The organism is Kitasatospora sp. NPDC002522 (assembly GCF_053595195.1).
Map to the genome: position 1 here is coordinate 1 of NZ_JBSFXE010000011.1, position 57,398 is coordinate 57,398.

A 57,398-nucleotide genomic window follows, 5' to 3' on the forward strand; every position below is an offset into this window, starting at 1 on the left:
TCGAGGCCGGGGATGTCAACATATCTGGCGTTGACTTTTGGCACGCTGTTGAGTTCTCAAGGAACGGACACTTCCTTCAGGCGGCCTTCCGACCGGCCCTCCGGGCGCTTCGTTCTTTCGTGTTCCCAGCTTATCAGATCCGAGCTCGTGCTCTTTCCCGACTCGCTTTCGTCTTCTGCGACCTGACGGCCCGTCCGACGCTTCAAACTCTAGCCGATCCCCGCTCCGAAAAGCGAATCGGCCGCAATCTCCGAAAAAGCGCACAGCAAATACGAACGGAGACGCGAAAAGACGCGACCCGGTACGGATCAACTGGTGGTTCACGAGGATTGGCCACCCCGGGACCGTCCACGAAGAAACGTGTCCGGTGCTCCCTGCCGAGCGACTAGTGAACACTACGCCGATTGGCGGTGGAGTGCAAACGACGCTCGCCGCGCACCTGCCCGCCAGGCCCCTTGAGCGATCGCTCAAACCTCTGCCATGATGGCGCCGCCGGAGTTGAGCACTCGCTCAAACCGGCCCGGTAGGGGGACATCCATGCCTGATCAGGGCCGTCATCAGGGCCGTCGTCAAGGCCGAAGCCAAGGCCGTCGTCAGGGCCGCCGCAGGGCCGCGCCGCTCTATGTGGAGGTGCAGATCCGAGCCGATCCGGAGCTGGTCTGGGAGCTCACCCAGCAGCCGGGGCAGCACCAGCGCTGGGACGCGCGGTTCAGTCGCATCGAGTACGTCGACGGTGCGGCCGAGCCGGTGCGGTTCCGCTACCGGCTGGGGTTGTCGCGGGGGCCGGCGCTGACCGGGACGGGGGTGACGTCGGTTCAGCGGGAGCGGGCGGACGGGTCGCGGGTCAGTGCCTTGCGGTTCGCGGCCGACTCGGGGTGGTCGCCGTTGCAGGAGGGGGCCGGCTACTGGCGGTACCTGCGGGTGGAGGGGGTGCCGGGGGTCACCTTCGTGACCGGCTACGACTACCGGGGTTGGCGGTGGCCGGGGGGTGCCGGGTGCGACCGGTGGGTGGTGCGGGCTATGGGCGGAGCGCGGGGTGTCGCCGGAGCGGGCGCTCGTCCACGGCCTGGGCGAGGTCGCGGCGCGGATCGGCGCCGCCGTCGCCGCGGGGACGGCGGTGGCGGCGTCCGGCCGGGTCGGCCTCGGGCTGTCCGCCGGTGTCGCCGTCCTCCTGCTCTCCGTCCTGGTTCCCCCCTCCCCCGTCACGCCCGCGGCTCGCCGTTGCCGACGCAGGCCGCGGCGGGATTCCACCGGTCGTGCTGCCGCGCGGCCGCCTCGTCTACTGAACTCCCTGGAGCTGCCATGACTGTCACGCTGATCGCCCCGCCCGCGTCCGCCGTCTCGCCCGCTCCAAGCGGGTCGATCTTCCGGGATGCGCTCGGGGAGGAGTTCACGAGGCTGCACCCGGAGTTGCAGCGTCGGTTCGGTTTCTCCAGTGCCGACGGGATCGCGTGCATCGGGACGGGTCGGATGGAGCGGGTCGAACGCGGGCCGGCCGTGGTGGCGCCGTTCCTGCGACTCGGGACGCGTCGCAACATCCTGTTCCCGGAGCACGGGCGGGACGTGCCGTTCACCATCGCCAACTACGCCTACCGGGACGGGTTCGGGCGGGAGACGGTGACGTTCGTGCGGACCTTCCAGTTCGTCCGGCCGCGGCGGTTCGACGCGACGATGGTGGCGGCGCCGGGGCGGGCGGGGACGGTGATCGACTACCTGGGGACGCACCAGCACCTGGCGGTGGAGCTGCGGGTGGGGGTGACGGCGCGGGGCGGGCTGGTGATCTCGTCGGGGGCGCAGCGGGTGTCGTAGTTGGCGGGGTCGCCCGCGCTGCCGGAGGCGTTGACGGGGCGGGCGGACCTGCACGAGTGGTTCGACGAGCGGGAGGGGCGGTTCCGGATCCGGGTGCGGGTGACCAATCCGGTGGTGGGGCTGGTGCTGGGGTACCAGGGGTGGTTCACGGCGGAGTACCCGCGGGTGGGGCCGGAGGGGGTTCCGCGCCATGTGCGGCCGGTGCGCGAGTCCTTCCGGATGTGAGGTGCGGGCTACGCTGCGGCGCATGAGCGACACACGTGAGCGGTTGATGGACGCGGCCATCGGCGCGCTCAAGCGGCACGGGATCTCGGGGGTGTCGGCGCGGAGCATTGCCGGGGAGATCGGGGCCAATCAGGCGCTGGTGTTCTACCACTTCAAGACCGTGGAGGGGCTGCTCGCGGCGGCGGCGCTCCGGGAGACCGCGGCGCGGGTCGGCCGGTACCGGGAGCGGCTGGCGGAGGTGGGGTCGCTGCGCGAGTTGCTGACGGTCGGTCAGGAGCTGCACGCGCAGGAGCGGGCGGACGGGAACGTGGCGCTGCTGGGCCAGTTCCTGGCGGGGGCACGGGGGTATCCGCAGCTGGCCGAGGTGACGGCGGAGGGGCTGCGGCTGTGGACGGTGGAGATCGAGGCCGTGCTGGTGCGGCTGTTCACCGGGCACCTGATGGCGGAGTTCCTCGACCTGCCGGGGCTGGCGCGGGCGGTGACCGCGGCGTTCATCGGTCTGGAGCTGTACGAGGGGGTGGACCCGGAGGGTGCGGCGGGGGCGTTCGCCGCGTTGGACGGGCTGGGGGTGCTGGTCGAGGTGGTGGACGGGCTCGGTCCGGTGGTGTCGCGGGCGGTCACCGCGACGGTGCGCCGGCAGGTCCGGAGCAACGGGACCGTTTGACGGGGCCGCCGCGCGGGGGCCCCGGGCGCGGGAACGGCCGGACGGCCGGCCCCGGGGAGTGGGGCCGGCCGTCCGGCGGGTGTCGCGGTGGTGTCAGCTGTTGGTGGGGAAGCCCAGGTTGATGCCACCGTGCGAGGGGTCGAGCCAGCGCTGGGTGACGGCCTTGCCGCGGGTGAAGAACTGGACGCCGTCGGGGCCGTAGGCGTGGCTGTCGCCGAAGAGCGAGGCCTTCCAGCCGCCGAAGGAGTAGTAGGCGACGGGGACCGGGATCGGCACGTTGATGCCGACCATGCCGACCTCGACCTCGTTCTGGAAGCGCCGGGCCGCGCCGCCGTCGTTGGTGAAGATGGCGGTGCCGTTGCCGTAGGGGTTGGCGTTGATCAGCTCCAGGCCCTCGTCGTAGGAGGGGACGCGGACCACGGAGAGGACGGGGCCGAAGATCTCGTCGTTGTAGACGGACATGCCCGGCTTGACGTGGTCGAAGAGGGTGGGGCCGAGCCAGTAGCCGTCGGCGGTGGGAGCGCCGGTGGCGTCCTCGGCGGCGATCGGGTGCTTCCGGCCGTCCACGGTGAGCTCGGCGCCGTCGGCGACGCCGGACTCCAGGTAGGAGGTGACCTTGTCGCGGTGCTGGCCGGTGACCAGCGGGCCCATCTCGGAGTCACCGTTGCAGCCGGGGCCGACCTTGAGGGCGGCCATCCGCTGCTTGATCTTCTCGACCAGCTCGTCGCCGATCGGGTCGACGGCGACCAGGACGGAGATCGCCATGCAGCGCTCGCCGGCCGCGCCGAAGCCGGCGTTGATGGCGGCGTCGGCGGCCAGGTCGAGGTCGGCGTCGGGGAGGACCAGCATGTGGTTCTTGGCGCCGCCGAGGGCCTGCACGCGCTTGCCGTAGCGGGTGCCGTTCTCGTACACGTAGCGGGCGATCGGGGTGGAGCCGACGAAGGAGACCGACTTGACGTCGGGGTGCTCCAGCAGGCGGTCGACGGAGACCTTGTCGCCGTGCACGACGTTGAAGACGCCGTCCGGGAGGCCGGCCTCCTTCCACAGCTCGGCGATGAAGTTGGCGGCGGACGGGTCCTTCTCGGAGGGCTTGAGGACGACCGTGTTGCCGGCCGCGATGGCGATCGGGAAGAACCACATCGGCACCATGGCCGGGAAGTTGAACGGCGAGATGATGGCGACCGGGCCGAGCGGCTGGCGGATCGAGTAGACGTCGATGCCGGTGGAGGCCTGCTCGGTGAAGCCGCCCTTGATCAGCTGCGGGATGCCGCAGGCGTACTCGACGACCTCCTGGCCGCGGGCCAGCTCGCCGAGGGCGTCGGAGTGCACCTTGCCGTGCTCGGCGACGATGATCGCGGCCAGCTCGTCCTTGCGGGCGTTGAACAGCTCGCGGAAGTTGAACAGGACCTGGGTGCGCTTGGCGATCGAGGCGTTGCGCCAGGTGCCGAACGCCTGGGCGGCGGCGGCGACCGCCTGGTCGACCTCCGTGATCTCGGCGAAGTCGACCTGACCGGTGACCTGGCCGGTGGCCGGGTCGTGGATGTCGCCGCGGCGGGGCGCGGTTCCGGCGGTGGCGACGTACTGGCCACCGATCCAGTGCTTGATGTGCTTGCTCAAGGGTCTCTGCCTCCGATGGTCCACGGACATCCCGCGCTCTCCTCCAGTCTGCGCGGGCCGAGGGCCCTCCTCAACGAGCACCCTGACGGGGAACCGAGATTCACCCTTACAGGTCGTCGGCGGGCGGTTCCTCGTCGAGCGCGTCCAGGTACGGGTCGTGCAGGCCGTCGGCGAGTTCGGTGGTCTCCAGCAGGTCGAGCCGCAGGTCCTGCGCCCAGGCCTCGGCCCACTGCCGGGGCTCCGGGGCCCAGGGCGGGAGCAGCGCGGCGGCGGTCTCCAGCCGGTCGGCGAGCGTGCGGGCGGTGAACTCCTCGTCGAACGCGCTGGCCAGGGCGAGGAGTTCGCCCTCGCGGAACCGGGTGGTGAGCGCGTACAGGGCGAACAGGTCGGCGGGCAGCGCGCGTTCGCACAGGGTGAGGACGGCGAGCGCGGCGGTGTCCGTCAGCTCGGTGACGGGGACGGGCGCGCCCGCGGGGAGGATCGGCGGGTGGTGCAGCGGTTCGCGGCGCAGTTCGAGGCCGAGGGCGGTGGGGCCGGCGGTGACGGTGAGCTGGGCGCGGCGGGCGGTGCCGGGCGCTTCCCGGACGAGGTGGCCGGCGGCGCGCAGGGCTTCGGCGAGTCCGCCGGCGAGGTCGGCGAGCGGCGGGCCCTCGGCGGTGATCAGCTGCAGGTCGGCGGTGCGGGCGGCGCGGCCGACCGGGAGGCCGTGCAGGCGGAGGGCTTCGGGGCCGGCCAGGGCGAGGGCGTGCTGCAGGCAGTAGGGCTGGGCGTCGGTGAGCAGCCGGGCGCGGTCCACGGTGGGCGGCGGCGGCGGTGCGGTGCCGGGCAGTCCCGGCTGCTCGGGCGCGCCGGGCGGTCCGGGGGCGGCGGTGCTGGTGTCCATGGGGACAGTCTTGCGCGCGTGGGCGGTCGGCGGCGGGTGCGCCGCCGGTGCGTCCGGGCGGTCAGCCGTGGGTGCGCAGGCGGGCGGCGGCGTCGTGCAGGGCGAGTTCCAGCGCGGCGGGGTCGACCAGTCGGCCGGTGCGGTGCGGGGGGACCAGCCAGTGCGCGCCGCGGGTGGGGCGGGTGGGGTGCGGGACGGCGATCCAGGTGCCGTCGCCGGAGGAACGGATGCCGCTGCCGATCCAGCGTCCGGCGGTGCCGACCGGGACGAGGAAGCCGACGGTGTCGGCGGCGGGGTCCTCCAGGACGGGTCCGCAGCCGAGCCGGTCGAGCAGGGCGGCGGCGGGGCGGCCGATCCGGCCGGGGGCGTGCAGCACGTCCCAGCGGCGGCCGGCGGGCAGCAGGGCGAGGCCGAACCGGGTGCGCTCCCAGGTTCGGCGGCAGGCGTCGGGGTCCGGGGCGGCGTCGGCCAGCCAGTGCAGGGCGCTGGGGTAGCGGGGGGTGTCCACCGGTGTTCCTCGTCTCTCCCGGGTGGCGGGCCGGGGGTGCCTGCCACACGGGAGAGCGAGGAGCGGGTGGTCTCTTACACGGATCGCCTCGACGGATCGCCGCGACGGGGCGGCCTGACGACCGGTCAGCGGTCGCCGAAGATCGTCCGGTGCCAGTCCTTGCGGGCCACCGCGGTGGTGTCGAACATGACGTGCTTGACCTGGGTGTACTCGTCGAGCGAGTACTGCGACATGTCCTTGCCGTAGCCGGAGGACTTGTACCCGCCGTGCGGCATCTCGCTGATGATCGGGATGTGGTCGTTGACCCAGACGCAGCCCGCCGCGATCTCGCGGGTGGCGCGCAGCGAGCGGTGGACGTCGCGGGTCCAGGCGGAGGCGGCCAGGCCGTACGGGGTGTCGTTGGCCAGCCGCAGGCCCTCCTCGTCGCCGTCGAAGGGCAGGACGACCAGCACCGGGCCGAAGATCTCGCCCTGGACGACCTCGCTGTCCTGGGCGGCGCCGGTGATCAGGGTGGGCAGGTGGTAGGCGCCGAGCGAGAGGTCGTGGCCGTCGTGGCCCTTGCCTTCGGCGCGGCCGCCGGTGACCACGGTGGCGTAGGAGCGGGCGCGCTCGACGAAGCCGGCCACCCGGTCGCGGTGGGCGAAGGAGACCAGCGGGCCGAGGTCGGTCTGCGGGTTGAGCGGGTCGCCGAGGCGGATCGCCCGGTAGAGCTCGGCGACACCGGCCACGAAGGCGTCGTAGAGCGGGCGCTGGACGTAGGCGCGGGTCGCGGCGGTGCAGTCCTGGCCGCTGTTGATCAGCGAGGCGGCGACCGCGCCGTGCACGGCGGCGTCCAGGTCGGCGTCATCGAAGACCACGAACGGGGCCTTGCCGCCGAGTTCCAGGTGGGTGCGCTTGACGGTGGCGGTGGCGATCTCCGCGACCCGCCGGCCGACGGCGGTGGAGCCGGTGAAGGAGACCATGGCGACGTCGGGGTGGCCGATCAGGTGCTCGCCGGCGGTGCGGCCGGCGCCGGTGACCACGTTGACCACGCCGTCGGGGATGCCGGCCGCGGTGCAGGCGCGGGCGAACATCAGCGCGGTGAGCGGGGTCAGCTCGGCGGGCTTGAGGACGATCGTGTTGCCGGCGGCGATCGCCGGGAGGATCTTCCAGGCGGCCATCTGCAGCGGGTAGTTCCACGGCGCGATGGAGCCGATCACGCCGATCGCCTCGCGGCGTACGTACGAGGTGTGGTCGCCGCTGTACTCGCCGGCGGCCTTGCCCTCCAGGTTGCGGGCGGCGCCGGCGAAGAAGGCGGTGTTGTCGACCGTGCCGGGGACGTCGAACTCGGTGGACAGCTTGATCGGCTTGCCGGTCTGCGCGGTCTCCACCCGGGCGAGCTGGCCGGCCTGGTCGCCGAGGATGCCGGCCAGCCGGTTCAGCGCCTCCGCGCGGGCGCCGGGGGTGGCCCGGGACCACTCGGGCAGCGCGGCACGCGCGGCGGCGACGGCGGCGTCGACGTCGGCGGTGGTGGCGAGCTCGACCTCCAGGACGGTGGAGCCGTCGGCGGGGTTGACCACCGTGAAGGGGTCGCCGCCACCGGAGCCCCGGGTGAGCCGGCCCGCGATGTACTGCGCGCCGTCGCTGAAGGTGGTCAGGTCCATGAGTTGCCTCCATTGCCTACTCGACCCGGCCGACGATGCCTCGGACGGGGTGCCCCGGGCAAGGGTCACTCCGCCAGGGCGCATGTGCAGCGGCTTACACGCTGCAAGGCTGCGAATGGGCGACACAGCGTCGCGGACCTGCATGATTGCCCTGACACCCTGAGAACCCCCGGAGGTACCCGCGATGCTCCCCACCGTCGCCCGTGTGCTCGACCTCGACGTGATGCGCCGGGGTCTGCCCCAGGTGGTGGCGGGCGCCGGCGCGCTGGAGCGCCCGGTGCGCTGGGTGCACGTCAGCGAGCTGCCGGACGTGGCGGGGGTGCTGCGCGGCGGGGAGCTGGTGCTGTCCACCGGCATCGCGCTGCCGGAGGACCGCGACGGCCTGGCCCGGTACGTGCGCGAGCTGGACGAGGTCGGGGTGGCCGGGCTGGTGATCGAGTTCGGCCGGCGCTACTTCGACTCGCTGCCCCGGGCGCTGGTCGCGGCCGCGGAGCGGCACAACCTGCCGCTGGTCGTGCTGCGCCGGGAGCTGAAGTTCGTCGCGGTGACCGAGGCGGTGCACGCGCTGGTGGTGAACGCGCAGCTGGAGCAGCTGCGGGTGTCGGAGGCGGTGCACCAGGTCTTCAACGAGCTGGCGATCGAGGGCGCCGAGCCGGCCGAGGTGGTCCGGCAGGTGGGCCGGATGGCGGGCGCGCCGGTGGTGCTGGAGAACCTGGCGCACCAGGTGCTGGCGCACGAGACCGCGGGGCACGGCGAGGTGGAGCTGCTGGAGGACTGGGAGCGCCGCTCGCGCGGGGTGCACCCGGCGGGCCGCACCGGCTACGACCCGCGGTCGGGCTGGCTGGTGACGGCGGTCGGCGCGCGCGGGCAGGACTGGGGCCGGCTGGTGCTGGTGGACGAGCCGGTCCCGCTGCCGCCGGACGTGCCGCACCCGCACGCGATGCTGCTGGAGCGCGGCGCGGCGACGCTGGCGCTGAACCGGCTGGTGGTGCGCGACCGGGAGTCGCTGGAGCGGCAGACCCACCGCACGCTGCTGTCCGGGATCCTCACCCACGCGCTGACGGTGTCCGAGGTGGCGCTGCGCGCGCAGGCGCTGGGGGTGCCGTTGGAGGGGCGGCGGCTGGTGGGCGTGGTGCTGAGGCAGCGTCAGGGTCCGCTGCCGGCTGCGCTGGAGGCGCAGGCCCGGCTGCGCGACTTCACCGAGCTGGCGGCCACCGCGATCCGTACCAGCCGACTGTCGGCGCTGGTCGGCGCGTTGGACGACGAGGGCGTGGGGGTGCTGATCACGCTGGGCGCGCAGCAGGACGAGCACACCGCGCTGGAGACCTTCGCGGCGACGCTGCGGCGGCTGGTCGCGGAGTCGGCGCGGGACGGCGCGGCGGCGGCGCCGGTGATAGCGGTCGGCTCCTCGGTGGGTTCGGTGCGCGACGCCCGCCGCACCCTGCTGGAGGCGACCCAGGTCGCGGACGCGGCGCTGCACGACTCCCCCGGCGGCCGGGCCGCCGCCTACTACCGGCTTCCGGACGTGCGGCTGCGCGGTCTGCTGCACCTGCTGCGCGACGACGAGCGGCTGCAGACCTACGTGGAGCGCGAGCTGGGCCCGCTGCTGGCGTACGACGCCGAGCACGGCGGGCAGTTGGTGCAGATGCTGCGGATCTACCTGGAGCAGGGCCGCAACAAGTCGGCGGCGGCGGACGCCGCGCACCTGTCGCGGCCGTCGTTCTACGACCGGCTGCACAAGGTGGAGCGGATCCTGGGCGTCGACCTGGACCAGGTCGAGTCGTGCCTGTCGCTGCACGTGGCGCTGCTGGCGCTGGACGCGGTCCGGCGCTGACACCCCGTCACGGCGGGGTGCCGGCGCCGGCCGGCGTGTCAGCGCGGCCCGAGGGCCTGGAGTGCGGCGGTCTCGGTGGAGGAGACCTCCAGGGCGGCCAGCGAGCCGTCCGCGAAGTGCAGGTCGACCCGGTTGGAGAGCCAGGTGTGGCGGTTCTCGATCCGGCGCAGCTGCGGGTAGGGCAGGTCGCCGAGGGCGGTGAGGGCGCCGCGGGACTCGTGGGCGAGCAGGATCCGCCGGTCGGTGAGGACCAGCAGGACGTCGTCGTTGGAGTAGCCTCCGTCCCAGTGGCCGCCGGCGCGCACGGTGATGACGAACCGTCCGGCCTGGCTCGTCCAGCCGCCGGTCAGGCCGCGGCCGCGCACCAGTCGGCGGAGGCTGCGGATCAGGCCCCAGGTGCAGTCCTCGACCACCTCCGCGAAGGAGCCGATCAGGTCGAAGGCGGTGCTGACGGCGCCGAGCGCGAGCTCGGTGCCGAGCGCGAGGTTCCGGCTGCGGTACTTGCGCGGGACGCGGCGGATCAGGTCGCCGAGGTCGGCGTCGACGATGCCGCGGACCTGCTCGCCGGGGGCCAGCAGCGGTGCGGCCAGCGCCAGGTAGGAGCCGCCGCCGTAGCGGCTCGGTTCGTGGATCGGCGGGGCGCCGCCGTGGGGCAGGCTCATCCGAACGCCTCCTCGATGCGGTTCTTGGGCACCCGGTAGGGCTGCTGCTTGCCGGGGCCGTCGAGGGCTCCGGTGAGGGCGTCGACGTTCCCGTCGTCCTTGAGCGCGTCGGTCAGCACGCTCGCGGGGCCGCCCGCGCCGAGGCCGAGCGCGATCGGCGCCTTGATGCCGCCCTTGATCGTGGAGAACACCTCCTTGACGCCGATCGCCGCGCCGGCGTGCAGCAGGCGGGCCTCCATCGGCAGGTTGTCGGGGTTCTTCAGCACGCCGAGGCCGGCCTTCCAGGGCTTCTTGCCGATCTTGCGGACCACCTTGGCCGCGGCCTTGGCGTCCTTGAAGCCCTTCCAGGTGCGGTTGACGGTGCGCAGTTCCTTGACCGCCCGCATCAGGTCGCGGAGCGCCTCGGCGAGCTTCACCGACACCCGCTCGACCCGGGCGATGTAGACCGCGATCTCGGCCTCGACGACCAGCGCGTCGACGATGGTGGCCAGGCCGACCGTGACGATGTCGACGATCACCATGGCGGCCAGGCTGACGATCAGGGTCTCGATCGCCTCCCGGATGATGCCGATGATCAGGTCCTCGGCGAGCTTGCACTCGGCCGCGGCCTGGCTGATGATCTGCGCGACCTGCTCCATGTCCTTGGCGGTCGCGTCGATGCCCTCGACCACCTGGCCCAGGTACGCGCCGAACGAGGCGGAGGCGGCGCCCTGCCAGCCCTCGGCCAGCGGTCCGGCGCCGGCCCGCAGATCGGCGGCGACGGCGTGCATCTCCTTGGCCTGGGCCTGCCACTCCTGGGCGGCGGCGGTGAGCCCGGCCAGGTTGCCGGTGACCTTCTCCAGCACGTCCATCAGGCCGGTGGCGTCCAGCGCGGCCTTGACGATGTGGTCGAGCCCGGCGTCCAGGCCGTCGCTGACCGGGTTGCTGAGGTCGGGCAGCGGCGCGGTGACCGCGTCGACCTGGTCGCGGGTCCACTTGTACGCGTCGCCGACCTGGCCGAAGTCGACGCTGGCGAGCGCGGTCATCCCTGGCCTCCCAGACCCGCGGCGAGTTCCTCGTCCAGCTCGCGGTAGTTCCCGCCCACGCTGTGCAGCGCCTCGCCGGCGCCGTCCAGCAGCTACGACAGGTCGCCGAAGTTCTGCTCCTCGGCCCGCGCGTGCTCCTGGTACGCCTGGAACAGCTCGTCCGACCCCGGCAGCTTCCCGAAGTCGCTGGAGGCCAGCGGCACTCCGGCCAACCGGGACCGCACCGCGTCGATCCGGGCCGACTGATCCGCGATCAGCCGCCCGTAGGCCTCCAGTTGTTCCGGTTGGACCCGGAATCCCTGATCCCCCATGACTTCCCCAATGTCGTACCAAATTTCAGCCGATCATCGTACAGACGGGTTGTCTCTCGTGGTAGCCGGGGCAGCACGAAGGCCCCGGGCGGCGTGCCTGGGGCCTTCGGTGACGAAACGTCAGACCGTGTGCGCGTCGGTGAGGGTCAGCACCTCGTCCAGGATCGCCAGACCGGTCTTCGCCTCCTCCTCGCTGACGGTGCACGGCGGCACCACGTGGAAGCGGTTCATGTTGGTGAACGGCCACAGCCCGCGCTGCTTGCACGCCGCCGCCAGCTGCGCGATCGGCGCGTTCGCCTCGCCGGCCGCGTTGTACGGCACCAGCGGCTCGCGGGTCTCCCGGTTCTTCACCAGGTCCAGCGCCCAGAACACGCCCAGACCGCGGACCTCGCCGATCGACGGGTGGCGCACGGCCAGCTCGCGCAGGCCGGGGCCGAGCACGTTCTCGCCGATGTGCCGGGCGTGCTCCACGATGCCCTCCTCGGCCATCGCGTTGATCGTCGCGACCGCGGAGGCGCAGGCCAGCGGGTGCCCCGAGTAGGTCAGGCCGCCCGGGAACGCCCTCTGCGCGAAGGTCTCGGCGATCTCCGCGGAGATCGCCACACCGCCGAGCGGCAGGTAGCCGGAGTTCACGCCCTTGGCGAAGGTCAGCAGGTCCGGGGTGATCCCCCAGTGGTCCGCCGCGAACCACGCGCCGGTGCGGCCGAAGCCGGCCATCACCTCGTCCAGGATGAACACGATCCCGTACCGGTCGCAGATCTCCCGCACGCCCGCCAGGTAGCCGGCCGGCGGGATCAGGATGCCCGCGGTGCCGACCACGGTCTCCAGGATGATCGCCGCGACGGTGCCCGGACCCTCGAACGCGAGGGTCTGCTCCAGGTGCGCCAGCGCCCGCTCGCACTCCTGCGCCTCGTTCTCGGCGTGGAAGTTGGAGCGGTAGGTGTACGGGCCCCAGAAGTGCACGATGCCCGACACGCCCGTCTCGTTCGCCCAGCGCCGGGGGTCGCCGGTCAGCGTGATCGCGTTGGCGGTCGCGCCGTGGTACGAGCGGTAGGTGGAGAGCACCTTGTGCCGGCCGGTGTGCAGCCGGGCCATCCGGATCGCGTTCTCGTTCGCCTCGGCGCCGCCGTTGGTGAAGAAGATCTTGTCCAGGTCTCCGGGGGTGCGCTCGGCGATCAGCCGGGCCGCCTCGCTGCGCGACTCCTCGGCGAAGCCCGGGGCGATGGTGCACAGCTGGGCGGCCTTCGCCTGGATCGCCGCGACCACCTTCGGGTGCTGGTGCCCGATGTTGGTGTTCACCAGCTGCGAGGAGAAGTCGAGGTAGCGGTTGCCGTCGTAGTCCCAGAAGTAGGAGCCCTCGGCACCGGCCACCGCGAGGGGGTCGATCAGAGCCTGGGCGGACCACGAGTGGAAGACGTGCGCGCGGTCGGCGGCCTTGACGGCCTGCCCGGCGGCTGAGTCAGCGGTGGGGATGCTCATGCATCCAGCGTAGGGAGACGTCCTCCCGCTGGGCAGTTTCATCCTGTCACGCGAGTCGCATGTCGCCCTGACACGGTGGAAACGCGAGGGGGCGCGAGGACCGCGCGACCAGGCATCGCCCTATGTGGATGCATGGTTGCGCGCGCAGTTCCTCGCGCCCCTGTTGTCGCCCTGTCAGATCGCGGTCATCACGTGCTTGACCCGGGTGTAGTCCTCGAAGCCGTACGACGACAGGTCCTTGCCGTAGCCGGACTTCTTGAAGCCGCCGTGCGGCATCTCCGCGACCAGCGGGATGTGGGTGTTGATCCACACGCAGCCGAAGTCCAGGCGGCGCGACATCCGCATGGCGCGGGCGTGGTCCTTGGTCCACACCGAGGAGGCGAGGGCGTACTCGACGCCGTTCGCGTAGCCCACGGCCTGGTCCTCGTCGGTGAACTTCTGCACGGTGATGACCGGGCCGAAGACCTCGTTCTGGATGATCTCGTCGTCCTGCAGCAGGCCGGAGACCACGGTCGGCGCGTAGAAGTAGCCGACCTCGCCGACCCGGTGGCCGCCGGTCTCGACCTTGGCGTGCGCGGGGAGGCGCTCGATGAAGCCGGCGACCTGCTTCAGCTGGTTGGCGTTGTTGAGCGGGCCGTACAGCACGTCCTCGTCGTCCACGCCGCCGGTCTTGGTGTCGGCGGCGGCCTTGGCCAGCGCCTCCACGAAGGCGTCGTGGATGGACTCGTGCACCAGCACGCGGGTGGCGGCGGTGCAGTCCTGGCCGGCGTTGAAGAAGCCGGCCACCGAGATGCCCTCGACCGCCTCGGCGATGTCGGCGTCCTCGAAGACCACGACCGGGGCCTTGCCGCCGAGCTCCAGGTGGACCCGCTTGACGTCCTTCGCGGCGGACTCGGCGACCTGGATGCCGGCCCGGACCGAGCCGGTGATGGAGGCCATCGCCGGGGTGCGGTGCTCGACCATCAGGCGGCCGCTCTCCCGGTCGCCGCAGATCACGTTGAAGACGCCGGCCGGGAGCTCCAGGTCCTTCAGCACGCCGCCGATGATCTCGGCCAGCAGCACGGTGGAGGCCGGGGTGGTGTCGGACGGCTTGAGCACCACGGTGTTGCCCGCGGCGATCGCCGGGGCGAACTTCCACACGGCCATCATCATCGGGTAGTTCCACGGCGCGACCTGCGCGCAGACGCCGACCGGCTCGCGGCGGACGATCGAGGTCATCCCGTCCATGTACTCGCCCGCGGCCTTGCCCTCCAGCAGACGGGCGGCGCCGGCGAAGAAGCGCAGCTGGTCGACCATCGGGCCGATCTCCTCGGAGAGGGTCAGCCCGCGCGGCTTGCCGGTGTTGCGGACCTCGGCGTCCACGATCTCGTCGGCCCGGGCCTCGACCGCGTCGGCGATCTTCAGCAGCAGCTTCTGACGGGTGGACGGGGTGGCGTCGCGCCAGGCCGGGAAGGCGGCGGCAGCTGCGTCCATCGCGGCGTCCACGTCGGCGGCGCCGGAGAGCGGCGAGGTCGCGTAGACCTCGCCCGTGGTCGGGTCGACGATGTCGAGCGTGCGGCCGTCCGCCGCGTCGACGAACTCGCCGTTGATGTAGTTGCGCAGCGTACGAAGCTCGCTCACGGATCTCTCCTCGGTCTGGGCCTGCCACGTTGCAGCCCCGGCGCCAGGTTACCTCCGGCACTCGGTGACCACGGCATGTCAGCGACAAGCCACGTTCGGGGGCGTGCACGCGCCCGCGTGTACGTCGTCAGAGTAGCGCCATCGCCATCGATATCGACAGGGGGCCTCGCCAGACGCGACGCTTTCCGCGCCCGATCTTCGAATCGGCGACGAAATCAGCAGCACGGCGGCTTGCGCTTCTCCGCCCGGTCCGGCACAGTGGCGGCGTGGCCAACCGCGACCGGAACGCCAGCGTTCCCCTCGACGCCGCCTCCAAGGCGATCATCGAGCAGCTGCAGGAGGACGGGCGTCGCCCGTACGCCGCCATCGGCAAGGCCGTCGGCCTGTCCGAGGCGGCCGTACGCCAGCGGGTCCAGAAGCTGCTCGACCAGGGCGTGATGCAGATCGTCGCCGTGACCGATCCCCTCACCGTCGGGTTCACCCGCCAGGCGATGGTGGGCATCCGGGTCGAGGGCGACATCGAACCGGTCGCCGACGCGCTGGCCGCCTTCGACGAGGTCGACTACGTGGTGTGCACCGCGGGGTCCTTCGACCTGCTCGCCGAACTGGTGTGCGAGGACGACGAACACCTTCTCGAACTGATCAACAAGCGCATCCGCTCGCTTCCCGGCGTGCGGAGCACCGAGAGCTTCGTTTACCTGAAGCTCCGGAAACAGACCTACACCTGGGGCACCCGATGACAGCCGAGCCGGCGCAGAAGGACCTTTCCAAGACCGCCTACGACCACCTGTGGATGCACTTCACCCGCATGTCGTCGTACGAGAACTCCCCCGTGCCGACGATCGTCAAGGGCGAAGGCACCTACGTCTGGGACGACAAGGGCCGCAAGTACCTCGACGGCCTCGCCGGCCTGTTCGTGGTCCAGGCGGGCCACGGCCGCGAGGAGCTGGCCGAGGCCGCCGCCAAGCAGGCCAAGGAGCTCGCCTTCTTCCCGGTGTGGAGCTACGCCCACCCGAAGGCCGTCGAGCTGGCCGAGCGCCTGGCCAACTACGCGCCCGGCGACCTCAACAAGGTCTTCTTCTCCACCGGTGGCGGCGAGGCGGTCGAGACCGCCTGGAAGCTGGCGAAGCAGTACTTCAAGCTGACCGGCAAGCCGACCAAGTACAAGGTCATCTCGCGGGCCGTCGCCTACCACGGCACCCCGCAGGGCGCGCTCTCCATCACCGGCCTGCCGGGCCTGAAGGCCCCGTTCGAGCCGCTGGTGCCGGGCACCCACAAGGCCCCGAACACCAACATCTACCGCGCCCCGGCGTACCTGGCGGGCCCCGACGGCACCGTCGACCCCGAGGCGTACGGCCGCTGGTGCGCCGACGAGATCGAGCAGGCCATCCTCTTCGAGGGCCCCGAGACCGTCGCCGCCGTCTTCGTCGAGCCGGTGCAGAACGCCGGCGGCTGCTTCCCGCCGCCGCCCGGGTACTTCCAGCGCCTGCGCGAGATCTGCGACCGCCACGACGTGCTGCTGGTCTCGGACGAGGTCATCTGCGCCTTCGGCCGCCTCGGCACCATGTTCGGCGCCGACAAGTTCGGCTACGTGCCGGACATGATCACCTGCGCCAAGGGCATGACCTCGGGCTACTCCCCGATCGGCGCCACGATCATCTCGGACCGCATCGCCGAGCCGTTCTACAAGGGCGACAACACCTTCCTGCACGGCTACACCTTCGGCGGCCACCCGGTCTCCTCGGCGGTGGCGCTGGCCAACCTCGACATCTTCGAGCGCGAGGGCCTCAACCAGCACGTGCTCGACAACGAGTCGAAGTTCCTGGGCACCCTGAACAAGCTGCGCGACCTGCCGATCGTCGGCGACGTCCGCGGCAACGGGTACTTCTACGGCATCGAGCTCGTGAAGGACAAGGTCACCAAGGAGTCGTTCAACGACGACGAGGTCGAGCGCGTCCTGTACGGCTTCCTCTCCAAGGCCCTGTTCGACAACGGCCTCTACTGCCGCGCCGACGACCGTGGCGACCCGGTCGTGCAGCTGGCCCCGCCGCTGATCTCCGACCAGTCGACCTTCGACGAGATCGAGCAGATCCTGCGGACCAGCCTCTCCGACGCGTGGCAGAAGATCTGATCCTCCTTCCCCACCCTCCACCGAAGGGCGGCCCCGACTCCTCACGTCGGGACCGCCCTTCGGCGTACCCGGGAGTGAATCTGTCGGCCAACACGCCGCTTTCGCACCGATTCATCCCTGATCGGAGCAGTGCGGCGCACCCGCGAGGACGCCCGATCGTTCTAATCTGACGACTGTCATATCCCCGTCGGCACCTGGATGGATCACATGTCAGCGGCCCCGCCCGACAACGACGTGCTCTGGGCCCGAGGGATCGTCAAGTCCCACCACGGCACCCCCGCCCTGCGCGGCGTCTCCCTCGGCGTCCGCGTGGGCGAGATGCTGGCCGTCACCGGACCGCGCGGCTCCGGCAAGTCCACCCTGCTCGGCTGCCTCTCCGCGCAGCTCCCGGTCGACGACGGCGAGGTCTGGTTCAACAGCTCCCCCGTGCACACCCTCAGCCGCACCGGCCGCGAGAAGCTCCGCCGCGAGCGCTTCGGCTACGTCGGCTCCGAACCGCACCTGGTCCCGGAACTGACGGCCCGTGAGAACGTCGCCCTCCCGCTGCTGCTGGCCGGCGCCGGGCACAAGGCCGCGTACCGCGCCGCCGCCGACTGGCTGGAGCGGCTCGACGTCGCCGACTGCGCCAAGCTCCGGCCCGCCCAGCTCCAGCAGAGCCAGCGCCAGCGGATCGCGGTCGCCCGCGCGCTCGCCCCGGAGCCGCCCGTGGTCTTCGCCGACGACCCCACCGCGCCGCTCCACCGCGACGCCCGTGAACAGGTGCTGCGGATACTCGCCAGCGCCGCCCGCTCCCACCAGCTCACCCTGGTCCTGGCCACCCACGACCCGGCTCTCGCCCGGTTCGCCGACCGCACCGTCCACCTGGTCGACGGCCGGCTCACCGCCGAGACCGCCGCCGTCCCCGCCGGGCGCTGAGAGGCCAGCCGTGTACTACCTCAGACTCGCCCGCGGCTACCGCACCCTCGACCTCGCGCGCGGACTGCTCACCGCCACCGCCGCCGCGGTGGTCGCCGCGTTCCTGCTGCGCGCCCTCGGCCGCGCGCTCAGCGAACCCGCCGGCGCCTCGCTCGACCGGCTGCTGTGGTGCCTGCCGCCGCTGGCCGCCGTCGCCTGGTTCGCCGCCGTCGCGGCCCGCGCCGTCCCCGCGCAGCACCCCGAGCGCATCACCGGGCTCACCGCGGCCGGTGCCGGACCCACCCGGATCCGGCTGCTCATCGCCGGCGAGATCGCGCTCGCCTGCGTGCTCGGCTCCGCGGCCACCCTGCTGCTCTTCCTCGTGCTGCGCAACGACATCGCCGGGCCCACGCTCGCCCCCGACCTCGGCATGGGCGTCCCGCTGCCCGCCGTCGCACCGATCACCCTGCTCGCGGTCCTGCCGCTGGTCGCCGGGGTCTCGGCCGCCTGCGCCGTCGACTTCCCGGAACGCCTGCCCGGCCGCCCCGCCGAACCCGCCGGCCCCACCTTCGCCCCGCTACGCCTCGCACTGCCCGCCGGACTCCTGGTGGTCGGCCTCGGCCTCCAGCTGTACGGCCTGCGCCCCGGTGCCGGCGTCGACGGCCGCACCGTCGCCCTGCCCGGCGGTCTGCCCGCCACCAGCCCCGCCCTGCTGATCGGCTGGACCGTCACCGCCACCGCCGTCGCACTGTGGACCGGCCCGCTCCTGCTGGTCGCCGGCCGCCTGCTCGCGCTCGGCCGGCCCGCCCCGCTGCGGCTGCTGGCCGGCCGCGGCCTCGCCGCGCAGTCCCGGCGGCTCGGCGCCCCGGTGGCCGTGCTCACCGCGATCGTCGTGCTGCTGCTGGTCGCCGCCCGCAACTGGGCCGACCACGACACCGCCGTCCCCGCCCTGACCCTGGTCGAAGGCATCCTCGTGCTGGCCTGCGCGATCGCGGCCCTCGCCGCCCGTCTCCACGAGCTGCGCGCCGCCCGCCGCCCCACCGCCGACGCCCTCGACCGCCTCGGCACCCCGCCCTCGCTGCTCACCGGCGCCGTCGCCCTGCGCACGCTCACCGTCGGCACGGTCCTGCTGATCACGGGCGGCCTGACGGCAGTGCTCTGCCCCCTCCTCTAGCGTCCGGAGGAGGGGGCAGAGCACTGGACCTGGCCGGTCCTAACCCGCCGCGGCGAGCTGGCCGCAGGCACCGTCGATCTCCTGGCCGCGGGTGTCGCGGACCGTGGTGGGGACGCCGTGGGCCTGGAGGCGGCGAACGAACTCACGCTCGTCCTCCGGGCGGGAGGCCGTCCACTTGGAGCCGGGGGTGGGGTTGAGCGGGATCAGGTTCACGTGGACCCGGCGGTTCTTGATCAGCCGGCCGAGCAGGTCGGCGCGCCACGCCTGGTCGTTGATGTCCTTGATCAGCGCGTACTCGATGGAGATCCGGCGGCCGGACTTGTCCGCGTAGTTCCACGCGGCATCCAGCACCTCGTCGACCTTCCAGCGGGTGTTGACCGGCACCAGCTCGTCGCGCAGCTCGTCGTCGGGGGCGTGCAGCGAGAGCGCGAGCCGGCAGCTCAGACCCTCGTCCGCGAACCGGTGCATCGCCGGAACCAGGCCGACGGTGGAGACCGTGATACCGCGCTGCGAGAGCCCGAAGCCGTCCGGAGCCGGGTCGGTCAGACGGCCGATCGCGCCCAGCACCCGGTTGTAGTTGGCGAGCGGCTCGCCCATGCCCATGAACACCACGTTCGACAGCCGCGCCTCACCACCGGGCACCGCGCCGGACTTCAGGTCGCGCATGCCGGACGCGATCTGCTCGACGATCTCGGCCGTGGACAGGTTCCGCGTCAGCCCGGCCTGCCCGGTCGCGCAGAACGGGCAGTTCATCCCGCAGCCGGCCTGCGAGCTGATGCACATGGTGACCCGGTCCGGGTACCGCATCAGCACCGACTCGACCAGCGTCCCGTCGAACAGCTTCCACAGCGTCTTTCGCGTCGCGTCGTCGTCGCACGACACGTGCCGCACCACCGACATCAGCTCGGGCAGCAACGCCTCGGTCAGCTTCTCCCGGCTGGCAGCCGGGATGTCCGTCCACTCCGCCGGGTCAGTCGACATCCGCCCGAAGTAGTGGTTGGCCAACTGCTTCGCGCGAAACGGCTGTTCGCCCAACTCGGCAACGGCCTCCTTGCGCTCGGCAGGGCTGAGGTCGGCGAGGTGTCGCGGGGGCTTGGCGCCGCGCGGCGCGACAAAGGTCAGTTCTCCGGGCTTAGGCATGATTCATCCAGTGTCTCAGATCCACTTGACGAGCCGAGCGGCGTGTTCCGGGAACGCCGAAGGCCCCCGCGGGCGGGGGCCTTCGGGAGGGTGGTGCGGCTCAGCCGCCGACGAAGGCGGTGAGGAGGAGCCAGACGACCGGGGCGGTGGGGAGCAGGGAGTCCAGGCGGTCCATGATTCCGCCGTGGCCGGGGAGCAGGGTGCCCATGTCCTTGATGCCGAGGTCGCGCTTGATCATCGACTCGGCGAGGTCGCCGAGGGTGGCGGTGACGGCCGCGCAGCCGCCCAGGATCAGGCCCTGCCACCAGCTGCCGCCGTCGATGACGAACTGCATCAGCAGGGCGCCGGCCGCCATCGACAGCCCGATGCCGCCGGCCAGGCCCTCGCGGGTCTTGCCGGGGCTGATGGTCGGCGCCAGCTTGTTGCGGCCGAACTTGTAGCCGACGGCGTACGCGCCCGTGTCGGAGCAGATGGTGACGACCAGGAACAGCAGGATCCGCCACGCGCCGTCGTCGGCGGCCAGCATCAGGGCGACGAAGGTGGCCAGGAACGGGACGTAGAAGGCGGTGAACACCCCGGCCGTTATGTCGCGCAGGTAGTTCTCCGGCGGGCTGGCCATCCGGGCGACCATCAGCGCCAGGCCGGTGAGGGCGAGCACCGCGGCGGCCCACTGGCCGCCCTCGAAGTACCCGGTGATCACCATGCCGACGGAGCCGATCACCAGCGGGATCAGCGGGACGTGGACGTCCTTGCGCTCGGCCAGTCGGCTGGTCAGCTCCCAGACGCCGACCGCGACGGCGGCGGCGACCACCACGATGAAGACCGCCTTGACCACGAACAGCGAGGCCACGATCACCGCCCCCAGGCCGGCGCCGACACCTATCGCGGCGGGCAGGTTGCGGCCACCGCGCGGCTTGCGGGGCTGCTGGTCGGTCTGGGCCACGGAGGTCTCCTGGACGGGGGGCATGATCTGAGTCTGTGCCGCGTCGCCCCCTCGCTATGCCGGAGGCTGCCGCGCGTGACCCGTTTGGTGTCGGCCGGGTCGAGCCGCGCCCCGGGCCGGGCGGTGGTGTGACCGCCGGTCCGGGGCGTGTGCGGAGCCTGGATCAGACCTCCAGCAGCTCGGCTTCCTTGTGCTTGAGCAGCTCGTCGATCTGCGCCACGAACTTGGCGGTCAGGTCGTCGAGCTCCTTCTCGCCGCGGCGGCCGTCGTCCTCGCCGATCTCCTTGTCCTTGACCAGCTTGTCGATCGCGTCCTTCGCCTTGCGGCGGATCGAGCGGACCGAGACCTTGGCGTCCTCGCCCTTGCCGCGGGCCTGCTTGATGTACTCGCGGCGGCGCTCCTCGGTGAGCTGCGGGAGCACCACCCGGATGACGGAACCGTCGTTCGACGGGTTGACGCCCAGGTCCGAGTCGCGGATCGCGGTCTCGATGGCCTTCAGCGCGGTCTTGTCGAACGGGGTGACCATGGCCATCCGCGGCTCCGGAACGGAGAACGAGGCCAGCTGGTTGATCGGCGTCAGGGCGCCGTAGTACTCCGCGACGATCTTGGCGAACATCGCCGGGTGCGCACGCCCGGTACGGATGGCGGCCAGGTCGTCCTTGGCGACGGCGACGGCCTTCTCCATCTTCTCCTCGGCCTCGAGGAGGGTCTCATCGATCACTGTGTGCTCCCTGTCCGGATCATCTGCTTTGTCCCGTACCGGTGCCCCGGACGGCTGTTGCTGCTCAGAGCCCCGACGCCTAGGCCCGGGCGGAATCCTCGCTGATGAGTGTGCCGATCTTCTCACCCTTGACCGCACGGGCGATATTGCCCTCCGCGAGCAGTTCGAAGACCAGGATCGGCAGCCCGTTGTCCTTGCACAGCGTGATCGCGGTCAGGTCCGCCACCTTGAGGTCGCGGGCGATCACCTCGGTGTAGTCCAGCGAGTCGAACCTGACCGCCGCCGGGTTGGTCCGCGGGTCCGAGTCGTACACGCCGTCGACGCCGTTCTTGCCCATCAGCAGGACGTCGGCGTGGATCTCCAGGGCGCGCTGGACCGCGGTGGTGTCGGTGGAGAAGTACGGCATGCCCATACCGGCGCCGAAGATCACCACGCGGCCCTTCTCCAGGTGCCGGATGGCGCGCAGCGGCAGGTACGGCTCGGCGACCTGGCCCATCGTGATGGCGGTCTGCACCCGGGTCTCCATGCCCTCCTTGATCAGGAAGTCCTGGAGCGCCAGGCAGTTCATCACCGTGCCGAGCATGCCCATGTAGTCGGAGCGGGCCCGGTCCATGCCGCGCTGCTGGAGTTCGGCGCCGCGGAAGAAGTTGCCGCCGCCGATGACCACGGCGACCTCCGTCCCGGAGCGCACCACCGTGGCGATCTCGCGGGCGATGGCGTGCACCACGTCCGGGTCGACGCCGAGGCCGCCGCCGCCGGCGAACGCCTCGCCGGACAGCTTGAGCAGTACCCGGCGGCGGGCGCCGGTGTCCGCGGTCTCCTGCGTCTCCTGCATGGACTTCTCCTTCTCCGCCTGCTGGTCAGCAGATCTGCAAGTGCTACTCACGGCGCCGGACGTGCGGGCCCTGGGCCGTGTACACGAGAGGAGGCCACTGCCGCGGGAACCGGTACGGTCTCCTGCACGGCAATGGCCTCCTCGTCGTTCATGGTGCCGACGCCGCCCCCACGGGGTGCTGGAGGGCGCGGTCGGCGCGTTCCTCCGTCCGCCGGGACGGGTGGCCCTTCTACTTTAGGTCCGGCGTGCGGCCGGGCCGGTGGAGAAGGGCGGCGCGGAACGGTCTCAGGCGCCGACGCGGAAGCGGACGAAGCGCTTGAGGGTGACGCCGGACTCCTCGAGGACCTTGGCGACGGTCTTCTTGTTGTCCTTGGCGAACGCCTGCTCCAGCACGGCGTTCTCCTTGACGAAGCCGGTCACGCGGCCCTCGACGATCTTCGGCAGGGCAGCCTCGGGCTTGCCCTCCTCGCGAGCGGTGGCCTCGGCGACGCGGCGCTCGTTCTCCAGGTCCTCGGCCGGGATCTCCTCGCGGGAGAGGTACTTCGGCGCGAAGGCGGCGATGTGCTGCGCGACGTCCTTGGCGGTCTCGGCGTTCTCCTTGTCGAGCTCGACGAGGACACCGATGGTCGGCGGCAGGTCCGGGTCCGACTTGTGCATGTAGAGGCCGACGAAGCCGTCGTTGTCGAACTGGGCGAAGCGACGGAAGACGATCTTCTCGCCCAGGGTCGCGTTGGCCTCGTCCACGAACTGCTGGACGGTCTGGCCCGGGTTGATCTCGGAGGCCAGGGCGGTGTCCAGGTCGGCCGGGGAGGTGGCGGCGACGTGCGCGGCGATCGCGTCGGCGACCTCGACGAACTTGCCACCCTTGGCGACGAAGTCGGTCTCGCAGTTCAGCTCGACCAGGACGCCGGACTTCTTGTCCTCGGCGATCAGCGCGGCGACGGCGCCGTTGGAGGCGTCACGGCCCTCGCGCTTGGCAACGCCCTTCTGGCCCTTGATGCGCAGGAGCTCGACGGCCTTCTGGACGTCGCCCTCGGCCTCGTCCAGGGCCTTCTTGCAGTCCATCATGCCGGCGCCGGTCAGCTCGCGGAGCTTCTTGACGTCCGCGGCGGTGAAGTTCGCCATGGTGTGATCTCTTCTCACATCTCGCGTGTCAGCGTGGGGAGGTGCCGGGGCCTCGTGGTCCGGGCCCCTGGCACGGGAGCTCGTGGTGCAAGCCCCCGGCACGGGAGAGAGGGGCACCCACCGGCTCAGCCCGGCCGGTGCCCCTCACCCTGGTGGTACGTCAGGCCTGCTCGGCCTCGGCGGCCGGAGCCTCGGCAGCGGCGTCGGCCACGGCCTCGGCGGCGGGGGCCTCGGCAGCAGCCTCGGCGGCGGGGGCCTCAGCGGCCTTCTCGCCCTCGAGGATCTCCTTCTCCCAGTCGGCCAGCGGCTGGTCGGCGCCCGGCTCGGCCTTGGTGTCGCCCTTGGCGACACCGGCACGGGCCTTCAGGCCCTCGGCGACGGCGTCGGCGATCACGCGGGTCAGCAGGGTGACGGAGCGGATCGCGTCGTCGTTGCCCGGGATCTTGTAGTCGACCTCGTCGGGGTCGCAGTTGGTGTCGAGGATGGCGACGACCGGGATGTTGAGCTTCCGGGCCTCGCCGACCGCGATGTGCTCCTTCTTGGTGTCCACGATCCAGACGGCGCTGGGAACGCGCTGCATGTCGCGGATACCGCCGAGGGTCTTCTCCAGCTTGTCGTACTCGCGCTGGAGGACCAGGAGCTCCTTCTTGGTGAGGCCGGAGCCGGCCACATCCGTGAAGTCGATCTCGCCGAGCTCCTTGAGGCGCTGCAGACGCTTGTAGACGGTCGAGAAGTTGGTCAGCATGCCACCCAGCCAGCGCTGGTTGACGTACGGCATGCCCACGCGGGTCGCCTGCTCGGCGATGGCCTCCTGGGCCTGCTTCTTGGTGCCGACGAAGAGGACGCTGCCGCCGTGGGCAACGGTCTCCTTGACGAACTCGAAGGCGCGGTCGATGTAGTTCAGCGACTGCAGGAGGTCGATGATGTAGATGCCGTTGCGCTCCGTGAAGATGAAACGCTTCATCTTCGGGTTCCAACGACGGGTCTGGTGACCGAAGTGGACGCCGCTCTCCAGCAGCTCCCGCATCGTGACGACGGCCATGTGCCGTACTCCTCGGTGTGTTGCCCGGCGCGCCGCGAGGACTGCGAGCTGATCGCGCCTTGCGGGGTGCCGAGGTACTCGGTTTGTCCGTAGCGGTCGGGCGACCGCCACGCCTGACGCCCCGACGTGCCAAGCCGCTTGGCCTGCACGGGGCTTGCGGCCTCGGCAGGCTCGGCGGACCGAGCGGCACTCGCACCGAACGGCCATCCCGGCGAAGCCGGACCGTTGGTGGCGGGGCGTGCGAAGTCGACCCGGCAGACCGGGTCGCGTGTGAAGTGTACGGGAAGCCCCGAGCACCGAGCGACTCCGCGCGGTCCCGCCTCCCTGTTCAGCACCACCACTGCCTGGCCGCCGTCCGCCGTTCACCCCTGCGAGGGACGGCAGTTGTCCACAGCCGGGGTTTGTCCACAGGCCACGGAATTCCGCGCGCGGGGCGGACGGCGCGGCGGCGAGGGTGGGCGCGGTGCCGTCGGCCGCCGCGTCGGCGGCACGGCAGGTGGCTTCGCCGGTCGCTCTTGCTGGCCGCTTTCGGTGCTCGCCTTCGGTGGTCGTCTGCGGTGATCGTCTTCGCTGTTGGTCGGGAGGTCGGTGTGCGGTGGGGTGTGGTGGTGCGTGTGCGGGTCGCGACCCGGGCGGTGACGCGGCTGGTGATCGTCGGGGTGCTGGTCGTCGCCGTGGTGGGGGGTGTGGGGAGCAGGGCCGCTTCGCTGTCCGGGGTGACCGCGGCCGGGGCTGTCAGGGGCGAGGTGCTGAGGGAGGGCGCGCTGGGGGTCGGACCGGGGCGGGCGTGGCCGGTCGGGGACGCGTCAGGGTTGCTTCGGCGGTTCGATCCGCCGCCGGTGCGCTGGGCGGCGGGGCATCGCGGGGTGGACCTGGCCGCCTCGCCAGGGACGGCGGTGCGCGCGGCGGCACCCGGGGTGGTCACCTTCTCCGGGCAGGTGGCCGGATGTCCGGTCGTGGTGGTCAGCCATCCCGGATCGGGCAGCCCACCACTGCGCACCACCTACCTCCCGGTGGCCGGTTCCGTCTCGGTGGGCACCGCGGTCTCGGCCGGCGAGCCGATCGGCGCACTGACCGCCGACTCCGGCCACTGCCCCGTCGACTGCCTGCACTGGGGGCTGCTGCGCGGCACCCGCTACCTCGACCCGCTCGCCCTGCTGGGCACCGGCCGCGCCCGGCTCCTCCCGCTCGACTCGCCCGCACCGTAGCCCTCGCCCTCGCCCTCGTTGTGATGGGGCGTCAGGTGCGGCACCGCCCGCGATGGCCGGCGCCTAGGAAGTCATCGCCGACCGCGGGTCACCGGCCGCAGGTTCCCGGCGGTCTCGGTGGTCTCGGCGGAGGCCGTCCAGTGCGAACTCCACCGCCGCATCGGCGATCTCCCGCGCGGTTTGGTCGGTCGCGCCATCGGCTTCGCGGGCCCGGTCGAGCTGGCGGACGGCAGCTTCCACCACGCCCTGCAGCAGCGACGCGGCGACGGCCGGACGGGCGTGGCCGAACTCCTCCAGCGCCCGGACCACCATCGCGGTCAGCCCACCGTGGGCGGCGCGGATCCGCTCCCGGGCGGCGGGGTCCAGTTCGGACTCGGCGACGGCGACCACGGCGCGGTGGACCGGTTCCCCGGCCAGCGCCAGCTGACCGCGCACGTACGCCTCGATCCGCTCGGCCGGACCGTCACAGGTGGCCATCCCCGCCTCGATCTCGGCGGCCCAGAGCGGGAGGTCCGCCGCGCAGAGGGCTTCCACCAGCTCGGCCCGGGAGCGGAAGTACTCGTACACCGAGGAGCGGGCCAACCCGGTACGCCCGGCCAGCGCACCGAACGTCAGCGCTTCCCGGCCGCCCTCCGCCAGTAGGGTGCGCGCGGCGTCGAGCAGCGCGGCCTGCTGTAACTGGCGATGCTCGGCCACTGTGGCCGCCCGGATTTTCGGCACGTCCCAACTCTACGGAGGCCGCCGCCGGCCGGAGCGGCTTACCGCCACAGCCGACCGGTTCAGCGCACGTCGGACAGTTTCGCCCGCAGCTGCAGCACCGATTTGGTGTGGATCTGGCTGACCCGGCTTTCGGTCACGCCCAACACCTGACCGATCTCGGCCAGCGTGAGGCCCTCGTAGTAGTAAAGGGTCACCACGGTCTTCTCCCGCTCGGGCAGCGTGTTGACCGCGGAGGCGAGCAGCCGCCGCAGTTCGCGGTCCTCGACGATCTCGACCGGGTTGTCCGCCCCGCTGTCCGGCAGCGTCTCCATCAGGGTCAGCCGATCGCCGCCCTCGCTGGCCGAGTGCAGCAACTCGTCCAGCGCGACCACGTTGGCCAACGACAGCTGACTGAAGATGGTGTGCAGCTCGTCCAGCGAGATGCCCATCTCCGTGGCCACCTCGGGGTCGTGCGGGGTCCGCCGCAGCCGCGCCTCCAACGTGGCGTACGCCCGCTCGACCGCCTTCGCCTTCTGCCGGACCGACCGGGGAATCCAGTCCAGCGCTCGCAGTTCGTCGATGATCGCCCCGCGGATCCGGCTGATCGCATAGGTCTCGAACTTGATCGCCCGGTCGATGTCGAACTTCTCGATCGCATCGATCAACCCGAAGATCCCAGACGACACGAAGTCCGCCTGCTCCACGTTGGCCGGCAGCCCCACACCGACCCGGCCCGCCACGTACTTCACCAGCGGCGAGTAATGCAGGATCAACTGGTCCCGCAGCCCGTGGTCACCCGTCTCCTTGTACGAGCGCCACAGCGCCAGCAGCGCCGTCTGATCCGCACCTCCTTTCGCACGCTCGCTCGCCTTCCCCTTCTCCACGTTCTCCGCGCCGGTCCCCGGTGCTTCGCCGGCCCCCGACGCCTCGCCGGTTCGTGCTGCCCCGTCGGTTCCTGCTGCCCCGTCGGCGCCGGGGTCGACCTTCCGGTCAGCACCCGGGTCGACCGGACGGTCGGCGGTGCCGGAGTCGACGGGTCGGTTGTCAGCGGGCCCGCCGCCCGGAACCGACCCGCCTCCCGCCGCTGGCGTGCCACCCACTGCGGGCGCGGGGACCACCACGGTCGGCTGCGCGGGGGGCAGGTCCGGCTCGACCGTCGCGCGCTGGCCCGTCCCGTCCGGGCCGGGCCCCTGCCGGCCGGTGTCCGGTTGGGTCCGTACCGCCGGGATGCCGTCTGCTTGCTTCCCCACCTGCAGGCTTCGGGCTGGTGCGTCTTTCGACCGGGCGGTCCGCTTCGGCTGGCCCCTGAGCGGACGGGCTCCCGCCGCCGGTGTGTCGGCCGTCTTGCCGCCGCGCTGGGCGACGTTGCCCTGACCGCCCAGCTGCGGGGTCGTCCCTGTGGGCGGCAGTTCGGCGGAAGTGGCGCCGTGCGGCTGGGTCTTCGTCACGGCGGTGGGCGGTGCCACCTGTGGGCACGGAAGCACCGGGGCCGGCCGCTCGGCCTGCGGGCGCGGCGGAGGCTGCCGCGTCGACGGGCCCTGTGGAACCGACGGGCCTTGCGAAACCGATGAGCCCTGCGAAACCGACGGGGGGACTTGCGAGACCGACGGGATCGGCGAGGCGGGCGGGCGGGGTACGGGCGAGGCGGAGGCGGGACGGGACGGGGGCTGCGGGGTCGCGGTCGGGGGGGTGCCCGGCCTTGTCATTCCCACGGCTCCCGGTGGCCTGGCTCGCAGCTCCGCGGCGCTGCGGGCCTCGGCCCCGGTCCCGTCCGCGGACCGACCGTCACCGGTCACCCTGTGTCCGGGAATGTGAGTGGGCATGCGTTGGTCTGCGCCGTTCTGCCGAGTCATGTGCTGATAGGGACGCCATAAACGAGCGTAGCGTGACCGAGTAGCTGCACAGCGCTACCGCCACTCGGGCGTCCCCCGATCCGGTGGCAGCACTGGGCTCCACCGGCGCGTCGAGCCGTCCGAGCGCGGCCCGGCCGCTGACGGTCGGTCAGCACATCCACCGACCGGGCCGCCACCCGGCGCGCCCTTCCGGATCACCTCATCCACCGGCCCTTCGCCATCCGCCGCCGCCTCTTCCCAGCCCGACGAACCGTCCCGCCGGACGCCCAACTCGCCACCCGCACCGACCCGTTGACTCCTCTCCCACGCCATACTCCACCCGCCCAGGTCCGCACCACCCGGGCCGCCGTCACTTGCGTCGTACCAACCTCCAACGCGCGCCGTGCCGTTCGACGAAGCCGAGCGAGCTCAGTTCGTGGAGCCGTTGCAGCGTCTCCTCCGGGGAAAGCGCCGCATATCTGGCGACCCGATGCACCGGGGCGCCCTCCGCGCTGGCCGGCACCGCCTCAAGGACCCGCGCCACCGGTGGCTCCAGCAGGTCCCGTGGCACGATCGGGCCGACCCGCTCCGGGGCCAGGTCGTCGCCGATCGCTCCGATCAGCTCGCCGACCTCCGCCCCATCGGTGACCAGGGTCGCCGCGCCGCTCCTGATCAACGCGTGGACACCTGCGGACAGCTCGGAGGTGACCGGGCCCGCGACCCCCATGGTGTGGCGGTTGAGGTCTCTGGCCCGGCGCGCGGTGCTGAGCGCGCCACTGCGCAGGGCCGCCTCGACCACCACGGTTCCCCTGGTCAGTGCCGCTATCACGCGATTGCGCAGCACGAACCGGAACCGCGTCGGGTGCATCCCGAGCGCCAGCTCGCTGACCAGCAGCCCCTGGCCGGTGATCCGCTCCATCAACTCGGTGTTCCCGCGCGGGTAGCAGATGTCCACCCCGCTGGCGAGCACCGCGATCGTCATCCCGCCGACCGCGAGCGCCCCGCCGTGCGCGGCGGTGTCGATCCCGTACGCCGCCCCGGAGACCACCACCCAGCCGCGCTCGGCCAGCTCCGAGCAGAGCCGGCCGGCAACGTACCGACCGTAGGGCGTACAGGCCCGTGCGCCGACCACCGACACCGAGCGCAGCGCGAGCAGGCGAAGCGATGGTCTGCCGCGCACCCACAACCCGACGGGTCGACCGTCCCCGAGGTCGTCGAGCTGCGAGGGCCATTCGGTGTCGCCCGGAATGATGAACCGTCCACCGAGCTTCTCGACCCGGGCGAGGTCCGCCGCCGGTTTGAACTGACGGAGTCTCTCCTGGTAGGCCGCGATCCGGTCGGTGCTCAGGCCGAGTTGACCCGACGACGCACCGTCCCGAAGACCCTGCAGCAGGGCGACCGCGCCGAGCCGTCCGATGGTTCGCCCGATGGCCGCGTCACCGGGCTCGATCAGTCGGGTGAGCGCCGCCCTGGCCACCCGGTCCGGCTCGGGCGGTTCGGTCGCGACCACCGTGGCGGCCCAATTGGTCGGCCGGTCGCTCCAGTTGTCACTCCTCTCGAACGACAGGGGCAATGCCTCGGGCCAAGCCCGGGCCGGGGCCTCAGCCACCACGGCCGAAGCCGCAGTCTGGGCGGTGGTCTGCGCCGCGGTCTGGCCGGTGGTCTGAGCCGCGGTAGGTGCTGGCGCGGTGTCGGGCTGGTCGTGGTGGCGCTGGCGTACCGCAGACGGACCGCCTCCTCGGATCAGGCAGCCGAGCTGGTCCCCGGAACTCGCCAGCTCGTGGGTACTCGTCACGGGCCTCTGGGCGGGGTGGGAGTGGTGAGCCGATGGTGGGCTCGGTCCGCCACGCGGGCCGTCACAGAGGTGGTCTCGGTGGTCGTGGGGAGTGGGCAGTGCGGTCACCGAATCTCCTCGGCGGCTGTAACGGGGTGGACGGGAACGTGGGGTGACGGTTGATCAGCACTCGCCGCCGAGGTCCGCGTCGACGTCCTGGTACGGGTCGACCCGGCGGTCGGTGGAGTAGACGGCCCGGTGGACTCCGGTGCGCAGGGCCAGGGCGGTCTGGACATCGGAGCGGTTGGGGCAGCCGCGACCGACGAGGTCGGCGATCGTCCAGGCGACGCGTAGGACCCGGTCGAGTCCGCGTGCGGTGAGCAGGCCCCGCTCGAGGTCACGCTCGGCGTCGGCGAGTGAACCGGGTGCGAGGCGCCAGCGGGTACGCAACTCGTGCCCGGGCACTTCGGCGTTGGTACGCCACGGGGTGTCGGCGAGGCGGACGGCGGCACGTTCGCGGGCGGCCTGCACGCGCGCGGCGACGACGGCCGTGCTCTCGGCTCTTCCGCCTTGCTGCATCAGCTCGGCCTTCGTGACCCCCGCGACCTGTACCTGGAGGTCCACCCGGTCGAGCAGCGGCCCGGAGAGCCGGGCCTGGTAGCGGTTGACCATGACGGGCGTGCATTCGCAGCCTTCTCCTCTCATCGAATAGCGGCCACAGGGACAGGGGTTGGCGGCCAGGCAGAGCAGGAATCGGGCGGGCAGCCGCATCGAGCCCGCGGATCTGGCGATCATCACCTCCCCCGATTCCAGGGGTTGGCGGAGTGCGTCGAGGACCCGGACCGGGAACTCCGGCGCCTCGTCGAGGAAGAGCACGCCCCGGTGGGCGAGGGAGACGGCCCCGGGCCTGGGCAGTCCCGTCCCGCCGCCCACGATGGCGGGCATGGTGGTGGAGTGGTGCGGCGCGCAGTACGGCGGGGTGTCGACCAGCGGCCGGTCGTGCGGTAGCAGGCCGGCCACCGAGTGGATCGCGGTCACTTCGAGCGCTTCGGCCTGGGTGAGTGGTGGGAGCAGGGCGGGGAGCCGTTCGGCCAGCATGGTCTTGCCGGCCCCTGGTGGCCCTTTCAGGTAGAGGTGGTGGCCGCCCGCCGCCGCGATCTCCAGTGCCTGGCGGGCCTCGTACTGGCCCGCCACGTCGGAGAGGTCTGGCCGGATGGGTCGGTCCGAGGAGACGTCGCGGACTCCGAGACCGGGCAGCAGGATCCCGGCGAGCATCGAGTCCGGTCGTCCGACGAGGAGGTCAGGTGGTTCCTCCGGGACAGGTGCGTTGGTGAGGATGGCGATGAGCTGGCGCAGGCTGCGGACGCCGATGACGGAGACACCGGGCACCAGTTCCGCCTCGGCCGCGGTCTGCTCCGCGACCACGATCTTCCGGTAACCGGCGTCGGCCGCCGCCAGCACCGCGGGCAGGACTCCGCGCACCGGACGTACGCGGCCGTCCAGGCCCAGTTCTCCGATGATCAGCAGGCCGTCGATCGACGCCGGGTCGAGCCGTTCGGCGGCAGCCAGGACGGCGCAGGCCACCGCCAGGTCGTACCCGCTGCCGCTCTTGGGTACGGAGGCCGGTGTGAGGCCCACGGTGAGTTTTCGTTGTGGCCACTTCTCGCCGCTGTTGGAGACGGCGGCGCGTACCCGGTCTCGGGCCTCCAGCAGGGCCTTGTCCGCAAGACCCACCAGGCTGAAGGCGGCGATACCGGGTTCCAGGTCGGCCTGGACCTCGACGACGACGCCGTCGACTCCGACCAGGGCGACCGAGCAGGTGCGGGCGAATGCCATCTCACACCGCCCCGCGCAGGTGCTCGACCGCAGCGGCACCCCTGAGCGGATTGACCACGGCAATCAGGTCGATGCGCACTCCGCCGGGCGGCGGGGGCGCCGGTCCACCGTCCACCGCAGACAGCGGCGGCTTGGTACCGCCGACGTACCCGGCGCTCTGGGCCAGACGGGAGAAGTGCTCGGGCCAGCGCTCGGCCAGCCAGCGCTCGGCGAGACGGCGAAGACGTTCGGCCTTGGTCTGGTCGATCGCTTCCGCAGGGTGCTGGAAGCCTCGCTCGGACCTGGTCTTCACCTCACAGACCGCGAGGGTGTCCCCGTCCAGGGCGACGATGTCCAGCTCGCCCTCGGCGCACCGCCAGTTGCGCTCCAGGATGCGCAGTCCGCCCTCCGCCAGCCGGCGGGCGGCGACCTCCTCGCCGTAGCGGCCGAGGCCGTTGGTGGAACTCTTCCGGGAAATCTGCACGGCAATCACCTCCGGCCGGAAGGTTGCCGTTCCGGTGCGGAAGTGAGCCAGGAAAATCCCGAGACCTGTGGATAACTCGGGCCTGTGGATAACCGATGTCACCCGCAGGGGGGACAAATCGAAAATGCGCTGGACACCGCCGGGCCGACCGGACGAGTCTCAGTGCCCCGGCTCCGACTGCTGGTCAGCGCCGGGCGCTCAGCCGCAGAGCGTCAGTTTTCGAAGATCCGTCAGTTCCCGAACGACGGGTCAGTTCCCGAACGCCGAGTCGTCCGAGGGCAGCTCCAGATCGCTCTTGGCCAGCTCCTCGATATTGACGTCCTTGAAAGTCAGCACGCGGACCTTCCGAACGAACCGGGCCGGTCGGTACATGTCCCAGACCCACGCATCCGCCATCGACACCTCGAAGAACACCTCGCCCTGCACCGAGTGCACCTGCAGGTCGTAGTCGTTCGTGAGATAGAAGCGCCGTTCCGTCTCGATCACGTACTTGAACAGGCCGACGACATCCCGGTACTCCCGGTAGAGCTTGAGCTCCATCTCGGTCTCGTACTTCTCGAGGTCTTCGGCACTCATTCCAAGCGTCCCCTCACTCGTCACGTCCACCCCATTGTGGACCACCCAGCCTGTGCTCAGAGCCTTACTGGAAGTTCTGGCGGCCCTTCCGTCACAACACGCTCCACCAGGTCGGCCAATCCGTGCGGGTACACGGTCTCCCCGGTGGTCCGCAGTTCTTCCACTGTCCACCAGCGCGCCGCCAGTAGCAGCGCGTGTTCCTCGGGTCCGCCCGCCGTCAGCGACACCTCGGTCCGCTCGCTGCGGGCCAGCTGGAACCACTGCTCCTGCTCGTAGTCCCTGCCCTGGAAGGAGAACCTCGTCGTGCCGTACGCGATCACCGGTCCCAGCTCCACCGCCGTCAGCCCGGTCTCCTCGGCGAGCTCGCGCCGGGCGGCCTCGGCCAACCCCTCGCCCGGCTCCACGCCGCCGCCGGGCGTGATCCACCAGTCCACGCCGGGCACGGCCGGGTCGGTGCCGTGCAGCAGCAGGACGCGGTCGCGCGGGTCCAGCAGCAGCACCCGGACGGCTCTTCGCCGCTCCACCGCCACCTGGGTCGCCTCCGTCCTGAAGGTCTGCGCGCGTCTACGGATCAACCCGCAGGCTCCACCCGCACCGGGGTCAGGCCCGCCGCCGACGCAGCCGGCGGGTCAGCGAGACCGCCCAGCCGGCCGCCGAGGCGAGCACGATCAGGACCGCCCCGCCGACCGACGTCCACGCGGCCGGCACCAGGGGTCCCTGCTGGTGCGCACTCGGCGCACCCAGTACGTCGAAGGCAGCTGTGCGCTTCTCCATGCCTGCCCGGGACAGCGGCTGGACGATCGCCTCGACCCTGGCCTTCACTCCGGCGGCCGGGACGGTGCCGGACGCCACGTCGAGGTGGCTGCGGGAGTCCAGCGAGTTGCCGCGGTAGTCACCGAGCAGGAACAGCCGGTCCTCGGGCACCGTCACGGTGAACGCGGTGCTGGGCGCGGTGGCCTTCGGCAGGTAGGGCTCGTCGACGGGGTGTCCGTTGACGGAGATCCGGCCGGTGTCGTCGCCGGAGACGGTGTCGCCGCCGACCGCCACCACGCGCTTCACCATCGTGGCGTTGCCCCACTCCTGGTCCTGGAAGACCACGATGTCGCCGCGGCCGACGGACTTCCCGTCCGCGGTGCGGGCCAGCACGGTGTCGCCGATCTGCACGGTGGGGCTCATCGACCCGCTGGGGACCTTGTAGGGCCGGTACAGGACGGCGATCACCACGAAGCCGCCGACCAGTGCCGCGAACCCCAGCGCGATCAGCACCCCCTGCACGATCGACGCCGCGCTCCGGCGGCGGGTCGGCTCCGCCTGGGTGGGCGGGGTCCGCTCCGCGACGCTGCTCATCGGCTTCGCCCTCTCCTGGCACTGGCGCGCTCCGGTCGAGCGCTCGTGGCCCGGCCGAGGTGGACCGCCAGGGGGCGGACAGCACTGCGGGCCGTGGTACGTGCGAGCAGATTACTCACGAGTACCACGACCCGCGCAAGAGTCGTTCGCGGATGGCCTGCGAACGGTCAGCGGCGACGCCTGCGGATCCACCACACGGCGGGGACGGCCAGCGCCGCTCCGGTCAGCGGCGGCGTCAGCGGGCTGCCGGCGGACAGCCCCTTCTGGTCGAAGGTGGCCGGCACCGGCAGGGTCGCCCAGTCGCCGATCGGCCACGCCACCACGAACGCCCGGCCGACCACGTTCCCGACCGGCACGGTGCCGCCGCCGGGCTGGTCCTGGTGGTACCGGGAGTCCAGCGAGTTACCGCGGTGGTCGCCCATCACCCAGACCCGTCCGTCCGGCACCTTGAGCGGGCCGAAGGGCTTCTCCCCGCACGGGGTGTTGCCCGGGAAGATGTACGGCTCGTCGAGCGCGATGCCGTTCACCTTGACCGGCCCGGTGCCCTGGCACTCGACAGTGTCGCCACCGACCGCGATGACCCGCTTGATCAGGTCCTTCTCGTCACTGGAGGGCATCAGACCGATGAAGCTGAAGACGTCCTGGATGCCGCGCACGAAAGCGTTGTCGCTGCGCTGGGTCGGCTCGTCGTTCAGCCAGCCGCCCGGGTCCTTGAAGACCACCACCTCGCCGCGCTCCGGCTCCGAGCCGAACCACGGGGTGAGCTTGTCGACCAGTACGCGGTCGCCGACCTGCAGAGTGTTCTCCATCGAGCCCGACGGGATCGAGAACGCCTGGACGAAGAAGGTCTTGATCACCAGCGCCAGGATCAGCGCGATGCCGATCAGGATCGGCAGTTCCTTCCAGAAGGAGCGCTGCTTGGCAGGCCGGCTCTCCTCCTCGGAACCCTCGTCGGCGTCCGCCGCCGGCTCGGCCGATGCCGGGCGCCGGGCAGCGTCGCCCTCGTCCCCGTGCATGCCCTCATGGTTACCCACAGGCTCCCCGTCGGGCTCCGGGCCACCGGAGCGGGCACCGATCACCAGATCCCCCACGACATCTCCTCCCTCGCTGTGCGGACGCCCGAGCGTCCGCGCTCACCAGTGCCGCACAGCGGGCACCACACTCTGCGATCGACCTTCAACCCGCCTCTGGCTTGCCCTACCAGGGCACGCCCGACACCAGGCCGGAACCGAGCACCACTGCACTTCTCTATCACTCCCGGTCGGCATGCCCGTGCTCCCACGCGCCGACCAGAACGTCAACCGGGCACCGGCCCGCCCCTCGACCGCGGCCCACGCCGCCGAACCACCACCGGCAAGACGCCCAACACACCCATAACGAGCGGGGGTTCCGAGGGAACCGGCTCAACTACCGCTGATCCTGCCGCCCGTACCGGCAACGAGGAGAGTGAATCGGGAACATTCAGTTGACCGAAGTGCGAGAACGGCCACGCCACCACGAACGCCCGGCCGACCACGTTCCCCACCGGGATGGTGCCGGAGCCCGGATTGCCCATGTGGTAGCGGGAGTCGGCGGACAGGTCCCGGTGATCCCCCATCACCCACAGGCGTCCCTTGGGCACCGTCACCTTGAAGGTGATCCGCGAGGGCACGTTCCCGGTCGCGATGTACGGCTCGTCCAGCGGGTTGCCGTTCACGCTCAACCGACCCTGCGCGTCGCAGCACTCCACGGTGTCACCGCCGACGCCGATCACCCGCTTGATCAAGTCCCGCTCGTCATCGGACGGAAGGAGTCCCACCGCAGTGAACACCGACTTCACGTCCCGCATCACCGGCCCGTCCGAGGACCGCTTGTGGTCGGGTTCCAACCATCCGCCCGGGTCCTTGAACACCACGACCTCGCCGCGGCTCGGCTCGTTGCCGAACCACGGGGTCAGCTTGTCCACCAGCACCCGGTCACCGATCTGCAGGGTCTGCTCCATCGACCCGGAGGGGATGACGAACACCTGCACCAGAAAGGTCTTCAGCAGCAGCGCGATGACCAGCGCCACCACCACGACCAGCGGCAGCTCGCGCAGGAAGGAACGACGGCTTCGCCGCGCCGCACGCTTCGCCGTCCGACGCCGCTCGGCCCGCCCGCGGTGCGCCCGCTCCTCGCCGCCGCCTCCGCCCCGCCCGTCGACGCCGTCCCGCCGGGCGAGCCCGTCCCGCCCACCGCTCCGGTCGCGGCCAGCACTGCCGTTGCGTCCGGTACTGCCATTGCGTCCGGCGCTGCCGTCCCGCCCGGAGCTCCCGTCCCGTCCGGCGGCTCGCCGGCCTGCCGAACCCGACCACTCGTCCGGTCCCGCGCCGACGTCCGCCGGAAGGCTCCGCTCCCTGCGGGCGGACGAGTCACCTGAGGCTGCGGATCTGGGTCTACCTCGGGTCCCCATGGCCACCAGTCCCCCCTGTAGCGGCGAACGCCGCAGGCCGGTCGAGCGAGGTGGCGCGGCCGAACGGGAAGACCACCCAGTCCGCCCGGCCGATCACCTTGTCCTCGGGCACCGCGCCACCGCCCGGCTGACCGAGGTGGTCGCGGGAGTCCCTGGAGGCGCTGCGGTGATCGCCCATCACCCACAGCTTCCCGTCCGGCACCACGATGTCGAACGGCACCGCCGACGGTGCGTCACCCGGAAACAGGTACGCGCTCTCGTCCAGCGGCACGCCGTTGACCCGCAGCCGGCCGTCGGAGCCGCAGCAGGTGATCCGGTCGCCACCGACCCCGATCACCCGCTTCACGTAGACCGTGTCCCCGGCGGGGGCCAGTCCGGCGCCCAGCAGCAGCTTGCGCACGCCGGAGGGCTCGGCCGCGTACGGCAGGAAGGAGCCGATGCCGTCGAAGACCACCACGTCACCGCGCTGCGGATGCCCGCCGAAGGCATAGGCGAGCTGGTTGGCCACCACCCGGTCGCCGGGGCGCAGCGTGCCCTCCATCGACCCGGACGGCACGCCGAACGGCCGCGCCACGAACGCGTTCACCAGCAGCAGCACGAGCAAGCACACCGCACCGATCCACAGCAGGTCCCGCGTCCACCGCCGACCGAGCCCTACCTCGGCGGCCTCGTCCTCGGCCCCGCCACCGACGGCCCCGACCCGATCGTCGGACACCGCACCGGAAGCAGCGCCGGAAACCGCACCGGAAACCGGATCAGAAGCTGCCTCAGTAACTGCGTCGGAACCCTCGTCGGAAACGGCCACGGAAACGGCCACGGTGCCGGAAACGACGACGGACCGCGACGGCGAGTCCGTACCCGTGGGGTCGGGACTGCCGTCGCGGTCCGTCGGTGGTTCGTGCGTGCTCATCGGGGTGAGCTTATCCCGCCGGTCTACACCGGCAGGAGGGCCGACCCCCGTTAAGCAAGCGCGATCACGCGTCGCGCTTCTCCTTGATCTTCGCGGCCTTGCCGCGGAGCTCACGCAGGTAGTAGAGCTTGGCGCGGCGGACCGCACCGCGGGTCACGACCTCGATCTTCTCGACGACCGGGGTGTGCACCGGGAAGGTGCGCTCGACGCCGACGTTGAAGCTGACCTTGCGGACGGTGAAGGTCTCGCCGATACCGGCGCCCTGGCGGCGGATGACGACGCCCTGGAAGACCTGCACACGCGAGCGGTTGCCTTCGATGACTCGGACGTGCACCTTCAGGGTGTCGCCGGGGCGGAAGGCGGGGATGTCGGTGCGCAGCGAAGCCGCGTCGACACCAGCGAGCTTGTTGCTCATGGTTATCTCCATCGCAGGCGCCACGGGCCGCCCACGGAAATTCGTCTCAACTGGAAGGTGCTGCGGGTCGCGTCGGCTGGCGATGATCCCCCCGTGGCGAGGGCACCGGTCCACTGACACCCCAGAAGGGAGTCCGGCGACAGACAGCAGTCGCCTATTCTTCCACAGCCTCGGCCACAGACCGAAATCGGCCGGCGGTGTCGTCCCAGGCCAGTCCGAGCACGCTCAGCGCCTCGCGCTCCTTCTTGGTGAACGCCTCACGCTGCCAACGGGCCACCAGGTCGGGCCGGTTGGCGAGGGTGCGCTCGAACGCCTGCTCCCGGCGCCACTGGGCGATCTTCCCGTGGTGGCCGCTGAGAAGGATCTCCGGCACCTCGCGGCCGCGCCACTCGGCGGGCTTGGTGTACACCGGGCCCTCCAGCAGGTCGGCCATCGCGCCGGGGGCGAAGGAGTCGTCGCGGTGCGACTCGGCGTTGCCCAGCACCCCGGGCAGCAGCCGGGCGATCGCCTCGACCATCACCAGGACGGCCACCTCGCCGCCGGCCAGCACGTAGTCGCCGATCGAGGCCTCGACCACGGGCATCCGGGTCGCCGCCTCCTCGATGACCCGCCGGTCGATGCCCTCGTACCGGGCGGGCGCGAAGGCCAACCAGGGGCGGGCGGCGAGTTCCTGGGCCAGTTCCTGGGTGAACGGCCGTCCGCTCGGGGTCGGTACGACCAGGGTCGGCACCTCGCCCTCCGGTCCGGCGGCGACCACCGCGTCCAGCGCCAGGCCCCACGGCTCGGGCTTCATCACCATGCCGGGCCCACCGCCGTACGGGGTGTCGTCCACGGTCCGGTGGATGTCGGTGGTCCACTGCCGCAGGTCGTGCAGGTGGACGTCGAGCTGGCCACGGGAGCGCGCCTTGCCGACCAGCGAGACGTTCAGCGGCTCCAGATACTCCGGAAAGATGGTGACGACGTCGATCCGCATGTCGCTCACGCCGCACCACCAGCCGGGTCACCGTCAGAACCAGCCGAGCCGCCCGAACCGTCGGAGCCATCGACGCCATCCGAACCACCCGCGGCATCCTCGTCCGAGCCCTCCTCCGAGTCATCCTCCGCGTCCTCCTCCCGGGCGGAGACCACCACGGCCTCGGCCGGGTCGATCAGGCCGGGCGGCGGGGTGAGGACGACGCGCTGCTCGTCGAGGTCGATGGTGGGGACGATCCGCTCGACGAACGGGACGAGGACCTCGGTGCCGTCGGGGCGGCGGACGGTCAGCAGGTCCTGGTACGGCAGGTGGATCACCTCGGTGAGCTCGCCGACCGGGGTGCCGTCGGCCAGCACCACGTCCAGGCCGATGAGCTGGTGGTCGTAGTACTCGTCCGGGTCGTCCGGGCGGTCGTCCGGGTCGACCTCGGCGATCAGCATGGTGCCCCGCAGCGCCTCGGCGGCGTTGCGGTCCTTGACGCCGGCGAAGCGCAGCAACAGGCGTCCGCTGTGCACCCGGCCGGATTCGACGGTCAGCGGGCCGATGCCGGCCGGGTCGGTGGCGAGTACCGCGCCGGGCCCGAGCCGGAGCTCCGGCTCGTCGGTGCGGACCTCGACGCTGACGTCGCCCCGGATGCCGTGGGCGCGGCCGATCTTGCCGACGACGAGCTGCACGGTGATCGTTCTCCTGCGGTGATCTGCGGTGGTCTGCGATGGTCTGAGGTACTGCGGTGTCCCGGAAAGCTTCGGTGTCCCGGAAACGGGAAAGGACCGGCCGGGACGGATGCGTCCCGGCCGGTCCTGAAACCTGGTGGCCGACCCGAGCCGGTCGGCATGGCCGACCGGACAGGTCAGTGGACCTGGTCGAACAGGTCAGTGGATGCTGTCCACGTCGACCAGGTCGACTCGGACGTTGCGACCGCCGAGGGCGCCGACCACGGTGCGCAGAGCGCGAGCCGTTCGGCCGCCCCGGCCGATCACCTTGCCGAGGTCGTCAGGGTGCACCCGCACCTCGATGGTGTGGCCGCGGCGCAGGTTGCGCGAGCGGACCTGCACCTCGTCGGGGTGCTCGACGATGCCCTTCACCAGGTGATCGAGGGCCTCCTCGATCATGCTCAGGCCTCGGTGGAAGCGGCCTCGGCCTCGTCAGCCTTGTCCGCCTTCTTGGCCTTCGGGGTGATGGCGACACCGGTGGTGGCGTCCTCGAAGCCGGCAACGGCCTTGGCGAACAGGTGCGAGAAGTCCTCGACCTTGGGCTCCGCGACCTTCAGCGGCTCCGGAGCCGGCAGGCCCTTGAACTTCTGCCAGTCGCCGGTGAGCTTCAGGATGGCGAGCACCGGCTCGGTCGGCTGGGCGCCGACGGACAGCCAGTACTGGGCGCGGTCGCCGTCGACCTCGATCTTCGAGGGGTTGTAGGTCGGCTGGTAGATGCCGATCTCCTCGATCGCGCGGCCGTCACGCTTGGTGCGCGAATCGGCGACGACGATGCGGTAGTGCGGGGAGCGGATCTTGCCCAGACGCTTCAGCTTGATCTTGACAGCCACGGGTGTGGATTCTCCTGGTGTTGACGTGGGTGAGCAGCTCCCGGCGCCCGCGTGGGGTTGCGGGGCGAGTGCTGTTCAAGGGACACGCCAGCCGTTAGGAGAGAGGGTCCTGCTTGGCTGCCGAGTACTCAGCCATCCATTCTGCCACATCGCCAAGGCCCTCCCGGACCGCGCCCCCGCACGGTCGCGGCAGGACCTTCGCGCGATGTCAACCCCAGCCGGTACGGGCAGTGCGCACCGCCGACGGCTCCGGCGGAACGCTTCACCGGCCGGGATCAGGCGATCTTGAACGGCTGCTGGCAGGCACCGCAGACGATCGACGCCTGGGCGAGCACCGACGGGACGACCCGGACGTTGCGCCCGCAGCCGCACACCGCCTTGACGCGGACGCCGCCGCCCGAGGAGCCGTGCCGGGCGGCCGGTCCGCGGAAGGTGCGGTGGTTTCCCTCGCCGGCGACGGCGAGCTGGTGCGCACCGAGCGCGCGGTCCAGGCGCTCGATGGTCTCGACGTACCGGTCGCGGGTCTCCTGACCCATCGTCACCTGCGAGAAGCCGCTGCTGGCGTGCGGCTCGACCGGGTGAGCGAGGCCCAGCTCGGAGGCGAGCAGCAGGAAGCGGCGGTTGTGGTACCGGCCGGCCCGGGAGGTGTCGCGGATCTCGCGGGCGGCGGCCAGCCCGTGGGCAGCCTCGTGCAGCAGCCGCTCGAAGTTGAGCTGCGTACCGCAGGCCGAGGACGACTCGCCGATCAGCGCCTCGGGCGAGGCCAGGTCGGGGAGGTCTCGGTGGTAGGCCTGGATGTCGCTCCAGGCGGCGGCCAGTTCGGCCGCCAGGACGAGGGGCTGTGTCGTGCTCACGCTGTACCAACGATGGGGAGAGAAGCGATGTTCCGCTGGGTCCCGGTGTTCGGGAATTCCCAGCGAACTCTCAGGAATGCACTTCCGCGCGCGAATTGCACGGTTCCGGACTGACGCAAGACCAACCCCCTGCACGTTTGGGCCCGCCGGGTTTCGCCGGGCTCTCAACACCCGCCGCGGAGCCCAACATCCCCACGGCGGACGGCCCGCGGCCTGTCCGAAATTGACAGGGCCACGGGCCGTATACCGTACCGCTTGTGAGGTACCGCGGGGAGTTGACCGGTCAGTAATCTCAACTGCTAGTACGCGAACCGGGGTTCGGGAAATCCCCGATCTCGGTTGCGATTGCGCAGCTCATCACGCCCGTCACGCTCCGTGGTGAAACCCGGTCGCGGATTTCGACGGAGGGCCTCAGTACGCGCGGGCGACCAGGGCGACATTGCCCTCCTGGCCGTCGGTCGCCGGGACGGTGCCGTCCGCGGCGACGATGCAGCGCACCGACACGCCCTGCTCGGCCAACTTGGCCTCGCCCTCCGGGCCGAGGTCGGCCCAGGAGATCCGGCCCCAGCCGGTGGCGGCGGCCTCGACGGCCTCGTCGAGGGTCTTCACGTCGACGGTGCGGGACTCGCGGCGCTCGCGGGACTGACGGAGCAGCAGTTCCTGGTCCTGCTCGAGGATTCCGGGGACGATCGCGGCGAGCGAATCCACGGCCACCGGCTCCTTGCCGCCGGCGATCCGGCGGACCAGCATCGCGGTGCCGGCCTCCAGGTCGCGCGGGCCGACCTCGATGCGCAGCGGGACGCCCTTGAGCTCCCAGTCCACCGCGCGGCGGCCGAACGGGGTGTCGGTGCGGTCGTCCACGACCACCCGGACGCCCGCGGCCTCCAGCTTGGCGCCGATCTCGCGGACCTTGGCCAGCACGTCCTCCTCGCCCTTGATGGCGAGCACCACGGCCTGGACGGCGGCCAGCCGCGGGGGAACCCGCAGGCCGTTGTCGTCGCCGTGGGACATGATCAGGCCGCCGACCATCCGGGTGGAGACGCCCCAGGAGGTCTGCCAGACGTACTCGCGCTCGGCGCCCTGGAGCTGGTAGGTGGTGTTGAAGGCCTTGGCGAAGTTCTGGCCCAGCTCGTGGCTGGTGCCCATCTGCAGGGCCTTGCCGTCGCCCATCATGCCCTCGAGGGTGAGGGTGTTGATGGCACCGGCAAAGCGCTCCTTGGCGGTCTTGCGGCCGAGCACCACGTCGATGGCGAGGACGTTGGTCATGAAGTCGCCGTACACGTCCGTGTGGATGCGCGAGGCGTAGTCGCGGGCGTCCTCGTAGGTGGCGTGGGCGGTGTGGCCCTCCTGCCAGAGGAACTCGGTGGTGCGCAGGAAGACGCGCGGGCGCAGCTCCCAACGGACGACGTTGGCCCACTGGTTGATCAGCAGCGGCAGGTCGCGGTGGCTCTGCACCCACTTGGAGAAGTACTCGTTGATGATCGTCTCGGAGGTGGGCCGGACCACGACCGGCTCGTCCAGCTCCTTGCCGCCGCCGTGCGTGACCACCGCGAGCTCGGGGGCGAAGCCCTCGACGTGCTCGGCCTCCTTGGTCAGGTACGACTGCGGGATGAACATCGGGAAGTACGCGTTCTGGGCGCCGGCCTTCTTGATCCGGGCGTCCATCTCCTGCTGCATCCGCTCCCACAGCCCGTAGCCGTACGGTCGGATGACCATGGTGCCCCGCACCGGACCGTTGTCGGCCAGCTCTGCCTTGTTGATGAGGTCCTGGTACCAGCGGGGGAAGTCGTCCGCCTGGGGAGTGAGAACGGGTGCCTTAGCCATGGGGCGAATGGTACGGGGATGCGGGGCCTGACTGTGAATCCGTTTCGCCGGGGTCCGGTCCGCTCCGGTACCCCCGCGCACACCCCGGGGCGCACACCTGCGGCGCGCGGATACCTGCTCGCACCCCTCTGGACGACGACGGCGAGCCGCTGTTCGCTGGTGGAGGGGCGGTTTGGCCGGGGGGCGCACGGCGGCGGCGGACGCTGCCCAATCCGAGGACCTAATGGGAGGCCCCGATGGCTTCAGCGCAGGTGACCGGCAGCACCGTCGACCGCCTCCGGGCGGAGTCCCCGACGGAGTCGCGCGGTCGGGCGCGGGACTGGGCGGAGATCCAGGAGCGCATGCTGGTCCCCCTCTACCAGGCCGTTTTCCAGCAGTTGGAGGTCGGAGCGGCGACCAGTCTGCTCGGCGTCGGCTGCGGCTCGGGGCTGGCGCTGCTGCTGGCCCGGGGACGCGGCGCGCTGGTGGAGGGCACCGAGGCCGACGGCGAGCTGCGGGAGCTGGCGGCGGCCCGCGGGCTGAAGGTCGTGCCCGAAGCGTGCCTCGCCCGTTCGGCGCAGCCCGTCCCCCGGGCGGCGCACTCCCTGGTGACGGTTTTCGAGCAGCTCCCGACGCCCGCGCTGGTCGCGAGCGCCGCCGTGCGCACGCTGCCCGGCGGACTGCTGGTGGTGGCCGGCTGGGGTCCGCCGGAGCGCTGCGAGAGCGCCGCCGTCCTGGAGGTGGCGCGCCGTCACACGCCGCTGGACGACCCCGCCCCGTTCGCGCTGAGCGGCCCCGGCGTCCTGGAGTCGCTGCTGGCGGGCGCCGGTCTGCGCCCGGCCGGCAGCGGGCGGGTGTCCTGCCCGTTCGCGTACGCGGACCTGGACTCGGCGGTCCGCGGCATGCTCTCCACCGGCCTGTTCGACCGGGCCGAGGCGTCCGCCGGCTCCGCGCTGGTGGCCAAGGAGCTGGAGGAGGCGCTCCACCCGTTCCTGCGCCCGGACGGTTCGGTGCGGATGACCAACGTCTTCCGCTACGTGATCGGCGAACGGGTCCGGGTGGTCGGCGAACGGGCCTGGTCCTGACGGGGCGTCAGCGCTCCGGGGTGGGCCACTCCTCGGCGGTCAGCGCGAAGCGCTCGTGGTCGCGCCAGGCGTCCTGCAGGAAGAGCATCCGCGGGGTGAAGCCCTCGTGGCGGAAGCCCAGCCGCCGCGCCATCGCGATCGAGCGCTCGTTGTCCGGCTGGACGTTGATCTCCAGCCGGTGCAGGCCCAGGCCGCCCCGCGCCTCCGGGGTGAAGCACCGTTCCACCACCAGCCGCATCCCCTCGGACATCCGGCCGGTGCCGGCGTACGGCACGTAGGAGTCGTAGCCGAGGACGCCGTTGCAGAAGCGCGCCATCACGATGTTCGCCACGTTGCACTTGCCGACCAGGCCGCCGGTGGCGGTGTCGACGATCAGGAAGGTTCGCAGGCCGAGGCCCTGACGGCTCAACAGGTCGGGCAGCCCGTCCGGTTCGACCGGGTTCCACCGCCCGATGTGCTCGGCGGAGCGGCGGACCGTCTCCGCGTACTGGACGACGTCGTCGGGGCGGGGGGCTCGGATCGTCACGCGCATCTGCCCATTCTGACGCAGCGTCGACAATGCGGGCCCCCGGCTCCGCTACAGCAGGTCCTTGAACTCCTTGGGGAGTTCGAAGTCCGCCGGGCCCTGGCCCGGCTGGAGGCCGAACGCGCCGCCGGGGGCGCCGGCCTGGCCCGGGCCGAGGGCCTTGCGCTCGGCGGCGGCCGCCTCCTCCTGGGCCCGCTTGAGCGGGTTGCCGCTCTTGCGCTTGCCCTTGGCGACCGGGGCCTTCTTGCCGGAGCGCTTGCCGCCGCCACCCATGCCGGGGATGCCGGGCATCCCGGGGATGCCCTTGCCGGAGGCCATCGCGGTCATCATCTTGCGGGCCTCGAAGAACCGCTCGACCAGGCTGGAGACCTCGCCGACCTGGACGCCCGAACCCTTGGCGATGCGCAGCCGGCGCGAGCCGTTGATCATCTTCGGGTCGGTGCGCTCCGCCGGCGTCATCGACTTGATGATCGCGCCGACCCGGTTGACGTCCTTGTCGTCGATGTTGTTGATCTGGTCCCGGATCTGGCCCATGCCCGGGAGCATGCCCAGCAGCTTGGAGATCGAGCCCATCTTCTGGACCTGCTCCAGCTGCGACAGGAAGTCGTCGAGCGTGAAGTCCTTCCCGCCGCCCTGCAGCTTGGCGGCCATCTTCTCGGCCTCGGCCTGCGAGAAGGTCTGCTCGGCCTTCTCGATCAGCGAGAGGACGTCGCCCATGCCGAGGATGCGCGAGGCCATCCGGTCGGGGTGGAAGGCGTCGAAGTCGTCGACCTTCTCGCCGTTGGAGGCGAACATGATCTGGCGGCCGGTCACGTGGGCGACCGAGAGGGCCGCGCCGCCGCGGGCGTCGCCGTCCAGCTTGGAGAGCACCACGCCGGTGAAGTCGACGCCCTCGAGGAAGGCCTGGGCGGTGGTGACCGCGTCCTGGCCGACCATGGCGTCGACCACGAACAGGACCTCGTCCGGGTCGACGGCGGTCCGGATGTCGGCGGCCTGCTGCATCAGCTCGGCGTCGATGCCGAGGCGGCCGGCGGTGTCGACGATCACGACGTCGTACTGCTTCTGCTTCGCGTACTCGATCGAGTCACGGGCGACCTGCACCGGGTCGCCGACGCCGTTGCCGGGCTGCGGGCCGTAGAAGGCGACGCCCGCGCGCTCGGCGACCACCTGCAGCTGGTTGACCGCGTTGGGGCGCTGGAGGTCGCAGGCGACCAGCAGCGGGGTGTGCTTCTGCTTCTTCAGCCAGTGGCCGAGCTTTCCGGCCAGCGTGGTCTTGCCGGCGCCCTGGAGGCCGGCCAGCATGATCACCGTCGGGCCGGTCTTGGCGTACCGGAGGCGGCGGGTCTCGCCGCCGAGGATGCCGATGAGCTCCTCGTTGACGATCTTGATGATCTGCTGGGCGGGGTTCAGCGCGCCCGAGACCTCGGAGCCGAGCGCCCGGTCCTTGATCTGCTTGATGAAGGCCCGGACCACGGGGAGCGCGACATCCGCTTCCAGCAGGGCGATCCGGATCTCGCGCATGGTGGCGTCGATGTCCGCCTCACTGAGGCGGCCCTTGCCCCGGAGGTTCTTGAACGTCGCTGCGAGGCGGTCGGAAAGAGTGTCGAACACGTCGGTCGCGGGTCCCTTGCGGCATCGGTACGGGTACTGTCGTCGTCCCCAAGGGTATCCGCCCGTCCGGCGGACGGTTGCGGCCCTGTGGGTTCAGCCTCCGAGAGCGCTCTGCACGGTGCGGGCGACCTCGGTGGCGCGGGCGGGTTCCAGCGGCCTCCCCTCGCTGTCGGTGACGTAGAACGCGTCCACCGCCTCGGCGCCCAGGGTGGAGACGTGCGCGGTGCGGACCCGGACCCCGGCGGCGTCCAGGGCACGGCCGATCCGGTGCAGCAGGCCGGGGGCGTCGTGCGCGCGGACCTCCAGCACGGTGGCGCTCTGCGAGGCCGCGCCGGGGGCGACGGTGACCACCGGCGGCGGGGTGCTGATGCCGCGCCGGCGCGGCGCGGCGGCGTCGCGTTCGGCCAGCTTCTTCGCCACGTCCAGCGAACCGTCCAGGGCGCGCCGCAGATCGGCGCGCAGCCGCGCGGCCTCCGGCAGGTCGCCGTACTCGGCGGCGACGATCCAGGAGAGCAGCAGGACCGGGCCGGCGCCGATCGGGTCGAGTTCGCGCAGCCCGGCCTTGCGGACGGCGAGCCGGTGCACGGCCAGCACGCCGGCCACCGTGCCGAGCAGGCCGGGGCGGTCGGGGATGGCGAGGGTGAGCTCCACGCCCATCGGCTCGGTGCCGGAGCCCTCGGCGGGCTCGGCGTGCGCGGTCAGCGCCAGCGCGGGCGCGCCGGTGCGGGCGGCCTCCACGGCGAGGCGTTCCTGGTCGGCCGTCGGGTCGGCGGTCGAGTCGGCGGCGTCGTCCGGCAGCACGGCGTCGCCGGCCAGCAGGGCCGCGGTGCGGGCGACCAGCTGGGCGACCAGCTGGGCCCGCCAACTCGACCACGCGGCGGGGCCGGTGGCGGTGGCGTCGGCCTCGGTGAGGGCGTGCAGCAGCTCCAGGTGGGTCTGGGTGCCGACGGTCTTGGCGATCAGGTCGGCAGTGGCCGGGTCGTCCGGGTCGCGGCGGGTCGCGGTGTCCACCAGGGTCAGGTGGTGGCGGACCAGCAGGGCGAGCGTGTCGATGTCCTGCCGGTCGAAGCCCATCCGGGCGGCCACGTCGCGGACGATCACCTCGCCCGCCTCGGAGTGGTCCCCGGGCCAGCCCTTGCCGATGTCGTGCAGCAGCGCGGCGACCAGCAGCAGGTCGGGGCGGGCGGTGCGGCGGGTCATCGCGGCGGCCTTCACCGCGGTCTCGATCAGGTGCCGGTCGACGGTCCAGCGGTGCACCGCGTTGCGCTGCGGGCGGCAGCGCACCCGCTCCCAGTCCGGGAGCAGCCGGCTGATCAGCCCCTCCGCCTCCAGCGCCTCCCACACCGGCAGGCAGGCCTCGCCCGCGCCGAGCAGGGTGACCAGCTGCTCGCGGGCCTCGTCCGGCCAGGGCACCGGCAGCGGCTTGGTCTCCGCGGCCAGCCGGCGCACCGTGGCGTACGAGACGGTCAGCCCGGCCTGCGCGGCCGCGGCGGCGGCGCGCAGCGGCAGCACCGGGTCGGTGGCGGGCCTGGCGCCCATGGCGAGCACCGCCTCGCCGTCCTGCTCGACCACGCCCTCGGCGAGCGGGGTGCGCTCCGGCAGGCCAGGGCCCACCTGGGCCCGCCGGCTGCCGTTGAACGGGAACCCGAAGCGGGTGGTGCGCCGGATCTTGCGGCCGCGCTCGGCGAGCACCCGCTCGACCGAGCGCCAGGTCACGTCGGAGGCGTACGCGATGGTGCGGGCGGCCTGGTAGACCTGCCGCAGCAGGGTGTCGGCGTCGAGCACGCCGAGCCGTTCGGCGACCTGGTCCTGGTCCTGCAGGCTGAGCCGCTCGGTGGCCCGGCCGGTGACCAGGTGCAGCGCGTCGCGGACGTCCGCGAGGGTGCGGGCGGCGGCGCCCAGCCCGTCCCGGGGGGCGTCGGCGAGCCAGGTGGCGGCCACCGCGTTGAGCGCCACCACGTCGCGCAGGCCGCCGCGGGCCTCCTTGAGGTCGGGCTCCAGCAGGAAGGACAGCTCGCCGTGCCGCTCGGCCCGGGACTGGCCCAGGGCGTGCAGCTCGGGGAGGCGGGTCGGCGCGGTGGCACGCCAGTCGCCGAGCACGGCGGAGCGCAGGTCGGCGGTGAGCTGCGGGTCGCCGGCCAGGTGGCGGGCGTCCAGCAGGCCGAGTTGCGCCTTGAGGTCCTCGGCGGCGACCGCGCGCGCCTCGGCGGGGGTGCGCACCGCGTGGTCGAGGGAGATCCCGCCGTCCCACACCGGGTACCAGATCCGTTCGGCCAGGGCGCCGTCGAGCGGGCCCTCGTGCAGCAGCACCACGTCGAGGTCGCTGCGCGGGGAGAGCTCGCCGCGGCCGTAGCCGCCGACCGCGACCAGCGCGGTGCGCGCCGGTGCGCCCGCCGCCCGGTAGAGGCCGGCCAGCCAGCCGTCGGTGAGCGCGGAGAGTGCGGCCCGCCGCTCCGGGCCGGTGCGCGCGCCGTCGGCCAGCAGCCGGGCCCGCTCGGCCGGGTAGCCGTACTCGGTGTCGGTGCTGCTCACATCTGCTCCCGGTGCGTGCTGGTGCCGATACGCCTCCGGCGGACCTGCCGCGTGGGCAGGTCCGCCAGGGAGTGTGTGGGAATCGTAGGGCTTAGAGGGCGTCGGGTCCGCGCTCGCCGGTGCGGACGCGTACCGCGGTCTCGACCGGGACGGACCAGACCTTGCCGTCACCGATCTTGCCGGTGCGGGCGGCCTTGACCACTACGTCGATCAACTGCTCGGCGTCCTCGTCCTCGGCCAGTATCTCGATCCGGACCTTCGGCACCAGGTCGACGGTGTACTCGGCGCCGCGGTAGACCTCGGTGTGGCCGCGCTGCCGGCCGTAGCCGCTGGCCTCGGTGACGGTCAGACCGTGCACGCCGAAGGCCTGCAGGGCCTCCTTGACCTCGTCCAGTCGGTGCGGCTTGATGACGGCGGTGATGAGCTTCATCAGGCGTCGACCTCGGTCTTCTGGGTGCTGGCGGGAGCGGTGGGGTGGGCCGCCACGGCGCGGGCGATGCTGGCGCCGACCGCGGTGAAGTCGTAGGCGGACTCGGCGTGCTCGGCCTGGTCGATGCCGGCCACCTCGACGTCCTCGGAGACCCGGAAGCCGATGGTCTTCTGGATCCCGAAGCCCAGCACCCAGGAGACGACGAAGGAGTAGACCAGGACCACGACCACACCGAGGGTCTGCTTGCCCAGCTGGGTGAAGCCGCCGCCGTAGAACAGGCCGGACGCGGTCTGGCCGACGTGGCCGGTGGCGAACAGGCCGATCAGCAGCGAGCCGATGATGCCGCCGACCAGGTGGACGCCGACCACGTCGAGCGAGTCGTCGAAGCCGAAGCGGTACTTCAGGCTGATCGCGGCGGCGCAGGCGGCACCCGCGATGACGCCGATGGCGAGCGCGCCGAGCATCGACACCGAGCCACAGGCCGGGGTGATGGCGACCAGGCCGGCCACCGCGCCGGAGGCGGCGCCGAGGGTGGTGAACGCGCCGTGCCGGATCTTCTCGTAGGCCAGCCAGCCGAGCACCGCGGCGGCGGTGGCCACCTGGGTGTTCATGAAGGCCATGCCCGCCACGCCGTTGGCGGCCAGCGCCGAGCCGGCGTTGAAGCCGAACCAGCCGAACCACAGCAGGCCGGAGCCGAGCATCACCAGCGGCAGGCTGTGCGGACGCATCGGGTCCTTCTTGAAGCCGATCCGCTTGCCCAGCACCAGCGCCAGGGCCAGGCCCGCCGCACCGGCGTTGATGTGCACCGCGGTACCGCCGGCGAAGTCGATCACGCCGTTGCGGTCGCCCAGCCAGCCGCCGTTGCCGCCGTCGAAGAAGAACACCCAGTGCGCGACCGGGAAGTAGACGACGGTCACCCAGAGCGCCACGAACAGGCTCCAGGCGGCGAACTTGGCACGGTCCGCGATGGCGCCGCTGATCAGCGCCGGGGTGATGATCGCGAACATCAGCTGGAAGGCGGCGAACGCGGTGACCGGGATGGTTCCGGTCAGGCTGTTCATCCCGATGTCGCGCATGCCCACGTGGTCGAGGTTGCCGATCAGACCGGCGCCCGCGTCCGTGCCGAAGGCCAGCGAGTACCCGTAGAGCACCCAGAGCACGCTGACGATCGCCAGCGAGATGAAGCTCATCACGAGCATGTTGAGGGTGCTCTTGACCCTGACCATGCCTCCGTAGAAGAAGGCCAGGCCCGGGGTCATCAACATGACCAGGGCCGCACTGATGAATACGAAGGCGGTATCGCCCGCGCTGAAGCCGTCCGGCATCGGCGTCTCCTCGAATGAAGGCCGCTCCACGCCGGGACACCTGTCCCGTGCCATCCCGGCGTGTCGGCGATGAGAGGAGAGTGCCGAAGGTGGGTTTCGGCCGATGCGGCTCGGTGTTTCGCCGCAGTGACGTGGTTGACGCGCCCGTTACGGGCGCGTGAACCACGGCAGGTGACGCGTACTGGACACGGCGTGTTATACGTCTGCGCGCCCCTCCGGTCGGGTCAGACGACCGAGACGAACTCCGGGATGTCGTGCACCACCCGCTCGGCGAGCCGGTCCACGCCGGGGACGCCGCGGTGGTCCCGGGTGGCCGCCTCGGAGGTCTTGCGCACGCGGGTGTTCAGCCGCTCCGAGCGCACCTTCTTGGCGATGTCCACCGCCTCCTCGCAGTACTTCGCCGCGTCCTCCGGCTCGTTCTGCAGCAGGCGCACCGAGGCCATGCCGACCAGGTTGAAGGCGTAGGTGCGGACGTGGTCCGGGTCCTGCTTGAACAGGTCGACCGCCTTGGTCATCAGCGGCTCCGCCTGCTTGGCCATCGCGTTGCCGCGGCTGGAGGTGTACGCCAGGTCGCGGTACGAGTGCGCGTTCTCCGCGTTCAGCTCGGCGGTCGAGAAGAACCGCAGCCACGGCGGCGTGTCCTCGCCGGAGTGGATGTCGCTGAAGGTGTCCTCCGCCAGCCGGACCGCGCGGGCGCACCGGTTGACCTCGCCGATGGTGGCGTACGCCCGGGCCTCCATCGCGAACAGCAGCGCCTGCTGGCGCGCGGTCGCGGTGTCCCGGCTGCCGTACTGCGCCAGGTGGATCAGCTCCAGCGCGTCCTCGCCGCGGTTGAGGTGGATCATCTGCCGGCTCATGTCGGTCAGGATCAGCGCGCCGAACGGCCGGTCCCCGGCCTCCTTGGCGGCGTGCAGCGCCAGGACGTAGTACTTCTGCGCGCTCGGGTGCATGCCCACGTCGTACGACATGAAGCCGGCCAGGTGGGCGAGTTCGGCAGTGATCCGGAACAGCCGCTTGGTGGTCGCCTCGGGGTAGGTCTCCTGCAACAGGTCGGTGACCTCGTGGAGTTGGCCGACGACCGCCTTGCGGCGCAGCCCGCCACCGTTCTGCGCGTCCCACTGGCGGAACATCTCGGTGGTCTGCTCCAGCAGTTGCAGCTCCGGCTCGGAGAGCCGGCCGGAGAACCGCTCCCCGCCGTTGGCCGCCGCCAGGATCGGCGTGGGCGCGCCGCTCGGACCGGGCGTCAGCCACCGCTGCATCGGCTCGATCAGCGCCGCACCGGCCGTCAGCGCCAGCGAAGTGCCCAGGAATCCACGGCGGTTGAGCATCAGGTCGCTGCGCGAGTACTCGCTGATCAGCTGCACCGTCTGCGGCGCGCTCCACGGCAGGTCGACCCCGCTGCCCACGGTGGTCACCGGGATGGCGGCGCGCAGGCCCAGGTCCTCGATCGAGACCACCGAGCCGAAGCGCTCCGAGAACAGCTCCGACATGATCTTCGGGATCGGCTCGCGCGGCTGCTCGCCGTCCAGCCAGCGGCGCACCCGGGAGGTGTCGGTGGAGACGTGGTGCGCACCCATCTGCCGTGCCCGGCGGTTCACCTGGCGCGCCAGCTCACCCTTCGACCAACCGCTGCGCGCGAACCAGGAGCCCAGCTTCTCGTTCGGCTGCTTCTCACCCATGGGTCCGTCCCCATCCCGCCCCGACCCCGGGGCCCCGCTCGCCTGACTCGATCTCGTCCAACCGCCGACCGCGTGACCGGTCCGCTGCGTTCCGTATGCCGAACGTAGCGGCCCTCCGCCATCCGGGGGAGCAACGCCGGAGAAACGCCACCTTTCGCCACCCCCACGAGTGAACTACCGGACGACGATGCGCGCTTCACTGGGAATCACCCCGCATGACCCCGGCACATGCCAGGACCCGGAGGAGGCACGCGTTGCGGCAACGACGATCCGGCATCCGACGCACCGGTGCAAGGCGCCTGCTCGCCAGCGCCACCCGGATCGGTGTGCGCCGGTCCGCGCGCGCCGCCACCGCGCCCCGCGCCACACGCCCAAGTGTCGACGGTCCGTCACCATCCCGTAACCACCGGCAAGCTGAACCTGTTGGGGGAGGCATGGACAAGCTGTTCGGCACCCTGCGGCTCGCACCCCTCGGCGCCCGCCGCCGCACCCGGCCCACCGCGCTCCAGGCCGCCGCCGAGTACTCCGGGCGCTGGGGCTGGACCCTCGCCGCCGGCAGCCCGCCCGCGCACACCGAGACCGGCTGCGACTGCGGCGTTCCGCGCTGCGCCGCGCCCAACCTGCACCTGGGCGTCGGCCCCGCGATCCCGCCCGGCGCCACCGCCGCGGACCTCGCCGCCGACTGTCCGGCCGACGCCCCGCTGCTGCTCCCCACCGGCCACCAGTTCGACGTCCTCGACGTCCCGGCCCAGCCCGGCCTGCAGGCGTTGGTACGCCTCGAACGGATGGGCACCCAGGTCGGCCCGGTGCTCGCCTCCCCCGCCGGCCGGCTGCTCTTCTTCGTCGCCCCCGGCACCGCCGAGCGGCTCCCCGACCTGCTCTACCGGATGGGCTGGGACGACGCCTCGCTCGACCTCACCTGCCACGGCCTCGGCTCCTACCTCGCCGCCCCGCCCACCCCCCTCGCGGCCCTCGGCCCGATGCGATGGCTGCGCCGCCCCACCCACGAGGCCCCGCCCGAGGCCCGTCTCCTCCTCGGCACCCTCGCCTACGCCTGCCACCGCACCCGCCACCACCGCACCGCCGAATTCGCCAGCTAGCACCGGCCGCGCACCGCCAGGACGCGCAACGCCAGGGGCGCGGGGAACTGCGCGAGCAACCACTCCCCCACAGCGAGATCGGCCCGCAGAGGGAACTCCCCTCCACGGGCCGATCTCGCACCAGCTCTCAGCCGAGCAACGCGTCCACGAACGCCCCCGGCTCGAACGGCGCCAGGTCGTCCGCGCCCTCGCCGAGTCCGATCAGCTTCACCGGAACGCCCAGCTCCCGCTGGACCGAGATCACGATGCCGCCCTTCGCGGTGCCGTCCAGCTTGGTGAGCACGATGCCGGTGATGTCCACGACCTCCGCGAACACCCGGGCCTGGACCAGCCCGTTCTGTCCGGTGGTCGCGTCGAGGACCAGCAGCACCTCGTCCACCGGCCCGTGCTTCTCGACCACCCGCTTGACCTTGCCGAGTTCGTCCATCAGGCCGGTCTTGGTGTGCAGTCGCCCGGCGGTGTCGACCAGGACGGTGTCGACGCCCTCGGCGATGCCCTCCTTGACCGCGTCGAAGGCGACCGACGCGGGGTCGCCGCCCTCGGGGCCGCGGACGGTGTGCGCACCGACCCGCTCGCCCCAGGTCTGCAGCTGGTCGGCGGCGGCGGCCCGGAAGGTGTCGGCCGCGCCGAGCACCACCCTGCGCCCGTCGGCGACCAGCACGCGCGCGAGCTTGCCGGTCGTGGTGGTCTTGCCCACGCCGTTCACGCCCACGACCAGGACGACCGCCGGGCCTTCCTCGTGCTTGACCGAGCGGACCGTGCGGTCCATCTCGGGGCCGATCAGGTTGACCAGCTCCTCGCGCAGCAGCGCGCGCAGTTCGTCGGGGGTGCGGGTGCCGAGCACCTTCACCCGGGTGCGCAGGTTCTCGACCAGCTCCTGGGTGGCCGCGACACCGACGTCCGCTGTGAGCAGGGTGTCCTCGACCTCCTCCCAGGTGTCCTCGTCGAGCCGGTCCCGGGAGAGCAGCGTGAGCAGGCCCTTGCCGAGCGTCGACTGCGAACGCGACAGCCGGGAGCGCAGCCGCACCAGCCGGCCCGCGGTCGGCTCGGGCACCTCGATCGCGGGGGCGGCCTCCGCCTCCTCGATCCGCACCTCCTCGGCCGGCGCCTCGGGCGCCACAGCCTCGGCCTCCGCAGCCTGGGCCTGGGCCCGGGCCTCCGGAGCCGTAGCCGCAGCAGCCCCGGCCCCCGGCTCCGCCTCGGCCTTCGGTTCCGCCTCAGGCTTCGGCGCGGGCGCAGGCGCGGTGATGGTCGGCTGCGCGGTCGGTTTGCTCAGCTCTTTGCGTCGTCTGCCGGAAACGACGAGCCCGGCGATCGCGCCGACGGCGACCACCGCGATGACTACGGCAAGGATCACGTATTCCATAACCCGTCCAGTATCACTTAGCGCCTACGCCGTCCCCCGGCTCCGACGACTCCGACTGTTGCTTCTTCCCGGCTTTCTCCGGCATCCGCAGCCGCTGGCTGATCACCTGCGAGATGCCGTCGCCCTTCATGGTCACGCCGTACAGCGCGTCGGCGGATTCCATGGTGAGTTTCTGATGGGTGATCACGATCAGCTGGGAGCTCTCCCGGAGCTCCTCCATGATCGCGATCAGTCGCCGCAGATTGGTTTCGTCGAGCGCCGCCTCGACCTCGTCCATGACGTAGAACGGGCTGGGCCGGGCCTTGAAGATCGACACCAGCATGGCCACCGCGGTGAGCGAGCGCTCACCGCCGGACAGCAGCGAGAGTCGCTTGACCTTCTTGCCGGGCGGCCGGGCCTCGACCTCGACGCCGGTGGTGAGCATGTTCTCCGGGTCGGTGAGGATCAGCCGGCCCTCGCCGCCGGGGAAGAGCCGGGAGAAGACGCCTTCGAACTGCGCGGCGGTGTCGTGGTACGCGGCGGTGAACAGCTGCTCGACCCGGGTGTCGACGTCGCGGACGATGTCCATCAGGTCACGCCGGCTCCGGCGCAGGTCGTCGAGCTGCTCGCCGAGGAACTTGTGCCGTTCCTCCAGCGCGGCGAACTCCTCCAGCGCCAGCGGGTTGACCTTGCCCAGCTGCTGGTACGCGCGCTCGGCGGCCTTGAGCCGCTTCTCCACCTCGGCGCGGACGTACGGCCGCGGCTCGCCGGGTTCCTGCCCGTCCTCGGGCGGCGGCGCGGGGACGGGCTGGTCGGGGCCGTAGCCGTTCAGCAGCTCGCCGCCCTCGATGCCGAACTCGTCGAGGGCCTTGGACTCCAGTTGCTCGATCCGCAGCCGCTTCTCCGCGCGCAGCACCTCGTCGCGGTGCCCGGCGTCGACCAGCCGGTCGAGTTCGGCCTTGAGTTCGCGGCCGTGTTCGCGGAACTGCCGCAGCTCGGTCTCCCGGCCGCTGCGGTCGGCTTCGACGGCGGCGCGTTCGGTCTCGGCGGCGGCGAGCGACTCCTCGATCCGGCCGAGCAGTTGGCGGGCCCCGGCGGCGACGGCGGTGGCCACGGCGGACTCCCGGCGGGCGCGGGCCCGGCGCTCGGCGGCGCGGGCGCGGGCCTCGCGCTCGGCGCGGGCAGCGCGGTCGAGCTGGTCGGCGCGGCCGGACAGCGAGCGGACCCGCTCCTCGTCGGTGCGGACCGCGAGCCGGGACTCCATCTCGCCCTGCCGGGCGGCGGAGGAGGCGGTGGCCAGCCGGTCCCGCTCGGCGGGGTCGGGTTCGTCCTCGCCGGACTCGGCCGACTCCTCGGCGGCGGCGAGCCGTTCGGCCAGCTCCTCGGCGGCGGCCCGGGCGTCGCCGAGTCCGCTCTCGGCCTTGGCGGCGGCGCTCGCCATCCGCTCGGCCTCGCCCGCGGCGGCCCGGGCAGCGCCGCCCAATCGGCCCAGTGCCCCGGCGAGTTCGGCCCGCTGCTTCTCGCCCTGACGCCGAAGGACCGTCAACTGCTCGACCTCGGTGACGAGTTCCCGGCGCTGCTCGGCGCGCTCGGCCAGCCGCTCGGCCGACTCGGCGCAGCGCCGGTCGAGTTCCTCGATCCCCCGGGCGGCTTCGGCGACCGCCGCCTGGGTCTCCAGCAGGCTGGGCGCTCCGGCCGAGCCGCCCTGGGCGACCGCCGCCGACAGCAGGTCGCCGTCGCGGGTGACGGCCGTCCAGTCGGGCAGCGCGGCGAGCAGCCCCCCGGCGGCGGCCAGGTCCTCGACCACCGCGGCGGTGCGCAGCAGCCACCGCGCCGCGGCCGCCACCGACTCCGGGCCGCTCACCAACTGCGCGGCCCAGCGCGCGCCTTCGGGCAACCCGCCGACCACGGCGAGGTCCGCCGCACCGTCGGCGATCAGCAGCACCGCCCGTCCGGCGTCCTCGGCCCGCAGCCGTGCCAGCGCCTCGACGGCGACCTCGGGCCCGCGCACCGCCACGGCCTCCGCGGCGGCGCCCAGCCCGGCGGCCACCGCCAGCTCGAACCCGGCCTCCACCACCAGCAGTTCGGCGGCGGTGCCGAGTACGCCGGGCTCGCCGAGCAGCCGGCCGCTGCCGTCCTTGCGGCGCAGCCCGAGGGCCAGGGTGTCGTGCCGGGCGGTCAGCGCGGCGCGTTCCTTCTCCGCCGCGGCGAGCGCCTCGCGCTCCGCGGACACCGCCCGTTCGGCGTCCCGCAGCGCGGCCCGGGCCTGTTCCACCCGGGCGTCCAGCTCCTCGTCGCCCGCCGCCGACTCCTCGCTCCGCTCGCGCAGCTGCTCGTACTCGGCCTGGGCGGCTTCGGCCCGCAGCACGGCTTCGTCGCGGGCGGCGACGAGCCGTTCGATCTCGGCTTCGGCGGCGCCGGCCCGGGAGCGGGCAGCGGCGGCCTGGCCCTGCAACCGGGCGAGTCCCTCGCGCCGGTCGGCGATCGCCCGGGCGGCGGCCTTCAGCCGCAGCTCCTCGGCGGCCAGCTCCCGTTCGAGTTCGGCGCGTTCCTCGACGGCCTCGGCCAGCGCGTACCGGGCCTGCTCCAGGGCCTCCTCGAGCGCGGCCTCCTCCTCGCGGACGCGTTCGGCCTCCCGCTCCAGCTCCTCGGGGTCGCGGCCGCGCCGTTCCTCCAGTTGCCCGGCGGTGGCGGCGGCGCGGATCCGGGCTTCGGCCAGTCCGATGGTGCCGCGGGTGCGCTCGGCCAGCGAGGAGAGCCGGTACCAGGTCTGCCGGGCCGCCTCCAGGGCCGGCCCGAGCTGCTCGACCTGGGCC

Annotated in this window: 50 protein-coding genes and 1 pseudogene (1 of these 51 running past the window's edge); 10 read left to right on the forward strand and 41 right to left on the reverse strand. The window is 72.1% G+C overall.

The annotated features are described in order from the left end of the window. The first annotated feature begins 1,302 nt into the window (after nt 1-1,302). Together ACWD4U_RS11650 and ACWD4U_RS11655 are read left to right on the forward strand one after the other, a co-directional pair. Nucleotides 1,303-2,034, forward strand: a pseudogene (locus ACWD4U_RS11650) (DUF4166 domain-containing protein). Nucleotides 2,035-2,056: 22 nt separating this feature from the next. Then, a complete protein-coding gene (locus ACWD4U_RS11655) occupies nt 2,057-2,698 on the forward strand; it encodes a TetR/AcrR family transcriptional regulator (RefSeq protein ID WP_363450707.1) in 642 nt (213 codons plus the stop codon). A gap of 93 nt (nt 2,699-2,791) precedes the next feature. On the opposite strand, the gene ACWD4U_RS11660 is transcribed toward ACWD4U_RS11655, so the two are convergent. From ACWD4U_RS11660 to ACWD4U_RS11675, 4 genes are all read right to left on the reverse strand, one after another. After that, on the reverse strand, nt 2,792-4,315 hold the full coding sequence (locus ACWD4U_RS11660; RefSeq protein ID WP_363450709.1) for a CoA-acylating methylmalonate-semialdehyde dehydrogenase: 1,524 nt from the start codon (nt 4,313-4,315) through the stop codon (nt 2,792-2,794). A gap of 106 nt (nt 4,316-4,421) precedes the next feature. After that, nucleotides 4,422-5,198: a hypothetical protein gene (locus ACWD4U_RS11665; RefSeq protein WP_363450711.1), complete on the reverse strand. Its 777-nt coding sequence runs from the start codon at nt 5,196-5,198 to the stop codon at nt 4,422-4,424. A gap of 61 nt (nt 5,199-5,259) precedes the next feature. Further along, on the reverse strand, nt 5,260-5,706 hold the full coding sequence (locus tag ACWD4U_RS11670) for a hypothetical protein (protein ID WP_363450712.1): 447 nt from the start codon (nt 5,704-5,706) through the stop codon (nt 5,260-5,262). A 125-nt stretch (nt 5,707-5,831) separates the two neighbouring features. Continuing rightward, a complete protein-coding gene (locus ACWD4U_RS11675; RefSeq protein ID WP_363450713.1) occupies nt 5,832-7,349 on the reverse strand; it encodes a gamma-aminobutyraldehyde dehydrogenase in 1,518 nt (505 codons plus the stop codon). A gap of 184 nt (nt 7,350-7,533) precedes the next feature. On the opposite strand from ACWD4U_RS11675, the gene ACWD4U_RS11680 reads away from it, so the two are divergent. Further along, nucleotides 7,534-9,183 carry a PucR family transcriptional regulator gene (locus ACWD4U_RS11680; RefSeq protein ID WP_363450715.1) on the forward strand — a complete coding sequence of 550 codons (1,650 nt, stop codon included), beginning with the start codon at nt 7,534-7,536 and terminating at the stop codon, nt 9,181-9,183. A gap of 38 nt (nt 9,184-9,221) precedes the next feature. Here ACWD4U_RS11680 and ACWD4U_RS11685 read toward each other — a convergent pair whose 3' ends face one another. From ACWD4U_RS11685 to ACWD4U_RS11705, 5 genes are all read right to left on the reverse strand, one after another. After that, the gene (locus ACWD4U_RS11685) at nt 9,222-9,845 is read right to left on the reverse strand and encodes a hypothetical protein (RefSeq protein WP_363450717.1); all 624 of its coding nucleotides are present in this window, start codon (nt 9,843-9,845) and stop codon (nt 9,222-9,224) included. Continuing rightward, a complete protein-coding gene (locus tag ACWD4U_RS11690) occupies nt 9,842-10,870 on the reverse strand; it encodes a WXG100 family type VII secretion target (RefSeq protein WP_363450719.1) in 1,029 nt (342 codons plus the stop codon). Before ACWD4U_RS11690 ends, ACWD4U_RS11685 begins: the two co-directional genes overlap by 4 nt. Nucleotides 10,871-10,962: 92 nt before the next feature. Then, the gene (locus ACWD4U_RS11695) at nt 10,963-11,181 is read right to left on the reverse strand and encodes a hypothetical protein (protein ID WP_363450721.1); all 219 of its coding nucleotides are present in this window, start codon (nt 11,179-11,181) and stop codon (nt 10,963-10,965) included. Nucleotides 11,182-11,301: 120 nt separating this feature from the next. After that, on the reverse strand, nt 11,302-12,660 hold the full coding sequence (locus tag ACWD4U_RS11700) for an aspartate aminotransferase family protein (protein ID WP_363450723.1): 1,359 nt from the start codon (nt 12,658-12,660) through the stop codon (nt 11,302-11,304). Between the two features lie 174 nt (nt 12,661-12,834). After that, nucleotides 12,835-14,280 carry a gamma-aminobutyraldehyde dehydrogenase gene (locus tag ACWD4U_RS11705; RefSeq protein ID WP_363450725.1) on the reverse strand — a complete coding sequence of 482 codons (1,446 nt, stop codon included), beginning with the start codon at nt 14,278-14,280 and terminating at the stop codon, nt 12,835-12,837. A 266-nt stretch (nt 14,281-14,546) separates the two neighbouring features. Between ACWD4U_RS11705 and ACWD4U_RS11710 the strand changes: the two genes are divergently transcribed. The 4 genes from ACWD4U_RS11710 (at nt 14,547) to ACWD4U_RS11725 (ending at nt 18,479) form a co-directional block, all read left to right on the forward strand. Next, the gene (locus ACWD4U_RS11710) at nt 14,547-15,020 is read left to right on the forward strand and encodes an Lrp/AsnC family transcriptional regulator (protein WP_014138339.1); all 474 of its coding nucleotides are present in this window, start codon (nt 14,547-14,549) and stop codon (nt 15,018-15,020) included. Next, the gene (locus ACWD4U_RS11715; protein ID WP_363450727.1) at nt 15,017-16,411 is read left to right on the forward strand and encodes an aspartate aminotransferase family protein; all 1,395 of its coding nucleotides are present in this window, start codon (nt 15,017-15,019) and stop codon (nt 16,409-16,411) included. The genes ACWD4U_RS11710 and ACWD4U_RS11715 overlap by 4 nt, the downstream gene beginning before the upstream one ends. A 207-nt stretch (nt 16,412-16,618) precedes the next feature. Then, entirely contained in the window at nt 16,619-17,326 is a 708-nt protein-coding gene (locus tag ACWD4U_RS11720) for an ABC transporter ATP-binding protein (RefSeq protein WP_363450729.1), read from the forward strand. 10 nt (nt 17,327-17,336) lie between these two features. Then, entirely contained in the window at nt 17,337-18,479 is a 1,143-nt protein-coding gene (locus tag ACWD4U_RS11725; RefSeq protein ID WP_363450731.1) for a hypothetical protein, read from the forward strand. Nucleotides 18,480-18,518: 39 nt separating this feature from the next. Here the strand turns inward: ACWD4U_RS11725 and rlmN are convergent, their stop codons facing one another. The 6 genes from rlmN to rpsB all read right to left on the reverse strand — a co-directional run bounded on the left by rlmN (nt 18,519) and on the right by rpsB (nt 24,285). Further along, nucleotides 18,519-19,619: a 23S rRNA (adenine(2503)-C(2))-methyltransferase RlmN gene (gene rlmN / locus ACWD4U_RS11730; protein WP_363450733.1), complete on the reverse strand. Its 1,101-nt coding sequence runs from the start codon at nt 19,617-19,619 to the stop codon at nt 18,519-18,521. A gap of 100 nt (nt 19,620-19,719) precedes the next feature. Continuing rightward, a complete protein-coding gene (locus ACWD4U_RS11735; protein ID WP_363450735.1) occupies nt 19,720-20,586 on the reverse strand; it encodes a phosphatidate cytidylyltransferase in 867 nt (288 codons plus the stop codon). Nucleotides 20,587-20,725: 139 nt separating this feature from the next. Continuing rightward, a complete protein-coding gene (gene frr, locus ACWD4U_RS11740) occupies nt 20,726-21,283 on the reverse strand; it encodes a ribosome recycling factor (protein ID WP_030458788.1) in 558 nt (185 codons plus the stop codon). Nucleotides 21,284-21,362: 79 nt separating this feature from the next. Continuing rightward, nucleotides 21,363-22,118: a UMP kinase gene (gene pyrH, locus ACWD4U_RS11745; RefSeq protein WP_363450738.1), complete on the reverse strand. Its 756-nt coding sequence runs from the start codon at nt 22,116-22,118 to the stop codon at nt 21,363-21,365. Between the two features lie 285 nt (nt 22,119-22,403). Continuing rightward, nucleotides 22,404-23,243: a translation elongation factor Ts gene (gene tsf, locus ACWD4U_RS11750; protein ID WP_363450740.1), complete on the reverse strand. Its 840-nt coding sequence runs from the start codon at nt 23,241-23,243 to the stop codon at nt 22,404-22,406. Between the two features lie 160 nt (nt 23,244-23,403). Further along, nucleotides 23,404-24,285: a 30S ribosomal protein S2 gene (rpsB, locus tag ACWD4U_RS11755; RefSeq protein WP_363450742.1), complete on the reverse strand. Its 882-nt coding sequence runs from the start codon at nt 24,283-24,285 to the stop codon at nt 23,404-23,406. Nucleotides 24,286-24,893: 608 nt separating this feature from the next. Here rpsB and ACWD4U_RS11760 point away from each other — a divergent pair. Beyond that, nucleotides 24,894-25,493 carry a murein hydrolase activator EnvC family protein gene (locus ACWD4U_RS11760; RefSeq protein ID WP_363450744.1) on the forward strand — a complete coding sequence of 200 codons (600 nt, stop codon included), beginning with the start codon at nt 24,894-24,896 and terminating at the stop codon, nt 25,491-25,493. A gap of 63 nt (nt 25,494-25,556) precedes the next feature. Here ACWD4U_RS11760 and ACWD4U_RS11765 read toward each other — a convergent pair whose 3' ends face one another. The 18 genes from ACWD4U_RS11765 to proS form a co-directional block, all read right to left on the reverse strand. After that, nucleotides 25,557-26,213: a TetR/AcrR family transcriptional regulator gene (locus ACWD4U_RS11765; RefSeq protein WP_363450746.1), complete on the reverse strand. Its 657-nt coding sequence runs from the start codon at nt 26,211-26,213 to the stop codon at nt 25,557-25,559. Nucleotides 26,214-26,272: 59 nt separating this feature from the next. Then, on the reverse strand, nt 26,273-27,076 hold the full coding sequence (gene whiG / locus ACWD4U_RS11770; RefSeq protein WP_363451025.1) for an RNA polymerase sigma factor WhiG: 804 nt from the start codon (nt 27,074-27,076) through the stop codon (nt 26,273-26,275). Between the two features lie 1,318 nt (nt 27,077-28,394). After that, entirely contained in the window at nt 28,395-29,534 is a 1,140-nt protein-coding gene (dprA, locus tag ACWD4U_RS11775; protein WP_363450749.1) for a DNA-processing protein DprA, read from the reverse strand. A gap of 447 nt (nt 29,535-29,981) precedes the next feature. Next, complete coding sequence (locus tag ACWD4U_RS11780; RefSeq protein WP_363450751.1) at nt 29,982-31,634, reverse strand: YifB family Mg chelatase-like AAA ATPase; 1,653 nt, start codon at nt 31,632-31,634, stop codon at nt 29,982-29,984. Nucleotide 31,635: 1 nt separating this feature from the next. Next, the gene (locus tag ACWD4U_RS11785) at nt 31,636-32,106 is read right to left on the reverse strand and encodes a YraN family protein (RefSeq protein WP_363451027.1); all 471 of its coding nucleotides are present in this window, start codon (nt 32,104-32,106) and stop codon (nt 31,636-31,638) included. 240 nt (nt 32,107-32,346) lie between these two features. Then, on the reverse strand, nt 32,347-32,673 hold the full coding sequence (locus ACWD4U_RS11790; RefSeq protein ID WP_030458804.1) for a DUF2469 domain-containing protein: 327 nt from the start codon (nt 32,671-32,673) through the stop codon (nt 32,347-32,349). 56 nt (nt 32,674-32,729) lie between these two features. Next, nucleotides 32,730-33,248, reverse strand: coding sequence for an NUDIX hydrolase (locus ACWD4U_RS11795; protein WP_363450754.1), 519 nt, complete (start codon nt 33,246-33,248; stop codon nt 32,730-32,732). A gap of 25 nt (nt 33,249-33,273) precedes the next feature. Next, a complete protein-coding gene (gene lepB / locus ACWD4U_RS11800; protein ID WP_363450756.1) occupies nt 33,274-34,020 on the reverse strand; it encodes a signal peptidase I in 747 nt (248 codons plus the stop codon). A gap of 167 nt (nt 34,021-34,187) precedes the next feature. Then, nucleotides 34,188-35,102: a signal peptidase I gene (gene lepB / locus ACWD4U_RS11805; protein ID WP_449787175.1), complete on the reverse strand. Its 915-nt coding sequence runs from the start codon at nt 35,100-35,102 to the stop codon at nt 34,188-34,190. A gap of 215 nt (nt 35,103-35,317) precedes the next feature. Then, entirely contained in the window at nt 35,318-36,070 is a 753-nt protein-coding gene (lepB, locus tag ACWD4U_RS11810) for a signal peptidase I (protein ID WP_449787171.1), read from the reverse strand. A 364-nt stretch (nt 36,071-36,434) separates the two neighbouring features. Then, the gene (lepB, locus tag ACWD4U_RS11815; protein WP_363450760.1) at nt 36,435-37,361 is read right to left on the reverse strand and encodes a signal peptidase I; all 927 of its coding nucleotides are present in this window, start codon (nt 37,359-37,361) and stop codon (nt 36,435-36,437) included. Nucleotides 37,362-37,425: 64 nt separating this feature from the next. Beyond that, nucleotides 37,426-37,776: a 50S ribosomal protein L19 gene (rplS, locus tag ACWD4U_RS11820; RefSeq protein ID WP_363450762.1), complete on the reverse strand. Its 351-nt coding sequence runs from the start codon at nt 37,774-37,776 to the stop codon at nt 37,426-37,428. Nucleotides 37,777-37,930: 154 nt separating this feature from the next. Then, nucleotides 37,931-38,749, reverse strand: coding sequence for a tRNA (guanosine(37)-N1)-methyltransferase TrmD (gene trmD, locus ACWD4U_RS11825; protein WP_363451029.1), 819 nt, complete (start codon nt 38,747-38,749; stop codon nt 37,931-37,933). A 5-nt stretch (nt 38,750-38,754) separates the two neighbouring features. Next, complete coding sequence (gene rimM / locus ACWD4U_RS11830; RefSeq protein ID WP_363450764.1) at nt 38,755-39,423, reverse strand: ribosome maturation factor RimM; 669 nt, start codon at nt 39,421-39,423, stop codon at nt 38,755-38,757. A gap of 198 nt (nt 39,424-39,621) precedes the next feature. Then, the gene (locus tag ACWD4U_RS11835; RefSeq protein ID WP_363450766.1) at nt 39,622-39,861 is read right to left on the reverse strand and encodes an RNA-binding protein; all 240 of its coding nucleotides are present in this window, start codon (nt 39,859-39,861) and stop codon (nt 39,622-39,624) included. Nucleotides 39,862-39,863: 2 nt separating this feature from the next. Next, nucleotides 39,864-40,292, reverse strand: coding sequence for a 30S ribosomal protein S16 (rpsP, locus tag ACWD4U_RS11840; protein ID WP_363450768.1), 429 nt, complete (start codon nt 40,290-40,292; stop codon nt 39,864-39,866). A gap of 275 nt (nt 40,293-40,567) precedes the next feature. Continuing rightward, nucleotides 40,568-41,146: a hypothetical protein gene (locus ACWD4U_RS11845; protein ID WP_363450770.1), complete on the reverse strand. Its 579-nt coding sequence runs from the start codon at nt 41,144-41,146 to the stop codon at nt 40,568-40,570. A gap of 411 nt (nt 41,147-41,557) precedes the next feature. Then, nucleotides 41,558-42,970 (reverse strand): proline--tRNA ligase, encoded by a 1,413-nt coding sequence (gene proS / locus ACWD4U_RS11850; RefSeq protein ID WP_363450772.1) that lies wholly within the window; start codon nt 42,968-42,970, stop codon nt 41,558-41,560. A 236-nt stretch (nt 42,971-43,206) separates the two neighbouring features. On the opposite strand from proS, the gene ACWD4U_RS11855 reads away from it, so the two are divergent. Continuing rightward, on the forward strand, nt 43,207-44,034 hold the full coding sequence (locus ACWD4U_RS11855) for a class I SAM-dependent methyltransferase (protein ID WP_363450774.1): 828 nt from the start codon (nt 43,207-43,209) through the stop codon (nt 44,032-44,034). Nucleotides 44,035-44,041: 7 nt separating this feature from the next. Here the strand turns inward: ACWD4U_RS11855 and ACWD4U_RS11860 are convergent, their stop codons facing one another. From ACWD4U_RS11860 to nsdA, 6 genes are all read right to left on the reverse strand, one after another. Then, nucleotides 44,042-44,566 (reverse strand): GNAT family N-acetyltransferase, encoded by a 525-nt coding sequence (locus tag ACWD4U_RS11860; protein ID WP_363450776.1) that lies wholly within the window; start codon nt 44,564-44,566, stop codon nt 44,042-44,044. A gap of 45 nt (nt 44,567-44,611) precedes the next feature. Next, nucleotides 44,612-46,171, reverse strand: coding sequence for a signal recognition particle protein (gene ffh / locus ACWD4U_RS11865; protein ID WP_363450778.1), 1,560 nt, complete (start codon nt 46,169-46,171; stop codon nt 44,612-44,614). Nucleotides 46,172-46,264: 93 nt separating this feature from the next. Continuing rightward, nucleotides 46,265-48,703 (reverse strand): [protein-PII] uridylyltransferase, encoded by a 2,439-nt coding sequence (locus ACWD4U_RS11870; RefSeq protein WP_363450780.1) that lies wholly within the window; start codon nt 48,701-48,703, stop codon nt 46,265-46,267. 91 nt (nt 48,704-48,794) lie between these two features. Continuing rightward, on the reverse strand, nt 48,795-49,133 hold the full coding sequence (locus ACWD4U_RS11875) for a P-II family nitrogen regulator (protein WP_363450782.1): 339 nt from the start codon (nt 49,131-49,133) through the stop codon (nt 48,795-48,797). Next, nucleotides 49,133-50,458: an ammonium transporter gene (locus tag ACWD4U_RS11880; RefSeq protein WP_363451031.1), complete on the reverse strand. Its 1,326-nt coding sequence runs from the start codon at nt 50,456-50,458 to the stop codon at nt 49,133-49,135. The genes ACWD4U_RS11875 and ACWD4U_RS11880 overlap by 1 nt, the downstream gene beginning before the upstream one ends. Before the next feature lie 224 nt (nt 50,459-50,682). After that, on the reverse strand, nt 50,683-52,137 hold the full coding sequence (gene nsdA / locus ACWD4U_RS11885) for a transcriptional repressor NsdA (RefSeq protein WP_363450784.1): 1,455 nt from the start codon (nt 52,135-52,137) through the stop codon (nt 50,683-50,685). Between the two features lie 434 nt (nt 52,138-52,571). On the opposite strand from nsdA, the gene ACWD4U_RS11890 reads away from it, so the two are divergent. Further along, nucleotides 52,572-53,237 (forward strand): bifunctional DNA primase/polymerase, encoded by a 666-nt coding sequence (locus tag ACWD4U_RS11890; RefSeq protein ID WP_363450786.1) that lies wholly within the window; start codon nt 52,572-52,574, stop codon nt 53,235-53,237. Between the two features lie 127 nt (nt 53,238-53,364). Here ACWD4U_RS11890 and ftsY read toward each other — a convergent pair whose 3' ends face one another. Both ftsY and smc read right to left on the reverse strand, forming a co-directional pair. Next, complete coding sequence (ftsY, locus tag ACWD4U_RS11895; protein ID WP_363450788.1) at nt 53,365-54,603, reverse strand: signal recognition particle-docking protein FtsY; 1,239 nt, start codon at nt 54,601-54,603, stop codon at nt 53,365-53,367. A 13-nt stretch (nt 54,604-54,616) separates the two neighbouring features. After that, nucleotides 54,617-57,398 carry the 3' portion of a chromosome segregation protein SMC gene (smc, locus tag ACWD4U_RS11900; protein WP_363450790.1) on the reverse strand. 818 nt of this gene lie beyond the right edge of the window, so the window shows 2,782 of its 3,600 coding nt (coding positions 819-3,600); the start codon falls outside the window, past its right edge — the gene reads right to left on this strand; the stop codon is at nt 54,617-54,619.

Bases quoted from the DNA above. Each gene is read 5' to 3' on its own strand.
- ACWD4U_RS11665 (WP_363450711.1), bottom strand. From the start codon at position 5,198: ATGGACACCAGCACCGCCGCCCCCGGACCGCCCGGCGCGCCCGAGCAG.
- pyrH (WP_363450738.1), bottom strand. From the start codon at position 22,118: ATGCAGGAGACGCAGGAGACCGCGGACACCGGCGCCCGCCGCCGGGTA.
- lepB (WP_363450760.1), bottom strand. From the start codon at position 37,361: ATGAGCACGCACGAACCACCGACGGACCGCGACGGCAGTCCCGACCCC.
- proS (WP_363450772.1), bottom strand. From the start codon at position 42,970: ATGGCTAAGGCACCCGTTCTCACTCCCCAGGCGGACGACTTCCCCCGC.
- ACWD4U_RS11685 (WP_363450717.1), bottom strand. From the start codon at position 9,845: ATGAGCCTGCCCCACGGCGGCGCCCCGCCGATCCACGAACCGAGCCGC.
- ACWD4U_RS11715 (WP_363450727.1), top strand. From the start codon at position 15,017: ATGACAGCCGAGCCGGCGCAGAAGGACCTTTCCAAGACCGCCTACGAC.
- ACWD4U_RS11860 (WP_363450776.1), bottom strand. From the start codon at position 44,566: ATGCGCGTGACGATCCGAGCCCCCCGCCCCGACGACGTCGTCCAGTAC.
- ACWD4U_RS11690 (WP_363450719.1), bottom strand. From the start codon at position 10,870: ATGACCGCGCTCGCCAGCGTCGACTTCGGCCAGGTCGGCGACGCGTAC.
- tsf (WP_363450740.1), bottom strand. From the start codon at position 23,243: ATGGCGAACTTCACCGCCGCGGACGTCAAGAAGCTCCGCGAGCTGACC.
- ACWD4U_RS11890 (WP_363450786.1), top strand. From the start codon at position 52,572: ATGGACAAGCTGTTCGGCACCCTGCGGCTCGCACCCCTCGGCGCCCGC.
- rlmN (WP_363450733.1), bottom strand. From the start codon at position 19,619: ATGCCTAAGCCCGGAGAACTGACCTTTGTCGCGCCGCGCGGCGCCAAG.
- rpsB (WP_363450742.1), bottom strand. From the start codon at position 24,285: ATGGCCGTCGTCACGATGCGGGAGCTGCTGGAGAGCGGCGTCCACTTC.
- ftsY (WP_363450788.1), bottom strand. From the start codon at position 54,603: ATGGAATACGTGATCCTTGCCGTAGTCATCGCGGTGGTCGCCGTCGGC.
- ACWD4U_RS11680 (WP_363450715.1), top strand. From the start codon at position 7,534: ATGCTCCCCACCGTCGCCCGTGTGCTCGACCTCGACGTGATGCGCCGG.
- ACWD4U_RS11880 (WP_363451031.1), bottom strand. From the start codon at position 50,458: ATGCCGGACGGCTTCAGCGCGGGCGATACCGCCTTCGTATTCATCAGT.
- ACWD4U_RS11695 (WP_363450721.1), bottom strand. From the start codon at position 11,181: ATGGGGGATCAGGGATTCCGGGTCCAACCGGAACAACTGGAGGCCTAC.
- trmD (WP_363451029.1), bottom strand. From the start codon at position 38,749: ATGCGGATCGACGTCGTCACCATCTTTCCGGAGTATCTGGAGCCGCTG.
- ACWD4U_RS11655 (WP_363450707.1), top strand. From the start codon at position 2,057: ATGAGCGACACACGTGAGCGGTTGATGGACGCGGCCATCGGCGCGCTC.
- ACWD4U_RS11855 (WP_363450774.1), top strand. From the start codon at position 43,207: ATGGCTTCAGCGCAGGTGACCGGCAGCACCGTCGACCGCCTCCGGGCG.
- ACWD4U_RS11780 (WP_363450751.1), bottom strand. From the start codon at position 31,634: ATGGCATTCGCCCGCACCTGCTCGGTCGCCCTGGTCGGAGTCGACGGC.
- ACWD4U_RS11790 (WP_030458804.1), bottom strand. From the start codon at position 32,673: ATGAGTGCCGAAGACCTCGAGAAGTACGAGACCGAGATGGAGCTCAAG.
- ACWD4U_RS11700 (WP_363450723.1), bottom strand. From the start codon at position 12,660: ATGAGCATCCCCACCGCTGACTCAGCCGCCGGGCAGGCCGTCAAGGCC.
- ACWD4U_RS11675 (WP_363450713.1), bottom strand. From the start codon at position 7,349: ATGGACCTGACCACCTTCAGCGACGGCGCGCAGTACATCGCGGGCCGG.
- lepB (WP_363450756.1), bottom strand. From the start codon at position 34,020: ATGAGCAGCGTCGCGGAGCGGACCCCGCCCACCCAGGCGGAGCCGACC.
- ACWD4U_RS11735 (WP_363450735.1), bottom strand. From the start codon at position 20,586: ATGCCCCCCGTCCAGGAGACCTCCGTGGCCCAGACCGACCAGCAGCCC.
- rplS (WP_363450762.1), bottom strand. From the start codon at position 37,776: ATGAGCAACAAGCTCGCTGGTGTCGACGCGGCTTCGCTGCGCACCGAC.
- ACWD4U_RS11875 (WP_363450782.1), bottom strand. From the start codon at position 49,133: ATGAAGCTCATCACCGCCGTCATCAAGCCGCACCGACTGGACGAGGTC.
- nsdA (WP_363450784.1), bottom strand. From the start codon at position 52,137: ATGGGTGAGAAGCAGCCGAACGAGAAGCTGGGCTCCTGGTTCGCGCGC.
- ACWD4U_RS11835 (WP_363450766.1), bottom strand. From the start codon at position 39,861: ATGATCGAGGAGGCCCTCGATCACCTGGTGAAGGGCATCGTCGAGCAC.
- ACWD4U_RS11720 (WP_363450729.1), top strand. From the start codon at position 16,619: ATGTCAGCGGCCCCGCCCGACAACGACGTGCTCTGGGCCCGAGGGATC.